Source organism: Chryseobacterium oleae (assembly GCF_900115055.1).
Taxonomy (GTDB): domain Bacteria; phylum Bacteroidota; class Bacteroidia; order Flavobacteriales; family Weeksellaceae; genus Chryseobacterium; species Chryseobacterium oleae.
Genome location: NZ_FOVD01000004.1, coordinates 230,686 through 288,356, shown reverse-complemented (window position 1 = coordinate 288,356; position 57,671 = coordinate 230,686). Strand labels below are relative to the sequence as shown.

The 57,671-nt window shown below is 38.1% G+C and carries 47 protein-coding genes and 1 riboswitch (1 of these 48 running past the window's edge); of the genes, 14 read left to right on the top strand and 33 right to left on the bottom strand.

Annotated elements, in window-relative coordinates; genetic code table 11:
• Positions 1-261 precede the first annotated feature (261 nt).
• The 3 genes from cysS to folE all read right to left on the bottom strand — a co-directional run bounded on the left by cysS (position 262) and on the right by folE (position 3,015).
• A complete protein-coding gene (cysS, locus tag BM143_RS15010; protein WP_034725869.1) occupies positions 262-1,728 on the bottom strand; it encodes a cysteine--tRNA ligase in 1,467 nt (488 codons plus the stop codon).
• Between the two features lie 136 nt (positions 1,729-1,864).
• On the bottom strand, positions 1,865-2,341 hold the full coding sequence (locus tag BM143_RS15005) for a hypothetical protein (RefSeq protein ID WP_090025231.1): 477 nt from the start codon (positions 2,339-2,341) through the stop codon (positions 1,865-1,867).
• 5 nt (positions 2,342-2,346) lie between these two features.
• On the bottom strand, positions 2,347-3,015 hold the full coding sequence (folE, locus tag BM143_RS15000; protein ID WP_034725871.1) for a GTP cyclohydrolase I FolE: 669 nt from the start codon (positions 3,013-3,015) through the stop codon (positions 2,347-2,349).
• Between the two features lie 89 nt (positions 3,016-3,104).
• On the opposite strand from folE, the gene BM143_RS14995 reads away from it, so the two are divergent.
• Positions 3,105-4,259 carry a hypothetical protein gene (locus BM143_RS14995; protein WP_090025230.1) on the top strand — a complete coding sequence of 385 codons (1,155 nt, stop codon included), beginning with the start codon at positions 3,105-3,107 and terminating at the stop codon, positions 4,257-4,259.
• 50 nt (positions 4,260-4,309) lie between these two features.
• Here the strand turns inward: BM143_RS14995 and metF are convergent, their stop codons facing one another.
• The 6 genes from metF to BM143_RS14965 form a co-directional block, all read right to left on the bottom strand.
• On the bottom strand, positions 4,310-5,269 hold the full coding sequence (gene metF / locus BM143_RS14990; protein WP_090025229.1) for a methylenetetrahydrofolate reductase [NAD(P)H]: 960 nt from the start codon (positions 5,267-5,269) through the stop codon (positions 4,310-4,312).
• Positions 5,270-5,336: 67 nt separating this feature from the next.
• On the bottom strand, positions 5,337-7,994 hold the full coding sequence (gene metH / locus BM143_RS14985) for a methionine synthase (protein WP_051891170.1): 2,658 nt from the start codon (positions 7,992-7,994) through the stop codon (positions 5,337-5,339).
• Between the two features lie 140 nt (positions 7,995-8,134).
• Complete coding sequence (locus tag BM143_RS14980) at positions 8,135-9,145, bottom strand: homocysteine S-methyltransferase family protein (protein ID WP_090025227.1); 1,011 nt, start codon at positions 9,143-9,145, stop codon at positions 8,135-8,137.
• A gap of 101 nt (positions 9,146-9,246) precedes the next feature.
• Positions 9,247-10,407 carry an O-succinylhomoserine sulfhydrylase gene (locus tag BM143_RS14975; RefSeq protein ID WP_090025226.1) on the bottom strand — a complete coding sequence of 387 codons (1,161 nt, stop codon included), beginning with the start codon at positions 10,405-10,407 and terminating at the stop codon, positions 9,247-9,249.
• A gap of 218 nt (positions 10,408-10,625) precedes the next feature.
• Positions 10,626-12,164 carry an ACT domain-containing protein gene (locus BM143_RS14970; RefSeq protein ID WP_090025225.1) on the bottom strand — a complete coding sequence of 513 codons (1,539 nt, stop codon included), beginning with the start codon at positions 12,162-12,164 and terminating at the stop codon, positions 10,626-10,628.
• Between the two features lie 5 nt (positions 12,165-12,169).
• Entirely contained in the window at positions 12,170-13,162 is a 993-nt protein-coding gene (locus BM143_RS14965) for an alpha/beta fold hydrolase (protein ID WP_090025223.1), read from the bottom strand.
• Positions 13,163-13,223: 61 nt separating this feature from the next.
• Positions 13,224-13,330, bottom strand: a riboswitch (SAM riboswitch).
• A 187-nt stretch (positions 13,331-13,517) separates the two neighbouring features.
• On the opposite strand from BM143_RS14965, the gene BM143_RS14960 reads away from it, so the two are divergent.
• Positions 13,518-16,133 (top strand): MGH1-like glycoside hydrolase domain-containing protein, encoded by a 2,616-nt coding sequence (locus BM143_RS14960; protein WP_090025222.1) that lies wholly within the window; start codon positions 13,518-13,520, stop codon positions 16,131-16,133.
• 52 nt (positions 16,134-16,185) lie between these two features.
• Here BM143_RS14960 and BM143_RS14955 read toward each other — a convergent pair whose 3' ends face one another.
• From BM143_RS14955 to BM143_RS14920, 8 genes are all read right to left on the bottom strand, one after another.
• On the bottom strand, positions 16,186-16,605 hold the full coding sequence (locus BM143_RS14955; RefSeq protein ID WP_034725882.1) for an OsmC family protein: 420 nt from the start codon (positions 16,603-16,605) through the stop codon (positions 16,186-16,188).
• A 71-nt stretch (positions 16,606-16,676) separates the two neighbouring features.
• Positions 16,677-17,999: a DUF58 domain-containing protein gene (locus BM143_RS14950; RefSeq protein ID WP_090025220.1), complete on the bottom strand. Its 1,323-nt coding sequence runs from the start codon at positions 17,997-17,999 to the stop codon at positions 16,677-16,679.
• 49 nt (positions 18,000-18,048) lie between these two features.
• Positions 18,049-18,399 carry a four helix bundle protein gene (locus tag BM143_RS14945; RefSeq protein WP_090025219.1) on the bottom strand — a complete coding sequence of 117 codons (351 nt, stop codon included), beginning with the start codon at positions 18,397-18,399 and terminating at the stop codon, positions 18,049-18,051.
• Positions 18,400-18,495: 96 nt separating this feature from the next.
• Positions 18,496-19,527, bottom strand: a complete 1,032-nt coding sequence (locus tag BM143_RS14940) for an AAA family ATPase (RefSeq protein ID WP_090025217.1) — start codon at positions 19,525-19,527, stop codon at positions 18,496-18,498.
• Positions 19,528-19,719: 192 nt separating this feature from the next.
• The gene (locus tag BM143_RS14935) at positions 19,720-20,877 is read right to left on the bottom strand and encodes a hypothetical protein (RefSeq protein ID WP_090025216.1); all 1,158 of its coding nucleotides are present in this window, start codon (positions 20,875-20,877) and stop codon (positions 19,720-19,722) included.
• Between the two features lie 14 nt (positions 20,878-20,891).
• On the bottom strand, positions 20,892-21,689 hold the full coding sequence (locus BM143_RS14930) for a DUF4129 domain-containing protein (RefSeq protein ID WP_090025214.1): 798 nt from the start codon (positions 21,687-21,689) through the stop codon (positions 20,892-20,894).
• On the bottom strand, positions 21,682-22,644 hold the full coding sequence (locus BM143_RS14925) for a DUF4013 domain-containing protein (RefSeq protein ID WP_090025212.1): 963 nt from the start codon (positions 22,642-22,644) through the stop codon (positions 21,682-21,684). The genes BM143_RS14930 and BM143_RS14925 overlap by 8 nt, the downstream gene beginning before the upstream one ends.
• Positions 22,628-23,611 carry a stage II sporulation protein M gene (locus tag BM143_RS14920; protein WP_090025211.1) on the bottom strand — a complete coding sequence of 328 codons (984 nt, stop codon included), beginning with the start codon at positions 23,609-23,611 and terminating at the stop codon, positions 22,628-22,630. Before BM143_RS14920 ends, BM143_RS14925 begins: the two co-directional genes overlap by 17 nt.
• Before the next feature lie 27 nt (positions 23,612-23,638).
• Between BM143_RS14920 and BM143_RS14915 the strand changes: the two genes are divergently transcribed.
• Together BM143_RS14915 and BM143_RS14910 are read left to right on the top strand one after the other, a co-directional pair.
• Positions 23,639-24,385, top strand: coding sequence for an RDD family protein (locus tag BM143_RS14915; RefSeq protein WP_090025209.1), 747 nt, complete (start codon positions 23,639-23,641; stop codon positions 24,383-24,385).
• A 211-nt stretch (positions 24,386-24,596) separates the two neighbouring features.
• Positions 24,597-24,887 (top strand): GNAT family N-acetyltransferase, encoded by a 291-nt coding sequence (locus tag BM143_RS14910; RefSeq protein WP_090025208.1) that lies wholly within the window; start codon positions 24,597-24,599, stop codon positions 24,885-24,887.
• Here BM143_RS14910 and BM143_RS14905 read toward each other — a convergent pair.
• The 5 genes from BM143_RS14905 to smpB all read right to left on the bottom strand — a co-directional run bounded on the left by BM143_RS14905 (position 24,876) and on the right by smpB (position 29,598).
• On the bottom strand, positions 24,876-25,847 hold the full coding sequence (locus tag BM143_RS14905; RefSeq protein WP_090025206.1) for a glycosyltransferase family protein: 972 nt from the start codon (positions 25,845-25,847) through the stop codon (positions 24,876-24,878). The genes BM143_RS14910 and BM143_RS14905 overlap by 12 nt on opposite strands.
• Entirely contained in the window at positions 25,848-26,672 is an 825-nt protein-coding gene (locus BM143_RS14900; RefSeq protein WP_090025204.1) for a UDP-2,3-diacylglucosamine diphosphatase, read from the bottom strand.
• Positions 26,673-26,730: 58 nt separating this feature from the next.
• Positions 26,731-27,471: a YebC/PmpR family DNA-binding transcriptional regulator gene (locus BM143_RS14895; RefSeq protein WP_034725909.1), complete on the bottom strand. Its 741-nt coding sequence runs from the start codon at positions 27,469-27,471 to the stop codon at positions 26,731-26,733.
• 94 nt (positions 27,472-27,565) lie between these two features.
• Positions 27,566-29,062: an OmpA family protein gene (locus tag BM143_RS14890; RefSeq protein ID WP_090025202.1), complete on the bottom strand. Its 1,497-nt coding sequence runs from the start codon at positions 29,060-29,062 to the stop codon at positions 27,566-27,568.
• 77 nt (positions 29,063-29,139) lie between these two features.
• On the bottom strand, positions 29,140-29,598 hold the full coding sequence (gene smpB / locus BM143_RS14885) for an SsrA-binding protein SmpB (protein WP_034725913.1): 459 nt from the start codon (positions 29,596-29,598) through the stop codon (positions 29,140-29,142).
• 193 nt (positions 29,599-29,791) lie between these two features.
• Between smpB and BM143_RS14880 the strand changes: the two genes are divergently transcribed.
• Positions 29,792-31,414, top strand: a complete 1,623-nt coding sequence (locus BM143_RS14880) for an ABC-F family ATP-binding cassette domain-containing protein (protein ID WP_034725916.1) — start codon at positions 29,792-29,794, stop codon at positions 31,412-31,414.
• 84 nt (positions 31,415-31,498) lie between these two features.
• Here the strand turns inward: BM143_RS14880 and BM143_RS14875 are convergent, their stop codons facing one another.
• Positions 31,499-32,311 (bottom strand): M48 family metallopeptidase, encoded by an 813-nt coding sequence (locus tag BM143_RS14875; RefSeq protein ID WP_090025410.1) that lies wholly within the window; start codon positions 32,309-32,311, stop codon positions 31,499-31,501.
• Positions 32,312-32,421: 110 nt separating this feature from the next.
• Between BM143_RS14875 and recJ the strand changes: the two genes are divergently transcribed.
• From recJ to BM143_RS14860, 3 genes are all read left to right on the top strand, one after another.
• Positions 32,422-34,134, top strand: a complete 1,713-nt coding sequence (gene recJ / locus BM143_RS14870) for a single-stranded-DNA-specific exonuclease RecJ (protein WP_034725919.1) — start codon at positions 32,422-32,424, stop codon at positions 34,132-34,134.
• 48 nt (positions 34,135-34,182) lie between these two features.
• Positions 34,183-34,767 (top strand): nicotinate (nicotinamide) nucleotide adenylyltransferase, encoded by a 585-nt coding sequence (gene nadD, locus BM143_RS14865; protein ID WP_090025201.1) that lies wholly within the window; start codon positions 34,183-34,185, stop codon positions 34,765-34,767.
• A gap of 83 nt (positions 34,768-34,850) precedes the next feature.
• Positions 34,851-35,189: a DUF3817 domain-containing protein gene (locus BM143_RS14860; protein ID WP_034725924.1), complete on the top strand. Its 339-nt coding sequence runs from the start codon at positions 34,851-34,853 to the stop codon at positions 35,187-35,189.
• Positions 35,190-35,252: 63 nt separating this feature from the next.
• Here BM143_RS14860 and BM143_RS14855 read toward each other — a convergent pair whose 3' ends face one another.
• On the bottom strand, positions 35,253-37,031 hold the full coding sequence (locus tag BM143_RS14855) for a carboxypeptidase-like regulatory domain-containing protein (RefSeq protein WP_139222053.1): 1,779 nt from the start codon (positions 37,029-37,031) through the stop codon (positions 35,253-35,255).
• A gap of 326 nt (positions 37,032-37,357) precedes the next feature.
• Between BM143_RS14855 and BM143_RS14850 the strand changes: the two genes are divergently transcribed.
• On the top strand, positions 37,358-39,589 hold the full coding sequence (locus BM143_RS14850; RefSeq protein ID WP_090025198.1) for an outer membrane beta-barrel family protein: 2,232 nt from the start codon (positions 37,358-37,360) through the stop codon (positions 39,587-39,589).
• Between the two features lie 43 nt (positions 39,590-39,632).
• Positions 39,633-41,888: an outer membrane beta-barrel family protein gene (locus BM143_RS14845; RefSeq protein WP_090025196.1), complete on the top strand. Its 2,256-nt coding sequence runs from the start codon at positions 39,633-39,635 to the stop codon at positions 41,886-41,888.
• Positions 41,889-41,976: 88 nt separating this feature from the next.
• Here BM143_RS14845 and BM143_RS14840 read toward each other — a convergent pair whose 3' ends face one another.
• Positions 41,977-44,310 carry a TonB-dependent receptor gene (locus tag BM143_RS14840; protein ID WP_090025195.1) on the bottom strand — a complete coding sequence of 778 codons (2,334 nt, stop codon included), beginning with the start codon at positions 44,308-44,310 and terminating at the stop codon, positions 41,977-41,979.
• Positions 44,311-44,539: 229 nt separating this feature from the next.
• On the opposite strand from BM143_RS14840, the gene BM143_RS14835 reads away from it, so the two are divergent.
• On the top strand, positions 44,540-45,352 hold the full coding sequence (locus BM143_RS14835) for an alpha/beta hydrolase (protein WP_228430846.1): 813 nt from the start codon (positions 44,540-44,542) through the stop codon (positions 45,350-45,352).
• Positions 45,353-45,433: 81 nt separating this feature from the next.
• Here BM143_RS14835 and BM143_RS14830 read toward each other — a convergent pair whose 3' ends face one another.
• The 3 genes from BM143_RS14830 to BM143_RS14820 form a co-directional block, all read right to left on the bottom strand.
• Positions 45,434-47,188, bottom strand: coding sequence for a discoidin domain-containing protein (locus tag BM143_RS14830; RefSeq protein WP_090025409.1), 1,755 nt, complete (start codon positions 47,186-47,188; stop codon positions 45,434-45,436).
• Between the two features lie 137 nt (positions 47,189-47,325).
• Positions 47,326-48,249, bottom strand: a complete 924-nt coding sequence (gene ctlX, locus BM143_RS14825) for a citrulline utilization hydrolase CtlX (RefSeq protein WP_090025193.1) — start codon at positions 48,247-48,249, stop codon at positions 47,326-47,328.
• Between the two features lie 86 nt (positions 48,250-48,335).
• Entirely contained in the window at positions 48,336-49,250 is a 915-nt protein-coding gene (locus BM143_RS14820; protein WP_034725951.1) for a dimethylarginine dimethylaminohydrolase family protein, read from the bottom strand.
• 288 nt (positions 49,251-49,538) lie between these two features.
• Between BM143_RS14820 and BM143_RS14815 the strand changes: the two genes are divergently transcribed.
• The gene (locus BM143_RS14815; RefSeq protein WP_090025191.1) at positions 49,539-50,036 is read left to right on the top strand and encodes a hypothetical protein; all 498 of its coding nucleotides are present in this window, start codon (positions 49,539-49,541) and stop codon (positions 50,034-50,036) included.
• Between the two features lie 232 nt (positions 50,037-50,268).
• Complete coding sequence (locus BM143_RS24035; protein ID WP_167375296.1) at positions 50,269-50,430, top strand: hypothetical protein; 162 nt, start codon at positions 50,269-50,271, stop codon at positions 50,428-50,430.
• A gap of 42 nt (positions 50,431-50,472) precedes the next feature.
• Here the strand turns inward: BM143_RS24035 and BM143_RS14810 are convergent, their stop codons facing one another.
• On the bottom strand, positions 50,473-52,836 hold the full coding sequence (locus BM143_RS14810) for a TonB-dependent receptor domain-containing protein (RefSeq protein WP_228430844.1): 2,364 nt from the start codon (positions 52,834-52,836) through the stop codon (positions 50,473-50,475).
• An 80-nt stretch (positions 52,837-52,916) separates the two neighbouring features.
• Positions 52,917-53,978 carry a helix-turn-helix domain-containing protein gene (locus tag BM143_RS14805; protein WP_090025189.1) on the bottom strand — a complete coding sequence of 354 codons (1,062 nt, stop codon included), beginning with the start codon at positions 53,976-53,978 and terminating at the stop codon, positions 52,917-52,919.
• A 218-nt stretch (positions 53,979-54,196) separates the two neighbouring features.
• Between BM143_RS14805 and BM143_RS14800 the strand changes: the two genes are divergently transcribed.
• Positions 54,197-54,634, top strand: a complete 438-nt coding sequence (locus BM143_RS14800; protein WP_090025188.1) for a hypothetical protein — start codon at positions 54,197-54,199, stop codon at positions 54,632-54,634.
• 73 nt (positions 54,635-54,707) lie between these two features.
• Here BM143_RS14800 and BM143_RS14795 read toward each other — a convergent pair whose 3' ends face one another.
• The 3 genes from BM143_RS14795 to BM143_RS14785 form a co-directional block, all read right to left on the bottom strand.
• On the bottom strand, positions 54,708-55,994 hold the full coding sequence (locus BM143_RS14795; protein WP_090025186.1) for a citrate synthase: 1,287 nt from the start codon (positions 55,992-55,994) through the stop codon (positions 54,708-54,710).
• 83 nt (positions 55,995-56,077) lie between these two features.
• Positions 56,078-57,370 carry a phosphopyruvate hydratase gene (gene eno, locus BM143_RS14790; RefSeq protein ID WP_034725959.1) on the bottom strand — a complete coding sequence of 431 codons (1,293 nt, stop codon included), beginning with the start codon at positions 57,368-57,370 and terminating at the stop codon, positions 56,078-56,080.
• 192 nt (positions 57,371-57,562) lie between these two features.
• Positions 57,563-57,671 carry the 3' portion of a YEATS-associated helix-containing protein gene (locus BM143_RS14785; RefSeq protein ID WP_139222052.1) on the bottom strand. 929 nt of this gene lie beyond the right edge of the window, so the window shows 109 of its 1,038 coding nt (coding positions 930-1,038); its start codon lies beyond the right edge, outside the window — the gene reads right to left on this strand; it ends in the stop codon at positions 57,563-57,565.

Below are 57,671 nucleotides of genomic sequence, written 5' to 3'. Positions count from 1 at the left end.
TTAGTGGAATTTGTGTTTTTTTTAACGTAAAGGTTTATTATTAAAGTGCATTTATTTAAAGGAGCTAAGATTGCTGCTCCACCGACATGAGTAAGGCTTTCGCATTAAATCTGCTATATCGCTACATCTGCGAGAGATTACAAAATGATAAGAAATGAGCATAAAAAAACTCCCGCAGATCACACAGATTACAACAGATTTTTATGATATGATCTGTAGAATCTACGCGAGCTGCAGGAGCTGTACTATTTATTTTTGCGGTTAATTCAGAACGTAAGTGGTTCCATCTCTCCCATCTTTTAATTCAATACCTTCAGCAAGCAGTTTGTCTCTGATCTGGTCTGAAAGGTCGAAGTTTTTTGATTTTCTTGCCTGATTTCTCAGTTCAATTAAAACCTTTAAGGTCTGATCAAGCTTCTCGTTATTGTTTTCTTCCACATTCTGAAGTCCCAACACATCGAATACCAAAGCATTCAGCGTTGTTTTTAAATCTTCAAGATCTTCAGAAGAAATCGTTTCTTTCTCATCATTTAAAGCGAAAATATATTTTACAGCTTCAAATAAGTGAGCGATCAGAATCGGAGAATTAAAATCATCATTTAAGGCATCATACGCTTTTGCTTTCCACTCTTTAAGATCAAAACCAGACTCTTTTTCATTATTAGGAGTGATCGAGTTTAATACTTTAATGGCTTCCATTAATCTGATAAACCCTTTTTCGCTCGCAATCATCGCATCATTGGAAATATCCAGCACACTTCTGTAGTGCGCCTGCAGGAAGCAGAAACGTACGATGGTAGGATGGAAAGGTTTTTCAAAGAAGTCGTTTTCCCCTGTTACCAACTGCATCGGAAGGATATAATTTCCTGTAGATTTACTCATACGCTGGGAATTCATTGTCAGCATATTGGCATGCATCCAGTAATTCACCGGAGCGGTATCATTGCAGGCTTTCCCCTGTGCGATTTCACATTCGTGGTGTGGGAATTTCAGGTCCATTCCTCCGCCGTGGATGTCAAATTTTTCACCCAGATATTTTGTACTCATGGCAGTACATTCAAGGTGCCACCCTGGGAAACCTTCGCCCCAAGGGGAATTCCATCTCATAATGTGAGCAGGAGATGCTTTTTTCCATAGGGCAAAATCCTGTGGATTTTTCTTTTCACCCTGCCCGTCAAGATCACGGGTATTGGCAAAAAGCTCTTCGATGTTACGTTTTGAAAGCTCGCCATAGTTCAAGCCTCTGTTATTGTATTCCAAAACATCGAAGTAGACAGAACCATTGCTTTCGTAGGCAAAACCTCTTTCGATAAGCTTTTGTGTAAGCTCGATCTGTTCTACGATATGACCTGTTGCGGTAGGTTCGATATTCGGAGGAAGCAGATTGAACATTTCTAAAACTTTATGAAAATCCACCGTATATTTCTGTACGATTTCCATAGGTTCCAGTTTTTCAAGACGGGTCTGTTTCACGAATCTGTCGTTTTCCACATTTCCATCGTCTGTAAGGTGACCTGCATCGGTGATGTTTCTTACATATCTTACTTTATACCCTAAATGGATCAGGGTACGGTAGATAAAATCAAAGGAAAGGAAGGTTCTTACATTCCCTAAATGCACATTGCTGTACACGGTAGGTCCGCAGACATACATTCCTACGTTTCCTTCCAGAATGGGTTTAAATATTTCTTTTTCTGCTGTAAGCGAGTTGTATATTTTTAATTGCATCGTTTAGTTTTTTGATGTAATGATTTACGTTTAGTTTTAAAATTTCAAATTTCATTAAAAGACCAGAATCCTTTAACAACAGCATTTACAGCAGCAACAAATAATTGTTGTTACAAAAATCTTATCCGAAACTTTTTTAAATTTTATCATTACTTATATTTAATACATTAGATTTTGAACTCCCAATGTCATCCCTTAAAATTAAACTATTTTTATAAAATTCTGTCAACACCCGATTTCCTCCCCTATCAGAGTAATCAGTTTTTGTACTGATCAGCGCTCTTAATTCTTCTTTAAATTTATCCAAATTACCAAATTCATCTTCCAGATCATTTAAATCTAATGGATAACCAGGACTCAAATTTACTTTTTCTAAGTTTTGTCTCTGAAAAATTTTAATTAAAATATCATAAATTTCAAAATCTTGGATTTCTATTGTATCAACTCCTTCTTCAAAATTATATTTAACAGAAATATGATCTTTTATCTGAGGGAAAATTTCAATTAGATTCCTTTCATTCTTTATCACAATTACACTTTCATGATACAACAAATGGTGGTCATATCTTTCAGAAAGCAATTTGATATTTTTCTTTATGATCTGATTAATCATTGATCTTAATAATCCAGCTTCGCATGACTTCCCACATAATGCAGGAACTCCTGTCTCGTGATAGGATTGGTTCTGAAAATACCGCTCAATTCTGCCGTGATGGTAGAACTTGCCGTATCTTTTATTCCTCTGCAGTTCACACACAAATGTTTTGCATCAATGATACAGGCTACATCTTTGGTGCCCAAAGCTTCTTTCAAAGCATCTACAATCTGCATCGTAAGTCTTTCCTGAACCTGTGGTCTTTTTGCATAATAATCCACAATCCTGTTGATCTTGGAAAGACCAATCACTTCGCCGTTTGAAATATAGGCTACATGGGCTCTTCCGATGATCGGCAGAAAGTGGTGTTCACAGAAAGAATACACGGTAATATCCTTTTCCACCAGCATCTGGCGGTATTTATATTTATTGGAAAATGTGGAAATTCCCGGTTTGTTTTCGGGAAGAAGACCTCCAAAAATTTCATTCACATACATTTTGGCAACACGCTTCGGAGAATCCTTTAAAGAATCATCCGTCATATCCATCCCCAGTGTTTCCATAATTTCACCGAAAAGTTCGGTAATTTTTTCTATTTTTTCCTGTGGCGATTTATCAAATGCATCTTTCCTAATAGGCGTATGTTCTTTTCCAGTGAAAATATCATCGTCGTTATCGGTAAAATCAACCATTTTTATTTAATTTGCAACAAAAATACGGATAAAATCTGTTCATCGATTTCAATTTGAACGAAAAACATTGTCCATTCTCAACTTAGCCTATGATTATTGTCGAAGAAGTACAGAACGAAAAACAAAAAAAGGACTTTTTAGAATTCCCCGCCCAACTTTACCGGCACGACAAAAACTATATAAGACCCCGAAATCAGGACATCGAAGAGATTTTTGATCCTAAAAAAAACAAATCTTTCCAGGAAGGAGAATGTTCCCGGTTTCTTTTTAAAAACAAAAAGAATGAGACCGTTGGAAAGGTGGCCGTTTTTATCTCCTCAGCTTCCGAACAGCAGCAACCCACAGGAGGAGTCGGTTTTTTCGACTGCATTAATGATCAGAAAACTGCTGATTTCATTTTCGATCACTGCAAAATGTGGCTTCAGGAAAGAGGGATGGAAGCTATGGATGGTCCGATTAATTTTGGAGAAAGGGATAAATTCTGGGGACTTTTAACGGAAGGTTTTGATGAGCCACTCTTCGGAATGAATTATAATTTCCCATACTACAAAGATCTGTTTGAAAACTATGGTTTTAAAATGTATTTCGAGCAGCTCTGTTTTTCAAGGCCCATTTTTGCGGAAGTTTCAAGGATTTTTACACTTATGCACACCAAGCACAGCAGAAATCCCGCCATCTCAGCAAGGCCGATGAAGAAAAATGATCTGCCAAAATTTGCTAAAGATTTTACGGACATTTATAATCAGGCATGGGCCTGTCATGGAGAAGGTAAGCAGCTGGAGGAAGCAAAAGTTCTGAAAATGTTTAACACCATGAAGCCTATCATCAATGAACATATTTCCTGGTTCGTTTACGAAAATGAAAAACCTATTGCGATGTGGATGAACCTTCCGGATGTAAACCAGTGGTTCAAATATCTGAATGGCCGATTCGGGATTGTGGAAAAGCTTAAGTTTTTGTGGATAAAACAATTCACGAAGAATGAAAAGATGGTCGGTCTGGTTTTCGGCGTTATTCCGGAATGGCAGAAGAAAGGAATTGATGGGTATATGATCTGGGAAGGAACGCAGCACCTGAGAAAGCATACGGATTTTAAGACGACGGAACTTCAGTGGATCGGAGATTTTAATCCTAAAATGATAAAAATTGCAGAGAGTCTCGATACGACTGTGACCAGAAAACTCACCACGTACCGGTATTTATTTGACCGCAATAAAGAATTTGAAAGACATCCTATCCTTTAAATAAAAAACCCTGCTATTGAATAGCAGGGCTCCTTTCATTAGATACTCTATTAGAATAGCTCTCCGGCTACTTTTTTAATATTATCACTTTTCCCCATGGAGTAAAAGTGCAGCACAGGAACTCCGAAATCCAAAAGTTCTCTGCATTGGTTAATGGCCCATTCCACACCGATCTGTTTGACAGCCTCGTTGTTTTTGGCCTTTTCCACTTCATTGATCAGCTCTTCAGGAAGATCGATTTTGAATATCTGTGGAAGAATTTTTAAATGCTTTTTGGTTGCAATGGGTTTGATACCCGGAATAATAGGCACTGTAATACCCATTTCTCTGGCCTTTGTCACAAATTCAATAAACCGTTTATTGTCAAAAAACATTTGGGTGACGATATAATCTGCTCCTGCATCTACTTTTTGTTTCAGCCATTTCAGATCATAATTCATGGAAGGTGCTTCCATATGTTTTTCAGGATATCCGGCTACTCCTACACAGAATTTATTGAGTTCATCACAGGCTTCCTCATCGTTATGAAGGTATTTCCCTCTTCCTAAATCATTGATCTGGTGAACGAGATCCATGGCACTGGCATGACCTCCCGGTGTAGGCTCGAAGTATTGATGTCCTTTCATGGCATCACCTCTCAAAGCCATTATATTTTCTATTCCCAGATACATACAGTCTACCAAAAGATATTCTGTTTCTTCTTTGGTAAAACCTCCACAAAGAAGATGGGGAACAGTGTCTACATTATATTTATGCTGGATTGCAGAACAAATCCCTAAGGTTCCGGGACGCATTCTGGTGATACGGCGCTCCATCAACCCGTTTCCTTTATCAAGATAAATATATTCTTCTCTGGAAGTGGTGACATCAATAAAAGGCGGCTTAAACTCCATAAGCGGATCTATATTGGTATACAGATCTTCAATCCCGATTCCCTTCTGGGGCGGAACTACCTCTAAGGAGAATAAGGTCTTCCCATTGGCGTTTTTAATGTGTTCAGTGATCTTCATTTTATAGTTTAGTTATTTTTATCTTTTTTTGATGGCTAGTAGGTTGGGACTCACAATCATTAACTTTTTAAGCTAAATTCGGAGATAACCATCTTCTTGCTTCATCAATGGAGCAGCCTCTCCTTTTTGCATAATCCTTAAGCTGATCTTCGGTAATTTTTCCGAGACCGAAATATTTCGCATGCGGACTTCCGAAATAATATCCGGAAACTGCTGCCGTTGGGAACATCGCCAGACTTTCGGTAAGGAAAACGCCTGTATTTTCTTCTACTTTTAAAAGGTCCCAGATGGTTTTCTTTTCCAAGTGGTCAGGACATGCCGGATAACCCGGTGCAGGACGTACTCCTTTATATTTTTCGGCGATAAGGTCTTCGTTGCTCAGGTTTTCCTGATTGGCATAACCCCAATATTCTGTTCTTACTTTTTTATGTAAAAATTCAGCGTAGGCTTCTGCGAATCTATCGGCAAGGGCTTTTACCATGATGGCATTGTAATCATCATTGGCTTTTTCATATTCATCCGATAGTTCATCGGTTCCGAATCCGGTACAGACACAAAAAGCCCCAACATAATCCGTTTTTCCTGAACTCTGAGGTGCTATAAAATCACTTAACGCTAAATATTCTTTGCCTTTGGATCGTTGTGCCTGTTGCCTTAAGGTCAGGAATCTGGCCTGCTCTTCGTTATTTTCGTCAAAAATAAGGATATCATCCGTTTCATTTGAATTGGCTTTGAAAATTCCGAAGATGGCTTTTGCCTTCAGCAATTTCTCATCAAGAATTCTCTTTAAAATAACCTGAGCATCTTTAAACAGTTCTTTAGCCTGTGCTCCCACGACCTCATCTTCCAGGATATTCGGGTATTTCCCGTGCAGATCCCAGCTTCTGAAAAACGGAGACCAGTCAATAAACGGAAGCAATTCTCTCAAATCCTGATCTTCCAGTACCGTTACGCCTAAATGATTCGGTGTAAAGATCTCTTCGTTTTCCCAATCAATGGTAAAGTGACTTTCCCTTGCTTCTTCAATGGTAACATAGTCTTTGTCCACCTGTCTGTTCAGGAACTTTTCACGGAAATCGGAATATTCGTCTTTCAGCTCTGAAACATATTCTTTATTTCTGTCACCTAACAGCGAACTTACCACATTCACAGCTCTGGATGCATCATTCACGTGAACGACTGCATTTTTATATTTTAAATCAATTTTCACAGCGGTATGTGCTTTTGAAGTCGTTGCACCACCTATTAATAATGGAAAATTGAGATTTTGTCTTTCTAATTCAGAAGCGATGTACACCATTTCGTCTAAACTTGGCGTAATCAATCCGCTCAAACCAATGACATCAACCTTATGTTCTATGGCAGCCTGAATAATCTTTTCAGCTGGAACCATAACTCCAAGATCAACTATTTCATAATTATTACAACCCAAAACAACACTCACAATATTTTTTCCGATATCGTGAACGTCCCCTTTCACTGTCGCCATCAGAATTTTTCCATTAGCTGGTCTCGCACCGTCTTTTTCAGCTTCAATATAAGGTTGCAGATACGCAACAGCTTTTTTCATTACCCTCGCTGATTTTACCACCTGTGGAAGGAACATTTTTCCGCTCCCGAAAAGATCTCCTACCACGCCCATTCCGGTCATCAGGTTAATTTCAATGACGTGAAGCGGTCTTGCTGCCTGTTGTCTGGCTTCCTCAACATCTTCTTCGATAAAACGGTCGATTCCTTTTACCAAAGCATGGGTAATTCTCTCCTGCAAAGGTCTTGTTCGCCATTCTAAATCTTCAACGATTTCTTTCTTGACGGATTTATGCTTTTCGGAATAATCCAACAGTCTTTCTGTAGCGTCTTCTCTCTTATCAAGAATTACATCTTCTACAAGACCTAAAAGTTCTTTATTGATTTCGTCATACACCTCCAGCATGGAAGGATTCACGATCCCGATATTCATCCCGGCCTGAATGGCGTGGTAAAGAAATACCGAGTGCATCGCTTCTCTTACCGTATCATTTCCACGGAAAGAGAAGGAAACATTGCTTACTCCACCACTTACGGATGCATATGGAAGATTTTGTCTTACCCATCTTGTAGCTTCAATAAAATCAATGGCATTTCTTCTGTGCTCATCCATTCCCGTTGCTACAGGGAAAATATTTAAGTCGAAAATAATATCTTCCGCCGGAAAACCAACCTGATTCACCAGAATATCATACGAGCGTTTTGAAATCTCAAGTCTGCGATCATAATTGTCTGCCTGACCTGTTTCGTCAAATGCCATTACGATAACTGCAGCACCATATCTTTTGACTGCTTTGGCCTGTTTGATGAATTCTTCTTCACCACCTTTTAAGCTGATGGAATTCACCACACATTTACCCTGTGCCACCTGAAGTCCGGCTTCCAGGATTTCCCATTTGGACGAGTCTATCATCACCGGAATTCTTGCGATATCCGGTTCGGAGGCTATTAAATTCAGGAACTTGATCATCGATGCTTTTCCATCGATCAGTCCGTCATCGAAGTTGACATCAAGGATCTGTGCACCTCCATCTACCTGATTTCGGGCAATATCAAGTGCTTCAGAGAATTTCTCCTCTTTTATCAGTCTTAAAAACTTTTTTGAACCGGCAACGTTTGTCCTTTCACCAACATTGATGAAATTACTTTCCGGCGTTATGATAAGAGGCTCAAGGCCTGATAATCTTAAATATTTCATTAATTTTTTATTCTGCTAAATTATAATAGGTACTGTCTGTATTTGGTCTCAGCAGATCTATAGCTCTGCTTCAAGTTGTAAACAGCGGAAACTTTTTATAAGCCAGCTTCTATTTCTTGTTTTAATTAAAAACGGCCTGATTATACAAACTCTTTCGTCTTTCTTGGTGGATATTGTGCCACCAGGTCAGAAATTGCTTTGATATGATCCGGCGTTGTACCACAGCATCCTCCGATAATATTGATCAATCCTTTCTCTACATATTCTTTGATCTGTCCCGCCATATCTTCCGGTGTTTCGTCATATTTTCCGAAAGCATTCGGAAGTCCCGCATTCGGGTAAGCAGAAACATAAAATTCTGAGTTATGAGCCAGAGTTTCCAGGTAAGGAGTAAGCTGATCTGCCCCTAAAGCACAGTTAAATCCTACACTCAATAAATTCAGGTGTGAAACGGAGATCAGAAAAGCTTCTGCAGTCTGTCCACTCAATGTTCTTCCTGAAGCATCGGTAATGGTTCCTGAAACCATGATCGGAATCTTTATATTTCTTTCATCCTGAAGTTCATCAATAGCATACAAAGCCGCTTTTGCATTCAGGGTATCGAAAATTGTTTCTACCAGAAGAATGTCTGAACCTCCATCTAGTAAAGCTTCACACTGCTGTTTGTAAGCTACTCTCAATTCTTCAAAAGTGATCGCTCTATATCCCGGATCATTAACATCCGGACTTAAACTTGCCGTTCTGTTGGTAGGTCCGATGGAGCCTGCCACAAATCTTGGTTTATCCGGATTTTGAGCGGTAAATTCATCACATACTTTTCTGGCAATTTTTGCAGACTCATAGTTAAGTTCGTATACCAGTTCTTCCATGTGATAATCTGCCATCGCAATGGTAGTTCCCGAAAATGTATTGGTTTCGAGAATGTCTGCTCCTGCTTCGAGATATTTTCTGTGAACTTCTTCGATCGCCTGAGGCTGTGTCAGGGAAAGAAGGTCATTATTTCCTTTTACCGGATGTTCCCAGTCTTTGAAACGTTCTCCTCGGTAGTCTTCTTCCTCGAATTTGTAGCGCTGAAGCATGGTTCCCATTGCGCCATCGAGAATTAAAATTCTCTCGGATATTGATTTATATAATTGTTCTGAATTTTTCATATGTTTTGTTGATAGTTGATAGGATGTTATCCTATCCTTTGTTAAATCGTCCCGTTGGGACTCTTTGATTTATTTCAAACAAATAATCTGAACCGGCTGAATTAATCTAAAGCCTGTTTCAGATCTGCAATGATGTCATCGATATATTCCAGACCTACGGAACAACGGACAAGCCCTGCTGTAATACCTACTTCATTTCTTTCATCTTCAGTCAGTTTTGAATGGGTTGTAGATGCAGGATGTGTCACGATGGTTCTTGTATCTCCCAAATTGGCAGAAAGGGAACACATTTTTATTTTGTCCAGGAAGTTTCTTCCGCCTTCTATTCCGCCTTTAATTTCAAAGGCTACGATATTTCCACCCAGCTTCATCTGCTTTTTTGCAATTTCATAACTCGGATGGGATTTTAAAAAAGGATACTTTACCAGCTCTACATTCGGGTGGTTTTCTAAAAATTCAGCAACCTTCAAGGCATTCTCACAATGTTTTTCTACACGGATAGACAATGTTTCCAGACTCTTTGATAAAACCCATGCATTGAAAGGTGACATCGCAGGTCCCGTATTTCTGGCAAAAAGATAGATTTCTCTGATTAGATCCTCTTTTCCTACTGCTACACCGCCCAATACTCTACCCTGTCCGTCAATCAGTTTTGTTGCAGAGTGTACAACAACATCTGCACCATATTTTATCGGCTGCTGTAGGTAAGGTGTTGCAAAACAGTTATCTACAATAAAGATAAGGTTATGCTTTTTCGCTATCTTTCCAAAAAACTCAAGATCCAGGATTTCAATAGCCGGATTGGTAGGCGTTTCAAGGTATAGGATTTTGGTATTTGGCTTAATATATTGTTCCACATTCTCCGCATCTTCAGCTTTGAAATAGGTTGTTTCGATATTCCATTTCGGGAAATACTTTGTAAATAAAGTATGGGTAGAACCAAAAACCGACTGGCAGCTTACAATATGATCGCCCGCATCCAGTAAAGTGGCAAACGTAGAATAAATAGCCGCCATTCCTGTTGCAAACGCATATCCTGCTTCTGCGCCTTCCATTTTTACGATCTTATCTGTGAATTCTGTCACATTCGGATTTGAAAAACGGCTGTACAGGTTTTTAGATTTTTCTTCGGCAAAACTCGCTCTCATATCTTCCGCATCCTGAAAAATAAAACTGGATGTAAGATATAATGGCGTAGAATGTTCGTCAAACTGCGTTCTTTCAGTCTGGGTTCTTATTGCGGAGGTTTCAAAATTTTCCATATAGTTTAATTTTAATAATATAACAATGTGTTTTATCTGGTAATCTACCAATGGGGAGTCATTGTTACGTTATATAAAAAAATAATAATTACTTTTTTTTGATGTTTGTTTGATAGTTTGATAGAATTTCATTCTATCCTATGTTAAATCGTCCCGTTGGGACTCTGGCTTAGTTATCAATAACTACATTGTACATTTTACTTTGTACATCGTACTATTTACTTAGTTTCACTTACTCTTAAGATATCACCGAAAACACCTCTTGCTGTTACCTGAGCTCCGGCACCGGCTCCCATGATAACGATCGGGTTTTCACCGTAGCTTTCTGTGTAGATTTCAAAGATTGAATCTGAACCTTTCAACTGACCTAAAGCAGAACTTCCCGGTACAGAAACCAGTTTCACATCAAGCTGACCTTTATCTTTCTGAAGATCTCCATGAAGATCTCCTACATAACGAAGTACGTGGCCCGGCTCCTGCCCTTCTTTGATTTTCTTATATTCTTCATCCAGCTCATCCAGTCTTGAGATAAATTCATTTTTATCTACTGCCAAAAGGTCTTCAGGAATTAAATTCTGAATATTGATATCCTGGAATTCATTGATCAGATCCAATTCTCTGGCAAGGATCAGTAGTTTTCTTGCTACATCGTTTCCGGAAAGGTCTTCACGTGGATCCGGTTCTGTATATCCTTTTTCCATTGCTTCTCCGATGATGGTGGAAAACTTGTCGTCTCTCACAGAAAAATTATTGAAGATATAGCTCAATGAACCGGAGAATACGCCTTTGATTCTGGTAATATTTTCTCCTGAAAGGTGTAATAATTTGATGGTATCAATTAACGGAAGTCCCGCTCCTACATTGGTTTCATACAGATAACGTCTGTTGTTTTTACTCAACGTATATCTTAGTTTACGGTATTCTTCTATTGGAAGTGTGTTGAAAATCTTGTTAGAAGAAACAAGGTCAAAACCGTTTTCAGCTAAAGCGTGATAGTTTTTCACAAAATCCTTGCTCGCCGTGTTGTCTACTACGATAAGGTTTTCCAACTGATTTTCTTTTGAGAAGTTGATCAGCTCTTCAACGTTTGAAGGGTGTTCTGCCGTTAAAACCTCATCATTCCAGTCTGCATTAAAACCTTTTTTATTGAAAGCAATTTTTCTTGAATTGGCTACTGCCACTACTTTCAGGTCTATCTTTTTACGTCTTTTAATTTCTTCTGAAGACTGTAGAACCTGCTCTATTAGAGTTTTCCCTACATTTCCGTGACCGATGATCGCCAGATGAACGGTTTTAGGCTTCTTGAAAATTTCGGATTCGATGACATTCTTTGTCTTCTCATCCTGTGAAGAGGTCACTACAATATTGACTCTGTTTTCTCCTGCAACCTGATTTAATAAAAGCGGGAAAACATTGTTTCTAGCCAGTTCCGTTAAAACTTTATTGAAATCTTCCGCTACAAATCCAAGGACGGAAACATTATTGATGCTATAAATCTGTGATACTTTTCCTGATTTTCTTTCTGCTTCAAATTCATCGATCAGACAGGCCACTGCTTTTTCTGCATCTGCTTCATTGACCAGAATAGAAAGCCCGTTTTCAATGGCCTGCTGGGAGATTACTCCTACACTGATTCTCGCTAAAGTAAGCGCTTTAAAAATTCTTCCGTCGATTCCTATTTCTCCTAAGAAATCTTCTCCTTCAAACTTGATGATCGATCTGTTTTTTAAAAACTTTATTTCGTTCGCATTTTTCATCTGTTCTATACTTTTTGTTTGTTATTATCAGATGGAGTTTCGCTTTCGCTTCCTTTCATTCTGAAAATATTGTTGATGATATTATTTAATTGTTCGTATTCCATTAAGAAGGCATCATGCCCGTGAATTGACTGTATTTCATGATAGAAAACCTCTTTATTTTTCTCTTTCAGCTGTTCAAAGCACATTCGTATTTCTGAAGCGGGGAAAAATAAATCTGTATCTACAGCGATCAGGTGCATTTGTGCGCTGATCTTTTCGAGCTGGTTTTCATAGGTATTGATATTCATGAGGAGATGGTTCATCAGCTTGTAAGACTTTAAACTAAATCTATCGTTTAATGAATTTCCGTGATACACGAGCCAGTCTTCTGACTCTAACCGTTTGTTTTCCTGATGGTATCTATTTTGAAATCTGTCGTTTAGGGACTGTGGAGTTCTATAGCACAACATGGCGTGTATTCTCGCTTTCTGCAGGGGCTCATCGTTTCCGTTTAACAGAAATTTCTGAACCAGACATTGTGCATGAAGCCAGTCGTGGGTTCTGAAGTCGCAGGCAATCGGGATAAAAATCTCGGCAAGCTGTGGCTTTTTGGCTAGCATTTCCCAGGCGATTCCTCCTCCGAGGGAGCCTCCAATAATGGCATATAAATTTTTGATATGTAAAGCTTCAAGGCCTTTCAGGAATATTTCAGCAATATCTGAAGGAGTGAAGTCTTCGTAGTCGTCAATTAAAAAATGATCAAATCCGTTTCCGGGAATATTGAAACAGAGAACTGTGTATTTGTTCGTATCGATCACCTGATTTTCACCAATCAGTTGTTTCCACCATCCTTTTTCTCCTGAAACATTTGAATTTCCGGTTAAGGCATGATTGATCAATATAATGGGTGCTGTAAACAGGTCTTTCCCGAAGATCTGATAAGTCAACGGGATATGGTATTCCTTTTGGGAATAAGTCTGATACGAAAGATTTATATAGTTTAGTTCTGTTTTCAATTCTATTATTATTTTAATACAATTGAAAATGCCACAGGAAATGGCTGAAAAGAACTTCAGTAAGTTATCTGTCCAAAATAAATTGGTAGAACGTAGCACCTTCTCTGCTTGCACAAAGGGTTGCTAAGGTTTCATAGGGTCTAATCCCTCAACCTTTCTTGATAACATTTTCAATATTTGAATGAACGCACTGCAAAGATATGTCTTTTCTTTTAAATTAAAAAAGAAAAAATATTTAATATTTAAAAAGCCTCTAATCATAAGTGTTTCAGGGCTATGTTAAGAATTCTTCAGATGAAAGGAATTGGAATTATTTTTCAAAAAAACTAACTTCGTATTGAAAAAATGATGAAATATGACTGTTGAGAAAGAAAGACTACAAGATACCAAATGGAAAAACTGGGGACCATACGTCAGTAACCGACAGTGGGGAAACGTCCGTGAAGACTACAGCCCAAACGGAAATGCCTGGCACTATGCGAATCACAATAATGCCGAAAGCTACGCCTACCGATGGGGAGAAGAAGGTATCGCAGGGATCTCTGATGTGAAGCAGATCTTCTGTTTTGCTTTTTCATTCTGGAACAAGAAAGATAAAATAGTAAAAGAACGTTTCTTCGGACTGAGCAATCCTCAGGGGAATCACGGGGAAGATATTAAAGAAATCTTTTATTATCTGGATAATACACCTACCCACAGTTATATGAAAATGGTGTATAAATATCCGATCAATACATTTCCATACGATGATCTCGTTGCTGAAAACGGAAGACGAAGCAAAAAGGAACCTGAGTATGAAATTTTTGATACAGGAATTTTTGACAATGATGAATATTTCGATATTTTCATTGAATACTGTAAAGCCGATCACAATGATATCCTGGCCAGAGTAACGGTTCATAACAGAAGCCAGCAGGATGCTCCGATAGTGGTAGCTCCAACGGCCTGGTTCAGAAACAACTGGAAATGGGGCTATAATACATACAAAGCACAGCTAAATGCTTCTTATGACGGATGTATCGATATCAATCATGACAGTATTTCGATCAAAAAGCTTTATTCAAGAAATCTGGCTGCCAAAAGTGCTTTCTGCGAAAATGAAACGAATACACCAAAATTATATGGTTCGTCTTACACGGGGAATACTTATTTTAAGGATGGGATCAATGACCATATTATTTACGGAAGCAATACGGTAAATCCGGAGAAAAGAGGAACTAAGGCTTCTTTTATTATTGATGAAATTATCGGTGCGGGACAGTCAAAGACTTTTGATTTCAGATTGTGTCCGGATGAGGTGGATGAGCCTTTTGAAAAATTTGACGAAATTTTCGCAACAAGAGCCGCTGAAACCAACGAGTTTTACGAAGAAATTCAGAGTGAAACCACGAACGAGGATGAAAGAAATGTACAGCGACAGGCGTTTGCAGGACTTTTATGGAATAAGCAGTTCTATCATTATAACGTCGGAAAATGGCTGAAAGGTGATCCCAATCATCAGGCTCCAAGAAATTTCAATGATTATGTAAGAAACACGGAATGGAATCACCTTCACAATAAGGATATCATCTCCATGCCCGATAAATGGGAATATCCATGGTATGCCACCTGGGATCTGGCATTTCACTGCGTTCCCTTCTCCATCATTGACGGTGAATTTGCCAAGGGACAGCTTTTACTATTAACGAAAGAATGGTATATGCACCCCAACGGTCAGTTACCAGCCTATGAATGGAATTTAAGCGATGTGAATCCACCCGTACATGCATGGTCCTGCTTCAGGGTTTTTAAAATTGATGAAAAGCAGAACGGTAAGCCTGACCTTTTATTTCTCGAGAAAGTTTTCCAGAAACTTCTCCTGAATTTCACATGGTGGGTAAACCGGAAAGATAAAAGCGGCAATAATATTTTTGGCGGCGGTTTCCTTGGACTGGATAATATCGGAGCTTTCGACCGGAATATGGAACTGAAAGACGGACAGCATCTGGAACAGGCAGACGGAACCAGCTGGATGGCCATGTACGCACTAAATATGATGCGGATTGCAATGGAGCTCGCACAGTATTATCAGGTTTATGAGGATATGGCGATCAAATTTTTTGAGCATTATCTGTATATTGCTGAGGCGATGGAGAACCTGGGAGAAGGCAAAGAAGGTTTATGGAATGAGGAAGACGGCTTTTTCTATGATGTACTGCAGCTTGGTAACGGAGAAAGTGTTTCTTTAAAACTAAGAAGCATTGTCGGTCTGATTCCGATGTTTGCCGTTGAAATCGTAGATCATAAATTACTGGATAAAATGCCCAATTTCAAAGCCAGAATGGAATGGGTTCTAAAGAATAAACCTGAGCTCACAAAGCTGGTTTCCCACTGGGATGAGGAAGGACAGGGTAGAAAACACCTGATGAGTATTCTGCGTAAGAACAGACTGACAAAGGTTTTGAGAAGGATGCTTGATGAAAATGAATTTTTGAGTTCTTACGGAATCCGTGCGATGTCAAAAGTCTATGAGGAAAACCCGTTCGTATTTTCAGTTCACGGTACGGAAAATGTGGTTTATTATACTCCTGCCGAGAGTGACAGCCGAATGTTTGGAGGAAACAGTAACTGGCGCGGCCCGATCTGGTTCCCTATCAATTTCCTGATTGTGGAAAGTTTACAGCGTTTCCATTTTTATTATGGCAACAGCTTAAAAGTAGAGTTTCCAACGGGAAGTGGTGAGAAGAAGAACTTGGATGAGGTGGCTCAGAATATCAGCCGCAGACTCTGCTCGTTATTTTTAAAAGATGAAGATGGTCAGAGACCTTTCAACGGAGGAAATCCAAAGTTCAATTATGATGAACATTTCAGGGATTACATCACTTTCTTTGAATATTTCCATGGAGACAACGGCCGCGGCGTAGGGGCTTCCCATCAGACAGGATGGACGGCAACGGTAGCTAAGCTTATGAAACCAAGATTAACAGTATAAAAGCAGCGGCCGGCCCGAATGGGCCGGCCGCTTATAATCAATTAAAAAATAATTAAACTTTTTCTCCGTTCACAAGAACTTCATACCCGATTTCTACATTCGGCTCTAAAGTTTTTGATACGGAACAGTATTTCTCAAAAGATAACTGAGCGGCTTTTGATGCTTTTTTAGGATCTATATTTCCTTCCAGAAGAAATCTCACCTTAATAGATTTAAAAGGTTTTGCATCTTCTACCTGAACTCTTTCGCCTTCTACTTCTGCCTGGAAACCTGTGATTTCCTGACGCTGTTTTTTCAGGATAGAGACTACATCTATTCCGCTGCATCCGGCAACAGCCATCAACACGCTTTCCATTGGAGAAACGCCTTTAGCTCCGGGCTGTGAGGTATTGTCCAAGAGAATTGAATTCCCCTGGGAATTGGTACACTCAAATAAAAAATCGTCGTTAATTCTGTTTAGTGTTATTTTCATTTTTGAATTTTGTTGTAAGATTCTTCGGCTCTCTGAACAGAACCGGAGTGATTAGATTTATGAATGCAAAATTATAAAATTCCCCGCGCTTTTATCTCAAGATATTTATTGATAACGTCGATATTTAAATTTTCAGGCAGGGTATATACCGTGTAAATCCCATACTTCCTGAGCTCCTGAATGATCAGTTTCTTTTCAAACTCAAATTTTTCGGCAACGATTTCATCATAAATCTCCTGCATATTTTCAGGATTCTTCTGAATAAGGGTCTGTAATTCTGAATTTTTAAAGAATATAACCACCAAAAGATGGTTTTTGGCTATTCCTCGGAGGTATTTCAACTGACGGTTTAATCCATCAAGTGTTTCGAAATTGGTAAATAACAAAACAAGACTTCGCTGGTTCAGAGAGTATTTTACATCCTGATAAAGGCGGTTGAAATCACTTTCAAAGAAATCTGTTTTAATATTATACAAAGCTTCCGAGATCTTCCTTAGCTGTCCGGATTTATTTTCTGCTGCGACTTTATTCTCTGTTTTTTTAGAGAAGGTCATCATTCCGGCACGGTCGCCTTTTTTAAGAATAATATGAGACAGAGCCATTGCAGCGTTGATTGAATAATCCAACAGACTTAATCCGTTGAAAGGCATCTTCATGGTCCTGCCTTTATCGATCAGAATAAAAATCCGTTGTGATCTTTCATCCTGAAACTGATTGACCATTAATCGATTGGTCTTAGACGTAGCTTTCCAGTTGATGGTTCTGATATCATCTCCGGGAACATATTCTTTGATCTGCTCAAATTCCATGGTATGTCCCAGTTTTCTAATCTTTTTGATTCCACCGAGCATAAATTCACTCTGCAGTGCCATCAGTTCATATTTTCTAAGGTGTACAAAAGACGGATAGGCAGGCAACATTGCATCTTTCTGGAAATTAAATCTCTTTGAAATAAATCCCAATGGTGAAGAAACATATACATTCAGGTTTCCGAAACTGTACTCTCCTCTCTCCTTCGGCTCCAGGCTATATTGGAAATAGGTATTTCTACCGGGTTCTATACTTTTTTTAATTAAAAAATCTCTTTTTTGAAACTGAAACGGAATCTCATCAATGATTTTTGTACTGATCTTAAAACTGTAATTATTTTTAATGTCAATCTTCACAAAATTTTCATCCCCGTTCGATAATTTTTCCGGAAGTATTCTCTGGGCAAGCACTCCTTTTTTCTGATTAAACAATAAAAGATAGTCTACCATTGCCGCCAGAAAACAAATCAGCAAAACAATGTGAGCCGCCCACATCAGAACCGAAAAGAAAAAAGCAAGGACATACAGTACCCCCACTCCGATGAGCGAAAAGAAAAATCGTGTATTGATGTATAGGTTTTTCATTTTTTAGGTAACAGGTTGCAGATATTAGGCTGCAGGTTCTTGGTGATACTTATTGTAGAGAGTTTATTAAACCGTTCAGCATTTTTGAAATTTCGATAATATGTTCATTCAATTTTTTATAATTTTCTTCATTTAAATAATTAAGATTTTTAGAGATGATTAATTGAGTTTCAACTTCAGCACAACTTCCTCTCGCTATCTTTAAAAATTGTAGATAATCAGGTTTGCTTCTTCTGGAGTTTCCTTCAGCAATATTTGATGGTATAGAAACCGAGGCTCTTCTGATCTGTGAAATAAGGCCATACATTTCATCTTTAGGAAAAGATCCGGTAATCCTGTAAATTTCTGTAACAAAATCAATAGATTTCTGCCAAACCAAAAGTTCCTTAAAATTTGCCATACTATACAAAATTTATTGAAAGCAATCAATACTTCATCACCAGACAGCCATAGTCTGCGACCTGCAACCTATTATCTGCCACCTAATATTTACGATCTACCTAGGAATCTCTATTCCCTCTAAGATCTGACGTATAATTTCATCTGCCGTTAAACCTTCCATTTCGCGTTCAGGAGAAACGATGACTCTGTGTCTTAATACGGCGTAGCTTGCTTCTTTGATGTCTTCGGGGGTTACAAAGTCTCTTCCTCTCATCGCTGCGAAAGCTTTTGAAGCTGTAAGCAATGCCAGAGAAGCTCTTGGAGAAGCTCCCAGATACAGGAACTGGTTTTCTCTTGTATTGACGATGATTTTCGCAATATACTCCATCAAATGAGTCTCTACAATAATCTCTTTTACCAGATTCTGATAGCTTTTTAATTGCTCGGCCGTAATGACACGGTTCACTCCTTCCGTCTTATCTTCTTTTCGGCTTTCGTGTTGGTTTCTGATGATAGCGATCTCCTGTTCCAGATTTGGATATCCTACATTGATTTTAAATAGGAAACGGTCCAACTGTGCTTCAGGAAGTCTGTAAGTTCCTTCATGCTCTATCGGGTTTTGAGTTGCTACAACCAGAAATGGTTCATCCATTATATAACGGATTCCATCCATTGTGATCTGTCTCTCTTCCATGACCTCAAACAGGGCTGCCTGGGTTTTCGCCGGGGATCTGTTGATCTCATCAATTAATATAAAACTGGAAAAGATAGGGCCTTTTTTAAATTCAAATTCGGAGTTTTTTACACTGAAAACTGAAGTTCCCAAAATATCCGAAGGCATAAGGTCCGGTGTAAACTGAATTCTGCTGAAGCCTACATCTATTGTTTTGGCGAGAAGCTTTGCTGTAATCGTCTTTGCAACTCCCGGAACTCCTTCAATCAGGACATGCCCGTTTGATAAAAGTGCCGCGATAAGATGTTCGATCATGCTTTCCTGACCGACAATAACTTTGGCTATTTCAGCTTTGACCTTCTCTAAGCTGGCGCGAAGCTCGATCATATCAATTCTCGACTGAAACTGATCTTCCTGTTTATTTAGATTGATAGAACTTTTATTTTCTACGTTTTGATTTTCAAGGTTGTCCATAATTTTCTATTTGTGGTTTTTAGTCTATGGGTCTAATTTATCCTACTTTATATATCGGACTTCATCCGATCTTTTGTTAAATCGTCCCGTTGGGACTCTTACTTAATTTTATAATGTACCAATGTATCAGTCTAACAGTTTACCAATATACATTGTTACATTGTTACATTGTTACATTGTTACATTAATACCTTATCTCAAAATCTCATCAAGAAGCTTATTCATTCTGGTGAGGTCTTCTTTCATGACGTCGGCATAGGGATCCTGGCCTTTTTTAATCAGGATTATGGCTTCATGGATCATTTCCATTGTTTTACCCGTTTTCAGGTGAAGTTTTTTGGCAAATTCTTCGTCCAGATGTTGGGTATCGATCAGGAAATCCATTCTTACTTTGTTCAGGAAATATTGGCCTTTTTTAGCCATCATATCATGAAAATCTCCTTCCTGAAGATAAAGATTTCCAATACTTTTTACAAAATCTAAGGACGTATTTTTCAACGGCTCTACAACAGGTACTATGCGTTGTTTTCTTTTGGCATTAAAGAAAATAAACAGGACAAGTCCTCCCAAAAGTACCCACCACGCATACTTCAATGCCGGATTGGAAAGCACAAACCTCATAAAGAAGCGTGAAACTTTGGTGTCATTTTCCACAAACCAGATGGTTTCCCTATCCTGAAGATAAGAAAAAATATCCTGTGCATATTTTATACTGCCCGGTTTCAGCAGATAATAATTGGTAAGGAAAAGCGGTTCACTGTGAACATAGATGGTTCCTTTTCCAAAACTGACTTTAATAAAATTAGCCTGATCCGAATTATCTTTTTCTACCGTTTTTCCCAGTACTTCCACTTTAGGTTTGATATACGAAAAGCCTCTCCCTGAAGGAAATTTATCCAGTTTAATAAAATCATTCTGGTATTCTTTATCCGTAAGTTTCAATACATTTTCTTCTGCAAAAGAAATATCTGCGCTATGATAACCAATGGTGTCTGAAATATCTTTTGGAACACGGCTCATCAGAATCATTGCATCTGAACCACCTGATACCTGATCCAGAATTTTTTTCCAGGACTGCTTATCTAATTCCTTTTCAATGACCACGATATTGTGTGCTCCCTTTTTGTTTCTGCTGTAATAGTCGTAAGGTGCCTCTTCTATTTTTCTCAGGTTATTTTTAAAAAGATCTTTGGCTTCATGATTAAAAACAAACAGTCCGAAAGGAGATTTCTCTTCAATATTGAAATTCTTACGCCAGCTTATTCTTTCTTTTTTATTGACTTCAAACAACGCCAGAATAACCATCACAACGATGAATATCACAGCATATATTTTGAAGGTTTTTTTCATGATTAATAGTTTAATTACGGCTTAAATGCCTGATACTGGTTTTTAAATTTGAGATAGCTTTGTTCGTCAATACTGAATTCTCCGTACCAGACATAATCAAAAATATAAGACAGACCCGAAAATTCACTTTTCAGATTGCCGTCTTTCAGTTCTGCAACATAGTCCTTATTGGTCTTTTCCGGGTTCCAGTTGATTTGTTTTTTATCACTCAGCTTTTTAAGGATAAATAGAAACTGGTAACGGACTGCCGAGCGGTAATCTCCTTCTCTTTCAAATTTAGCGATACTTTCCGGAAAATTGATTTCATGGATGTTCTCATGAAGCTCCTCGGCATTGATGTCTATTTTTTTATTTTTCTTTCCGAAGAACAGATTTCCATCTTTCCCAAGAAGAAATTTAATGATAAAATAGAGAAGAAATCCTACCAGAATAATGGCAAATAAGCGGATTAAAATGGTGGTAATTTGTGCAGAATTAGTGAAAACAGTCTCACCAAACATGCTTTGCAAAATCCTGTCAATCTTGCGCATCAGCTTTTGGAAGAAAGACTCTTTCGGTTTCGATACCGAATAATCAAATTCATTTCCTTTATATCTGGACTGAATATTTTCTTTGAACTTTTTCGGGTAGAGCGTATTTTCTGAAACAGGCTTCAGGATAAGTACAGAATCTGCACGGAGCATATTCCTGTAATGTCCCGTTCCTAAAGAATCTACGATATAATCTTCCACCGTTTCGCCTCCATCCTCATCCTGTGCATAAACAGGACAAATGGAGAAAAAGATCAGCAGAAAAAGCAGGAATTTATTCATTAATACCGATGGTTTCTATTTCTTCAAGTTCAATTTTCGTGTGCAGGTCTGTCCTGCTGTCATAATACATCAACCCCGCATTGATATACATCAGATTGGAAAGGATTAATGATGCTAAAATGGAAACTCCATAAAATAAAAAGAGAATAATCCCCATTGCTCCCGTAAAAGGATTTGCTTCAAAATTCCCGTCCGGAGCAGAGGTAAGAATAGATCCGTACATAAATATTATTGGAACAAATGTAAATACGGACGTTATCATGTACATAATGATGAACATGATAATGGAGGCTCCCCAATATTTCCAGTACGGAGATTTTTCATTTCCATTCGGGTAGGAAAACTGGGATCTTATGGAATAACTTAAGCTTTCAAAAAAGCCCCGTTTTGTATTAAAATAATCGTACATCAAAAATGCAGAAACATTGAATGCTGTAGGGTATACAAGCAATATCAGGAAAAAACCGATAACGATCAGCAGCAGCAGATAGGAAAATCCTAAGACAATCATTGTCACCGGAAGTACGATCAACAGCATTCCCAGACACATTTTAAAGATCCGTCCTGCATTGGTTTTGAAATCGCTCAGTATCTCATCTGTTTTTACCTTCTGAGCGCCTTCAGCAATTCTTTTCATATAAAAAACAGGATACAGGTAATTGACAATTCCCAGAAGGACAAAAAGCACGAAAATCAATATTCCCACTATCGTAAGCATTCCCGCGTTATCTGAAAAATATTTTTCAAAATAATAACTTTCACCGTTGAGATTTCCACCAACCAATTGTCCGATGATCTCTCTGAACCCAAAAATCACTACAGCAATTGTCAGGATTAACAGCAGCCCGTTGATCAGAATATAATTTTTAAAATAATTTTTTCCGTATAATTTGAAAAAATTAAAGCTGTCACTGATGAAAGCTCCAAATTCTCTTTTTTTATAAAACTGCATCATTGGTGTTGGTATTAATTCTTTTATAAACCACCGAAGGATAAACGAAATAGTAAAATCCTATAATGGCCAGTGATGTGATGATTAATGCTAAGTTGACAACCAGTGGCATTTTTAAAGCATGTCTTGTGACATATCCTTCAATAATTCCTGCGCAGATCGTAAACGGAATGGTACTCAGGAAAATCTTAAACGAATCCTTAAAACCTGTTTTAAAGGAATTAAATCTTGAAAAAGTTCTCGGAAACAGGATACTTGCTCCTAAAATCAATCCGCACATCGCTTCTACCACCATTGCAAAGATTTCAAAAACACCGTGAAGCCAAATTCCTCTTGCACTGTCTTTCAAAGCTCCGTAATCATAGAAAAAATACTGGAAAGAACCGAGCATAACGCTGTTCGAAAGCAAAGCATACAAAGTTCCAACGCCTCCAGTAACTCCGTAAATGTACAATCTAGCACCCACTCTGATGTTATTGAAAATGATTCCAATGGTACTTCCCCATGTGGAACCGCTCTGGTAAACGCCTACAGCATTTCCTTTTTTAATATTTTCTATGGTTTCGTTGACGTACTCTTCACCAAGTATAATATTTGCAAAATCTTTATCATACGCTCCGGAAAGCACTCCTATGGCTGTAAAAAGAATGAAAAACAGAAAAGCATACAAAAGGTATCTCCTGTACTGGTACACCAACAGGGGAACTTCTGTTTTGAAGAAATACATCAACCTGTTCTCCTCTACTCTTTTGGTTTTATAAATCTTCTGGAACATCTGCGAAGACAAATGGTTCAGATAAACCGTAGTGTTACTTTTAGGATAATAGGACTGTGCAAATGAAAGATCATTGATCAGGTTGATATACAGCGAAGACAGGTCATCAGGATTTTTTTTTACTTTCCCTTGAATAACCTGTTCAATTCCCAACCATTTTTCTTTATTTTGTTTAATGAAATAAACTTCTCTCATAATTGTAAGGCTAAAATAATAAAAATTATGTCTCAAATTGCGATAAATACCTCACAAAATGTAAATATTAACTTTAATATTGCAAGTGTCGGAGAAAGAATGCTTGCCTTCATTATTGATTTCCTGATCAAGGTGGCTTATGTCATTATTGTCCTCTATCTTTTCTTCAACATTTTGGATCTTGGGTATTTATTGGATGGGCTGGATCAGTGGTCCATCATGGCAGTTTATATTGTCCTGACTTTTCCGGTTTACATTTATCCTGTAGTTCTGGAAAGCCTTATGGAAGGACAGACTCCCGGAAAAAAACTCATGAAGATCAGGGTGGTAAAAATTGACGGCTATCAGGCCAGCTTCGGCGACTATCTGATCCGATGGATGTTCCGGTTGATCGATACGACTGCCGCCGGTGTCGTAGGTTTAATCTCAATGATTGCTTCTAAAAACAATCAGCGTCTGGGTGATATTGCTTCCGGTACCGCTGTGATTTCTTTAAAGAACAACATCAATATTTCCCACACTATTCTGGAAAATATCAACGAAGATTATGTTCCATCATTCCCTCAGGTCATCGCGTTAAGTGACAATGATATGAGGATCATTAAAGATAATTACACCAAAGCCCTGAAAGTGGATGACAGACAGATCATCACTAAACTTTCAGATAAGATCAAAAGTATTTTAAAACTGGAAATTGATCCGAAGATGACGGAAAGACAGTTTATTAATGTGGTGATCAAGGATTATAACTATTATACGGGGAAGGAGAATTGATGAGCATATCAATGGTCAATTTCGCTACGCGAGTCAATGGTCAATGGTTAATTAATAATGGTAAAAAAGTTCTCCTGTTTACTCAAGTTAAAAAATTGACTGTGAAGCAGATTCACAATTCACTATTGACATTTCCCTGTTACTCATTGCCTATTACCCATAATCCCTGTCGGTGCAATTTTTGTATCTTTAAATACCAAAGCTTAGCATTATGAAATTTGAGAACAATAAATCAGGAAACGGTGGCGTCCTTACGCTGAACAACGAAACCAAAGAAGTAGGAAGATTGACGTATACTATTTTTCCTGAGGACAGTAAATTTATTATTTCATTCGTATTGGTACATCCGGAATTCGAAGGGCGCGGAATGGGGAAATACCTGGTTGAGGAGGCCATAAAATTTGCAAGAGAAAACAACTGGAAAGTTTACCCGCACTGTTCTTATGCAAGAGCCGTAATGACCAGAATGAGTGATGTGGATGATATTTTTCTAAAGAGCTAAAACATCTTTCACGAGAATCTCCTCGATATCATCCGGATAATCTACTTTTAAGTGATGATCTGAAGCGACCCATTCCATAATTTCCTGAAGTTTTAATACTTTGGAGTTCGGAATGCCCATCAGATCCAGAGCGCAGGCGTTGCATTCCTGCTCGTACTGATTATGAATCGGGATCACAAAGAGTTTTTTATCCAAGAAAAGCGCTTCTGCAGGAGTTTCAAAACCGGCATTGCAAAGGATTCCGTCACAGCTTTCAAAATATTTCAGATACTGCATCTCATCGATTGGGAAAACTTCTACGTTTTTCACTTTCACCTGTACTTTGCTGTGTTTTGAAAACACTTTCCATTGTACAGGAATCTGTTTCAGAACCTTGATGATATTTTCGTCTGCAAAACTCGGAAGATAAACGAGATAATAGCCTTTTTTATCGGGATTAAGGTTTCGGATTTTATGTCTGATCACAGGTTTTTTGATCTGCGGATGGTAATTTTCAAAGTGGAAACCTATTTTTCTCTCGCTCGGAACATAGTATTTCAGGATCAATTCACCCAGAAAATCTTTATGTTTCGGTTTTGGTGTTTCCGCAAAGCTCATGGAAGCCTGATGACTCAATTCGATCATCGGCAGCTTTTTTAATTTCCCTGCCCAACCGGTGAGAGGCTCATAATCATTAATGATCAGATCATACTGTGAAAGCTCCAGTTCCCGGATTGTTTTCGCCGCTTCAAGAAATTTATTTTCGGTAAACGTTTTGCGATAGGATAAACCGCCTGTTTTGTTGTAAAGCAGAGAAATCCCCCGATATTGATAATTAAGGTCAAAATCAGCCTTTAATTGTGACTGATGACCACTGATCAATGTGTCAACTGAAGCATATTTTTTGAGAATAGGAATAATTTCCTGTGCCCGTGCCACATGGCCGTTCCCTGTCCCTTGAAATGCATACAAAACCTTCATTTACGAAAAATTAGTTACTATTTTCAGAAGTTCAGAACTGTCCATGTCCTGGATTTCTTCTACTTCGTCGTCTTTAAGTGAATCTTTGTGGTCGTCATAATAAAAGATTTTCCATTCCTTATCATGGTATTCAAGAGCGGAAAGGTTTTCTATCCAGTCCCCGGAATTCAGATAGGTACATGATCCTTTTTTATTGATGACTTCACGGATCTGAGGCTGATGGATGTGCCCGCAGATCACATAATCGTAGTGATTGTCTATGGCCAGTTCGGAAGCAGTCAGTTCAAAATCCCCGATATACTTCACCGCCTTTTTTACATTGTTTTTGATCTTCTTTGAAAATGAATATTTCTCTCTGCCCATTTTCTCCAGAAACCAATTGACCACATTATTGATGACAATCAGGAGATCATAGCCTTTTCCGCCTAGTTTTGCAATCCATTTAGAATGCTGTACTGATGCATCGAAAACATCGCCATGAAATATCCAGGTCTTTTTTTGATCGATATCAAGACAGATCTTATTGCAGACTTTCAGTTTACCCAGTTCGAAATCCGTAAATTTCCGGAACATCTCATCATGGTTGCCCGTAATGTAGTAGACCTGTGTATTTTTAGTAGCAAATGAAAGAATCTTTTTAATTACTTTCAAATGAGGTTTAGGGAAGTAAGACTTTTTAAACTGCCAGATATCGATAATATCGCCGTTCAAAACTAATGTTTTAGGCTGGATAGAATTGAGATACCGTAACAGCTCTTTAGCCTTACATCCATAAGTTCCCAAATGAACATCCGATATGACAACTAATTCAACGTTTCTTTTCATAGTTTTATACAAAGAAACTAATTGAAAGTTAACTGTATATGAATGCTATATTATTTTTTTACAGCGAGTTCATCAACTCTTCTGTGATTTCCATGTTGTGATACACATTCTGTACATCATCATCGTCTTCGAAACGCTCCAGCATTTTCATATTGGCTTTGAACTGTTCTGCATTCACTTCTTTGATATTGTTTGGAATTCTCTGAAGTTCTGCGCTTTTCGCCTCAATTTTCAATTCATCTAATTTATGAGACAGTGATCCGAAGTCTTCAAAAGCTGTCGTAATCATTACTTCCTCTTCATCTTTTTCCACATCTTCTGCCCCTCCGTCTATCATTTCCATTTCGAAATCATCCCAATCCATTTTGATCTGAGATAAATCAAGAGTAAAAATACCTTTTCTGTCGAAGATAAAAGCAAGCTCTCCATTTTTACCCAGGTTACCATCGAACTTATTGAAGATCGCTCTTACGTTGGCTACGGTTCTTGTAGGGTTATTGGTTGTACATTCTACGAAGAATGCGACTCCACCCTGTCCGTATCCTTCGTACGTAATTTCTTCATAGTTTTCAGCATCAGCACCCCCTGCTTTTTTGATAGCTCTTTCTACATTATCCTTAGGCATGTTTGCACCCTTGGCATTCTGGATACATCTTCTTAAAGCCGGGTTGGCTTCAGGGTCTGTTCCTCCAGCCTTTACAGCCAGTGCAATGTCTTTACCAATCTTAGAGAAAGTTTTGGCCATTTTATCCCATCTGGCCATCTTAGAAGCTTTTCTATATTCAAATGCTCTTCCCATTTTAATTTTTAAATTTTCAACAAAATTAACTAAAAGTCAACAAAAAAAAAATACCCCCAAAAAATTGGAGGTATTTATTATTTAGAAAAATTAATTATTTTTTCTTTTTAGCAGCAGCTTTTTTCTTAGCTGGAGCTTTTTTAGCTTTTTTCACTACAGTTTTCTTCTCTACAACTTCTAGATCAGATTTCTTAAGTGCATCCCAAGCAGCACCGTTGATAGCTTCAACAACTACTTTTCTGTCAACAATTCTATCTGCATCAGAAGCTTTTTCAGAAACAGTAGCGTCTCTTTCACCAACTCCTACAGACTTCAATTGATTTCCGCTAACACCTCTAGCTTCTAGAGCACCAACTACTGACGCAGCTCTTTGTCTAGAAAGTTTCAAGTTGTAAGCATCAGCACCTTTCTTATCTGTGTGACCAGTTACTAAGAATGTACCGTCGTTAGACTGCTTAATGATTGAAGCAGCTTGATCTAATTTACCGCTAGATTCTGGTCTGATAGTCGCTTTGTTGAAATCAAACAAGATATCTTTAAGAGCACCTGTAGCTTCTTTAGCGATAACGTCTTTTGGCTTAGGACATCCGTTGTATTCTGGAAGACCTGGAACTGTAGGACAAGCGTCATCTTTATCTAAGATTCCGTCACCGTCTGTATCTGGCCAAGGACAACCGTTGTTTTCTGCAGGACCTGCAACTGTAGGACAAGCATCATCTTTATCGATAACACCATCACCATCTGTATCTGGCCAAGGACAACCGTTGTTTTCAACTGGACCAGCTACTTCTGGACATTGATCGTCTTTATCTGGAACTCCGTCACCGTCAGTATCAGGACATCCCTGGAATTCTGGAAGACCTGGAGTATCTGGACAAAGATCGTCTTTATCTAGGATACCATCCTTATCTCTATCTCTGTTACCGAATCTGAATAAGATCGATGCAGAAGCTTGCCAGAAGTTAGCAACATTAGATTTATCACCTGGAGTTGACACATAGTCACCTTGTACACCAAGACCGAAGTTCTTAGTTACCCAGAAGTTAACACCAGCACCTGTAGAAACTGTAAAGTGGTTAGCTTTACCGTTTTCGTTACCACCATCTCCGTTAGCAACAGAATTACCTCTGTAATCGTTTCTTGGGAAAGTAAGTGCAGTATAATCATGTCTCAAGTAGTTAGCACCAACTCTTAAATATGGATCGAACCAAGATTCTTCATTCCATAAAAGACCAGCTGCTTTAGCTTGGAAACCAAGACCTGTCATAAGGAAAAATTCTTTCCCCATGTTGAATCTCTTGTTATCTACATTACCTACAGAAGTCTGCCAGTCGATAACTAAACCTTTACCGATGTTTCTAGCAACTGTTAATTTAGATAATGGAGGTGTAATAGAGAAGTTGTTCACATTGAACATCGTCTTCGTTAAATTATTAGCAGAGAACGTATTACTAAAGTTGTTACTCTGTGCCTTGTGATTTTCCGCATGAGCACCAACCCCGATCAACCACGGATTGTTGGTAGTCTGCGCGAAGACAGTAGAGGCAACAGTAAGCGCCAATGCTGAAATTCCTAATTTTAGATTTTTCATAGAATTAAATGATTAAATAATTGATAATGCAAAATAAATATAATTTTTCTTTATAAACAAAGTTTTTTGAATGATTTTTAACTTTTCTTTAATATTCTATCCAGGTTACGTTTATTTTCTCTATCTTTTATCGCTTCCCTTTTATCAAAGAGTTTTTTCCCTCTGGCAAGCGAAATCAAGACTTTAGCTTTCCCCTTGTCTGTGATATATAACTTAAGAGGTATAACGGTGTTCCCTGCATCCTTTAACTTCTTTTCAAGTTTCTGCAATTCTTTTTTGTGCAACAGCAATTTCCGTTCCCTTTTTGTTTTGTGATTGTAAAAAGTTCCCAGTTTATACTCATCAATCATCATATTAATAATGTATAACTCCCCATCAATAAACTGACAGAAGGATTCTGTGATAGACGCCTTGGATGAGCGTAAAGATTTTATTTCCGTACCCGTCAAAACCATCCCGGCTTCATATTCTTCAAGGATTTCATACTCAAAACGGGCTCTTCTGTTTAATATACTGACTGTTTTTTCGATCTTCATTTTAAAAAATTCGTGTAATTATATTGGACTGGACGGCCCAATCCTTCACTAAGGTGTATTACGGGACTCTTTTCTGATTTAATTTCATTAATGAAATATAGAAAAAATACCCCACATTTAAAAACTTGACTATTACATTATTACGAAATACCCAAATTCTTTTCGTAATTTTGCGCCAAATTTACAAAACTATATGTTAACAGTATCTAACTTATCTTTACAATTCGGGAAAAGAGTTCTTTTTGACGAGGTAAATATTATGTTTACCAAAGGAAACTGCTACGGGATTATCGGAGCAAACGGTGCGGGGAAATCTACATTCCTTAAAATATTAACAGGAAAGCAGGATCCAACTACAGGACATGTATCTTTGGAGCCGGGAAAAAGAATGTCAGTTTTGGAGCAGGATCACTTTGCTTACGATCAATTTACTGTTCTTGAGGCTGTTTTAAGAGGTAATAAAAAATTATACGAAATAAAAGAAGAGATGGATTCTTTATATGCTAAAGAAGACTTCTCTGATGAAGACGGGATCAAAGCTGGTGAGCTTGGTGTAATCTATGATGAAATGGGCGGATGGACTGCAGAATCTGATGCACAGACGATGCTTTCAAACGTTGGAATTAAAGATGGCATGCACTGGCAGATGATGAGTGAACTTGAGAATCAGGACAAAGTAAAAGTCCTTTTGGCTCAGGCGCTTTTCGGAAATCCGGATGTACTGATTCTGGATGAACCTACGAATGACCTTGATATTGATACAATAGCCTGGTTAGAAAATTTCCTTGCAGATTACGAAAACACAGTAATTGTGGTTTCTCACGACCGTCACTTCCTGGATACGGTTTGTACGCACATCGGAGATTTAGATTATGCGAAACTTAACCTTTATACAGGTAACTATACTTTCTGGTATCAGGCTTCTCAGCTAGCGACAAGACAAAGAGCTCAGGCTAACAAAAAGGCGGAAGAAAAGAAGAAAGAACTTCAGGACTTCATCGCAAGATTCAGCTCAAACGTTGCAAAAGCTAAGCAAGCTACAGCGAGAAAGAAAATGATCGATAAATTAAACATCGATGATATTAAGCCATCTTCAAGAAGATATCCTGCCATTATTTTCGAAATGGAGAGAGAGGCCGGAGATCAGATTTTAGATGTAAAAGGTCTTGAAAAAACTAAAGACGGAGAATTGTTATTCTCAAACATCGACTTAAACCTTAAAAAAGGAGATAAAGTTGCTGTTCTTTCTAAAAGCTCTTTAGCCATCACAGAATTTTTCGAAATTCTTGCCGGAAATGTTCAGGCAGATCAGGGAACTGTGGCTTGGGGAGTTACGACTAACCAATCTCACATGCCATTGGATAATACAAAATTCTTCCAGGAAGATATCAGCCTGGTAGATTGGTTGAGACAATTCACTAAAAACGACGAAGAGCGTCACGAGGAATTCGTAAGAGGGTTCTTAGGAAGAATGCTTTTCTCTGGTGATGAAGCTCTGAAATCCTGTACAGTACTTTCAGGAGGTGAAAAAATGAGATGTATGTTCAGCAGAATGATGCTTCAGAAAGCAAACATTCTTTTATTAGATGAACCTACCAACCACTTAGACCTTGAAAGTATCACAACGTTGAACAACTCATTGTCTAACTTCAAAGGAAACCTTCTGTTATCATCTCATGACCACGAAATGCTTCAGACGGTCTGTAACAGAATCATCGAATTGACTCCTACAGGAATCATCGACAGAGAAATGACGTACGATGAATACCTTGCTGACAAAAAAGTAAAAGAACTTAGAGAAAAAATGTATTCTTAATTTCTTAAGATCACATTCAACTTTACATAAAAAAATTCCTCAAAGACAACTTTGAGGAATTTTTATTTTATAATGTAAATTCAATTATTTCGTAAGCTTCGTTTTAGGAAGAGCTACCGTTCCCGGGTCTTTCCATAAGCCGTCTTTTTCTGCTCTCTTCTTAATAGCCTGAGCTCTTTTTTCGCTATCAGGGTGAGAGTTGAACATTTTTTGAAAACCGGTCTGAGTACTTCCTTCAGAAAGCAGAGCCAGTTTCTTGAATGCTGAATACGCTCCTACTACATTATAGCTGTTCGCTTTCATGAAGTCATAAGAATACGTATCTGCTTCAGATTCCTGTTTTTTGCTGTGAGAAGCATCCAGAAATTCATTGGCCATTTTTCCTACCTGGCTTTCGCTCAGTGCTGCTACTGTTCCGGAAGCTGATGATGCCGCATCCAATGCCGCTGCCTTTAAATAAGCAGATTTAATCGCATCTTTAGTATCCTGGTTTTTCACGTGTCCGATCTCATGTCCGATTACAGCCAAAAGCTCCTCATCCGTCATGATATCCATTAAAGAAGAAAATACACGTACACTTCCGTCTGCACAGGCAAAAGCGTTGATGTCCTTTACTTTATACACTTTATAGTTCAGGGCAAGTCCGTCCTGAGATTTGTGCTTTCCGAAAAGTTTGTTCAGTCTTACCGTATAAGGATCTTTCGGACCTGCAACCTCGTTGTTTTTGTCCATCCAATCCACAGATTCTTTAGACAGTTTCACGGCGTCTTCATTGGTAAACGTAAGGGCTTTTGCTCCTTTCGAAACAATACCTGCAGCTTTTCCAAGATTGATTTTCTGTGCTGATACAGCATTCATTGCCCCTAAGAATAAAAGGCAGAGAGTCATTTTTTTCATAATCATTTTTAATTTGGACCGCGAAGATAGATAATTTTTTTTAACATTCAGTAAGTCAAGTTCATCCTTAATCATTTCAAAATGCTGTTTTTTTTCCTTATTTTTGTGAAATGAGTCAGAAATGGATTTACAAGCCGGAACCCGATGAGGAAGTTGTGGACAGATTAAGTTCGTCACTTGGTTTTGGTACTTTTGAATCTAAACTCCTCGTTTTAAGGGGAATTGACAATTATCAAAAGGCCAGAGAATTCTTCAAACCCAACCTTACCGATATACACAGTCCGTTCTTAATGGCAGATATGCAAAAAGCTGTAGAGCGCATTGCCACAGCCATTGAAAACGGAGAAAAAATACTTGTTTACGGAGATTACGATGTAGACGGAACGACTGCTGTTGCCGTCATGTATCTTTACCTCAGCAAAATTGTTGAGAAAAAATACTTAGATTATTACATCCCCGACAGAAATTCCGAAGGATACGGAATTTCTACCGAAGGTATTGATTTTGCCAAAGAAAACGGCTTTTCACTGATCATTGCTTTAGACTGCGGTATCAAAGCTATCGACATGATCAATTACGCCAAAGAAAAAGACATTGATTTTATCATCTGCGACCATCACCTTCCGGGTGACGAGATCCCTGATGCTGCGGCTGTTCTGGATCCTAAGAGAAATGACTGCAGATATCCTTTTAAAGAACTTTCAGGATGTGGTGTCGGCTTCAAGCTGTGCCAGGGACTGAATACCATTTATAAAATTCCGGAGGCTGAATTATTTGAGCTTACCGATCTTCTTGCTATTTCCATCGCTGCGGATATTGTTTCGATGACCGGTGAAAACAGGGTACTTGCGAAAATGGGACTTAAAGTTCTGAGAAAAACAAGAAACCTTGGGTTAAGATTATTAATTCCGGAAGACAAACTGTCGCACTTCGAAATTTCAAATATTGTTTTTGAGATTGCTCCGAAGATCAATGCAGCAGGAAGAATTTCCCACGGAAAAGCAGCCGTGGAACTTATGGTTTCCGACAACCTGAAACATGCGAATCAGATTGTGGGCGACATTATGAATCTGAATGACGAGAGACGTGAGCTCGATATGAATTCTACGCTTTCGGCATTGAACCAGATCATTGAATCCCAGCAACAGAGCAAGCATTCCACCATTGTTTACCATCCGGACTGGAACAAAGGCGTAATCGGTATCGTGGCCTCAAGGCTTATCGAAACGTATTATAAACCGACTTTGGTATTCACAGACGGGAACAACGGAGAAATGGTGGCTTCTGCCAGATCTGTTTCTGATTTCGATGTTCATGAAGCGCTTGATATGTGTTCTGAATATTTCCTGAAATTCGGTGGACATCATGCTGCTGCAGGGCTTTCCATGGAAAAGGATAAGTTTGAAGCTTTCAAGATTAAATTTGAACAAATTGTTTCGGAAAAAATCCAGGAACATCAGCAGGAACCTTCCGTTACCATTGATTCTGAAATCAAAGTGGATGAGATCAACCGTGAGTTTATCAATTTCCACAGAAAACTGGCACCTTTCGGACCTCACAATATGAAACCGATCCTTACGCTTACCAACCAGAAGCTTTCCGGCTATGTGAAAACAATGGGAAAAGACAACAATCACCTGAAGTTTTATATCAAGCAGGAATCTACAGGAAGAAATATAGAGTGTGTAGGCTTCAAACTGGGACAGCATGCTGAAGATTTTAAAAACAAAAACTTCGACCTTGCTTTCACGTTAGAAGAAAACCACTGGAAAGGAAATGTAACGCATTATTTGAATATTAAAGATGTTAAATTCAGGGATTAGGAGCTGCTACCTGCAACCTTTTACCTACCATCTGCTACCTGACAACTCATGAAAAAAATCGGCTTATTTTTCGGTTCTTTCAATCCGATCCACATCGGACATTTAATTCTGGCCAATTACATCCTGGAACATACTGACATGGATGAATTATGGTTTGTAGTAAGCCCACAGAACCCTTTTAAAGATAAAAAATCATTACTGAAAGATCATAACCGGCTGGATATGGTACAGCTCGCGGTAAAAAGCTATCCTAAAATGAGAGCTTCCAATGTAGAGTTTTCACTTCCCAAACCGAGTTATACGATTGACACGCTGACTTATCTTCATGAAAAGTATCCTGATCATTCTTTCAGCCTGATCATGGGTGAAGATAATCTGAGCAGCCTTCATAAATGGAAAAATTCTGAACTTCTGATCAAAAATCATCATATCATTGTGTATCCAAGAGTTTTTGAAGGGGAAAAGAAAGATTCGGAGTATTTGCAGCATGAGAACATTTCCATGATCAAAGCACCCGTTATTGAACTTTCTGCTACGGAGATCAGAAATATGATCAAAGAAGGGAAAAATGTGCGTCCTATGCTTCCACCGGAAGTTTTTGAATATTTGGACGGAAGCAGTTTTTATAAGTAATTTTGTTAATTAGAAATTAGAGGTTAGAAATTAGAAGTTAGATTCCGATGCGGCCTGCTATTTTTCAATTTATATATCAAGACATGGAGTTTATCGAAAATTTTTTCTTAAAATATCCTCAGGATAAAGTGATCAGATGGTTTAGACAAATCTGTCTGGCTGAAGCTGTTTCATGGTTTTTCCTGTTCACCGCAATGATCTGGATACGTGTAGATCCGGAAGGTATTTTCCCGATTGTCTATATCAGTACTATTGGCAGCATTCACGGATTATTTTTTACATTGTACCTGATCTTTTTACCTGCGATAAGAAAAACATTTACCTGGGATGATGAAGACAGTGTCTTTGCTTTAATTTCAGCGTTTTTTCCTTTTGCTACGATCTGGATAGACAAAAAATTAGCCCGCTTCGACAGAGAATAACAATACGACATAAAAAAAGGACCGAGATGGTCCTTTTTTATTTAAGTTATGATGTATAAATGATTAGAGATCTCTGAGTACATGTCCGTTGGCTGTGAACGTATGGTTTCCGTTCGTATCTGTATAGGTTCCGTTTACTGTAAAATCAATATACCCTCCTACTGCTCCGAAGCTAGTCACCTGAACCACTACGTTTCCATTAGTAGAGGTGAAATATCCTCCGGAAAACTCAAAAGTATAATCTGTCGTAAAACTTCCCGGAACTCCAAGCATATTATTTTGATTCATAAAGAAAGAATTCCCGGCAGGTGATGTGGAATTAATTCTTAATTGTTTTGCCGGCATATTCGGGCTGGTTGAAGTAAGGCCGGACCATTGTGCGTACATACTTCCCAAAACATATCTCACATTCTGATTGTCAATTTTATAGCTGATAAACTCATTCACTGAATTACAAACCGAAAGATTGGTAAAATTCATCACCGGTAAATTAGCTGTAAAAGGAATTTCTCCTGAAGTCTGCAGGTTGGCATAATCGTAAGCTTCCAAAATAAATTGCGGATTCGCCGTACAAGAATACACATTGAATGAAAAGCTACCTGTATTGCTTACCGGAACTGAGGTGTACTGGAAATAATTGGTACCCACAGCAGGTCTTAACAGCACATAACCATCCGTAACATCAGTATTGGCACAGGTTTTCAGATTCCCCTGTATGGTATACTGATTTCCTGTAGACGTCACTGTAATATCAGGCAGGGTCATGGTAGTTCCCACTGCGACAGGGGCTACATTGGATGTATAAATCACCGTATTACAAACATCATATACTTTAAGAACAAGCGTTTCGTTGGCCGGAATAATTCCTGTAACCATACCCAGATTATCTGTCATGCCATAGGTTTCATAGGCCTGGCTGCTTCTTTTTAAACTCACCTTTGTATTCACCATTGGTAAACCTGCCGGATTTTTTACCGTTACTTTCAGGATGGCCTGCGGAAACTGTGCATCGCAATTCCACCAGGAGAAATGACTTACGTTTCCTACATAGGTATTCCCCACCTTCGTTGCAGAACCTTCTTCATTCCACATTCCTGTATTCTCATCATATGACCATAGCGGAATTGTATTCGGAGAAGTTGAAGTCTGTGATGCATCGATAGGAACCGTCATTTCAGCGGTATGTCCTGTTGCAATCTGTAATTTTTGTCCTGAGCTTCCTGTAAGCTGAACATGTACCATTCCGAAGGTTTCCATGATTCTCGCACCTCCGCCGGAGTTGGTTGCCAGAAGAGAACCGGGCATTAATTCAGTCAGATACTGATTGGACGATGCTAAATTATACAATGCAACATTCACACTTCCGCTGTACGCATTTCCGCTGGCGTCTTTGAAACTTCCGTCGAATTTCACTTTTGTTCCATTGGGTAAAGAAACCGTAGAAGTTGCCCCTGAGTTGATACTTGCAGTGGTAGTTGCAGGGATCATCATAATATTCACACGGTTCATTCCACCTGTTGGAACCATTACTCTTGAACCATCAACAAATCCGGATTTTGTTACTTTCACAAGGGCAAAGTTTTCCTTCACATTGGCATTTTTAAACGTAAAAAAACCTTTAAAATTGGTTTGAACCGTGCTCGATCCGATGGTTACTGTTGCTCCGCTTACGGGATTTCCGCCGGTATCAAGTACTACGCCCTGAAAATTTCTTTGTATTGTGCTTCCAAAATTAAAATTGGATTCAGGGATTGGGCTGCTGTCATCAATGTCTATATATGTTTCATTTTTACATGAAAATATTAACAACAATAACAACAATAGAGGATAAATTTTTATCATATGCTATTAATTTTTAGTTTATACTAAATTAATCATAAAATGAATACATCTATATTTTATTCAATTTTTTCAACGCATTATTTTAAATCTGAATAATTTTCAATGTCCGATGTAACAAATTTTCCTATTGAATTGTCTAATTATGTAGAAAGTCAAAAGAAGTTGAATTTTTAATTTAAAATTTTATAAACTGATAATCAATTAGTTAAATTTAATTTAAAAACATTTTAAGTACTTTGTATTGCATGATACTATTTTTATTATATATCTTTGTAATGTTAAATAATCATCCATACAAGCTATTAAACAACTAAAACAATATAATTATGAAAACTCAGATTCTAATTGCCGCCTTATTTTTCAGCGGACTCGCAGCTGCCCAACAAGCAAAAGACACTCTGAAAGTAAAAAATATTGAAGCAGTCAATATCAAAAAACAGGTTTTCAAAAAACAAAGTGACCGTTTCATATATGATGTAGCTTCTTCCCCGATTGCAAAGGGAACGAATACATTCAACCTTTTGAAGCAAACTCCAATGATTTCCAGCATCGACGGAAAATCTCTGAAGATCATGGGGAAATCTGATGTGGTCATTTACATCAACAACAAAAAATCCAATATGGATGCTGAAGCATTGATCGAAATGCTGAAAGGAACTCCATCTGAAGATATCCAGAAAATTGAAGTAATCACAACGCCGGGAAGCGAATTCCAGGTAGAATCCAATGAAGGGGTCATCAATATTGTGATGAAAAAGAAGAAAAACGACGGCTACAACGGAACTCTGAAAATGAATAACGAGCAGGCTTACTACAACAACCCTTCTGCAGGAGCTTCATTCAATTTCAGAAAAAACAAATGGTCTGTGAATTCAAACTTCAATACGGGAAGCTGGACAGACAGAGAAAGATATACTTTATCTAACGGAGATTCCACTTTCAGAAATGAGTCTTTCGGATTCAATTCTGATCCTAATAAAAACGTGGGTGGAAGTGTGAATATTGATTATGAACTTAATAAAAATCACAGTTTAGGATTTACCTACAACATGCGATATAATAAAAGTTTTAACTCGATTCTTGATATAACAAACTGGGAAAACGGAGCGCTTATCAACAGGACGGTAAACAATGAAAACGCGCAGACAAGAAATCACTCTTTCAATTTAAATTACGAAATAAAAACAGATTCTATCGGAAGCAAACTTACCTCTAACGTTTCTTATTTATGGTTCAACAGGGATAAAATGAGTACCAACGAAAGTTTTCCTCTAAATACTGATCCTGACAATAAATACAGCGCATTGCAACAGTCAGTTCCCCAGATCATTAATAACTATGCCGCGAATATCGACTATCTGAAAAAAACGGCTAAAGGAAGCACATGGTTGATGGGAGTAAGCTACAACCACACGAATACAGATAATGATACGAAACAGGACAAGATCATTAACAATGCGATCATCAATGATGCCAATCAGACCAACCACTTCATTTATAAAGAAAGAATCCTGGGTGCTTACATTACGTATGAAAGAAAACTAAGCGATAAATTTTCAGGGAAAATAGGAAGCCGTTATGAGATCACAAGAAGCAGCGGTGAAATTCTTGGAAAGACAAGTTTTGACAGAAATTACAACAATCTGCTGCCTTATCTTAACTTGAACTACGCTATCAGTTCTGATCATAATCTTACGTACAGTTTCTCCAGCAGAATCAGAAGACCTAGATTTTGGGAACTGAATCCGTCAAGAACTTATTTCACGCCTAATAATTATACACAGAACAATCCGTTCGTACTGGCTTCTAAGTTTTACAACCAGGAAATCAGTTATATGTACAAAAATGCATTTTTCGCCAATGTAAGTTTCAATTATGTAAAAGACGCATCGAACCAAATACCGCTTCAGGGAAGTGTAACAGGACCGGAAAATGATGAAAACGGAAATCCGGTAATGGTTACCAAAAAGTTTCTAAGATATATCCGAACCAACTATGGCGACAACAAACAGTTTGGACTGACCTTAGGGATGAACAAATCATGGTTTAAAGAAATCTGGACAACCAATTATTCTGTGAATTTAGGATACAATATTTATAAAGGGGCAGTAACAGCGGATCCAACCTCAGTGCCTGTTGAAGGCCAGACAGAAGTTGTAGAACCATACGTAATCAATTTCAAAAACTTCAATGTTTCAGGGAATATCAACAACAACATCCGTCTTTCTTCGAATAAAGACTGGTTCCTGGGAGTGAATTACTATTACGGCAGTAAAGTGAAAATTGAAAGTGGAACATTGGGCGTAAGACAGAGCTTTGATGTGAGCTTAAAGAAAATCATGGGCAACTGGACCTTTGTAGCAGAAGTATATGATCTCTTTAATCAAAATTACAATAGCATTCAGGGAGTACAGCCTAACGGAAGTTATAATAACGTTGTCAACTTCGAATATTCAAGACTTCTTAACATCGGAGTGACCTACAATTTCGGAAACCAGAAACTGAAAAAGGCAAGAGAAATAAAATCGGCCAACGACGCTATCAAATCAAGGACTTAATCAGTCGCCTACAAAATAAAAACAACCACAAATTAGAATAATCATGAAAAAGATCATTATACTGGTAGCAGCTATATCAGGAAGCATAGCTTTTGCTCAGGAAAAGAAATCCGATACTGTAAAAGCAAAATCTATAGAAGGAATCACATTGACGAAGCAGGTTTTTAAAAAACAAAGTGACCGTTTTGTGTATGATGTTGCCGCTTCACCGGTGGCTAAAGGAAATACCACTTTCGACTTGTTGAAGCAAACTCCCCTACTTTCTTCAACAGACGATAAAACGCTTAAGATTGCAGGAAAAAACAACGCTCTTATCTATATCAACGGAAGAAAAACCAATATGGATGCAGAATCTCTGGTACAGCTTCTGAAAAGCACACCGGCAGAAAACATTCAGAAAATTGAAGTGATTACCGTTCCGGGCAGTGAGTATCAGGTAGAATCTTCAGATGGGATCATCAATATTGTGATGAAGAAAAAACTGAGCGACGGTCTGAACGGAAACATGAGAATGAGTAATATGCAGAATAAATTCAATGGTTCCAGCGCTTCACTTTCTCTGAATTACAGAAAGGATAAACTGGGAATCAGCGGAAACATTTTTACAGGAGAAAATATTCAGGCTCAATCGTATGTTTTAAAAAACGGAACTAAATTAATCTCCAATGAATCCGTTGGTGATATCAATGATCCGAATAAAAATCTTGGAGGATATTTGAACTTCGATTACCAGCTAACGGATAACAGTAATTTAGCGCTTACGTGGAATTCATGGTATAATAAAAGTAATGATTCAACGGTAGATCTACTGAATACATTAAGGAATTACAACACTGACGGAACTTTTAAATCAAGTGAACAAAATAAGTCTCAAAATAGAGAAGATGCCCATTATTACAACAATTCCCTGAATTTAAACTATGAATTAAAAACAGACTCTCTGGGCAGTAAATTGAATGTGAATGCAGCTTACCTGAACTACAGAAGATTTCAGTTTTCTGATAACAGGACTTTAGCTCCGGGAACTTTAAATGACTTTTCATTATTACGTCAAAAAATTACACAGGACATTCCTCAGGTCATCAATAACTTTTCAGGGACAGTAGATTATATTCAGAAGTTTAAAAATGATTTTACCGTTTCTCTGGGCGGAAACTTTAATAAAACGAAAACAGATAATGACACCAAAAATTATAGCTATTTCTACAATGGAAAGGGAGATCTTATCGATACCAAACCCGATTTCAATCACTTTATCTATGATGAAAGTATTTATGGGGTGTATTTAACCCTTGAAAAGAAATTTTCCGATAAGCTTTCAGGAAAAGTAGGTGCAAGATATGAAATCACGAAGAGTTTAGGAACTTCTGACAATCCACAGAATACGGAAGCTCCTTACCAGGAAATAGAAAGAAATTACAATAATCTTCTTCCTTATTTGAGTTTCAATTATACCATTAACGATAAGAATAATATTTCATATGCCTTTTCAAGCAGAATGCGCAGACCGAGCTTCTGGGAATTAAATCCGGTAAAAAATATCCTAACCCAGGATAATTATACTCAGAACAACCCATTTGTAAAATCCTCTTCTACGTATAATCAGGAGTTAACATATATGTTTAAAAGTTCATACTTTTTAATCTTAAACCACTCGTATTTCAAGGATATTATCACTCAGGTACCTTTGCAGAGAGAGATCGTAAGAGATGGTGTCAAATACAGACAATTGGCTTATATCAGAACCAACTTCGGTGACAAGCAGGAAATGTCTGCCATGATCGGAATGCAGAAAACGTTTTTCAAGCAGTATCTGACAACGAACTTTAATATCGGTGTTCAGCATAATATCAATAACGGAACATTGAATACGGATCCAACGACAGGACAGGTTTTTGACACCTACATCAATAAAACCAAATCTACGAGTATGGTGATTCAATCGAACAACACCATCCGTCTGGATAAAAAGAAAACCTGGTTTCTGGGAGTCAACTACTTCTACGTAGACAAACAACAGATCGAACTGGGAATGTTGAAAAACCTGATGAGCTTAGATTTAAGCATCAAGAAAAACTGGAACGACTGGACGTTTTCACTTAACGTAACAGACGTTTTGAGAACCAATGTTGTGGAAATTGAAGATTATCAGTCATCAGGCAACTACAATTATGTGAAAAATGATCAGTTCAGACGTGGAATGACATTCAGTATTGTGTACAACTTCGGAAATCAGAAAGTGAAAAAAGTAAGAGACATCGAAGGGGCATCAGATGCCATTAAAAGCAGAACAAGATAAGAGACTATCTTTCTTCATATTAACTATTTTTGTGGTAACCCGCCGGTATTTCCGGCGGGTTTTTATTGATGATTCATCAAATATATTGTTAAAATTTATAAGCAATGCTTCCCAGAACCTGTGTTGGATTTTGTGGGGTTAATCTTACGGACCAGGTCTTTTCATGCGTTAAATTATTCACTTTAATGCCTGCTCTGAAGTTTTTGTGATCATAAAATAAAGTAGCATCCAAAGTGGTGTATGCAGGAATAATCACTTTTGCAGTCGTTGTATTGGTCTGGAAAGAATGATTTCCTTTATTTCCTCCGAAACCGATTCCCAAACCTTTCAGTTGTCCGCTCGTCATCTGATAGCTCATCCAAAGATTATATAAATTGGAAGGCCCTGAAAGTGCAGGACGCAGCCCGTCTATCTTTGCATCAGCTTTCGTCATTTTGCTGTCATTGTAAGCATATCCTGCAATGATATTAAACCCTTTTACAGGATTGGCCGTGAATTCCACTTCGAAACCCTTGCTTCTCTGACCTCCGTCCTGAACAGAAAACAAAGGATTCACAGGATCCTGACGCACCATATTTTTAACATCAATATCATAATAACTGATCGTTCCGACAAGTCTGTGCCCGAACAAATCTCCTTTCACTCCAAATTCTTTCTGATTAGCCTGTTCAGGTTTAAACGTATTTCCGGAGATATCAGATCCGCCCTTGTTCGTAAATCCATTCATATAATTTCCGAAAACCGACACTTTATCCTTCACCACTTCATACACCAATCCGAATTTGGGAGAAAAGTTCGTCTGCCAATAATCTCCGGTCGTGATATTCTGAGCAATATTGGTGACGCCCATATTCTGATAACGGTCTGCTCTTAAACTTACCATCGCCAGAAAACGGTCTGTAATATTGAAAACATCAGATACATAAACGGCATAGCTGTTATCTCCGTTCTTTTCAATTCTCGGGGTTCCTGATGCAGCAAGGTTATTGATGGCATCCTGATTGACAGCATAAGGCGCAGTTCCTGTAAAATCGAAAGGAGCCCCGTTCACCGTTACTCTGTCAAAACTGTTGGCATTGTTATAATAATCCAAACCAACGATCATTCTGTTTCGGTGCCCTAAAATCTGGAAATCTCCGATAAAGTTCTGCTGGATATTGGTGGCGATGAAATTGGTATTTCCTTTCATCACCTGTAATCTTGCCATCGTATCTGAAGTTCCATTAATAGCGGTGATATAGCCGTCGATGGTAGATTTCGCACGGGATACAAGTGTCTGTGAAGTCCAGCTGTCAGAGATTTTATAATTCATCTGAGCAAAAATATTCATCATTTCTGTTTCATACGGAATGCCATTGCTTCCGAAGAGTCTGTTGTACGGGAATCCCATATCTTCGATGGACTGCACTTTATTACTTCCAAGGAAAGGATTGAATCTTACCACAGAAGTCGCTTTTTCATGACCGTATTCAATATCGAATAAAAGAGAAAGTCTGTCATTGATCTGATACGAAATAGAGGGAGCAATAGAAATCGCGTTGCTGAAACCCAGATCCTGGAAACTCTTTTGAAAAGTAGCCGCTCCGTTTAATCTGAAAAGAACTGTTTTATCCTTATTCACAGCTGTGTTTACGTCCGCTGTAAACCGGTTATAATTCCAGCTTCCGGCTGTGAAAGATACTTCCCCTCCAAAACCGTTGAATGGTTTCTTTGTCACCCTGTTAAATAACCCTCCGTATGTAGAAAGATTAGAACCGAATAATGTGGCAGAAGGCCCTTTGATAGCCTCAATTTTTTCAAGATTGGCCGGATCGATGGTTGTATACGCAAAACCTGAAATTCCGTTTCTCACCATAGGCTCTGTAGTAAATCCGCGGGAAAGAAACGTCACACGTCCCTGATTGGCCAGCATTGGAATACCTGCCCCGGGAATGTTTTTGGAAATACTTCCCAGATTCACGGCAATCTGCTCCTGGATGAGTTCTTTAGGAACACTGATGTAAACCTGTGGGGTCTCCATATTTTTTAATGGAAGCTTCGATACATACGGGCTTTCCTTTTTAGAAAACTTATTGGTAACGGTAGACAATGTAATTTCCTGTATGGCGGAGATATTTTCTTTTTCAAGCTGATAATTGACCACAGCAGGCTCATTTTGTACCACCTTCACTTCAATGGTTTTTTCCGCTGAACCAATCACCTGGATTTTAATGTGATAATCACCGTCGGTAAGATGTTCAAAGCTGAATTTCCCGTCCTGGTCGGTAAGCGTGTGCTTGTTGATTTCCACCAGTTCCACGGTTGCTTCACGGAGCACTTCTCCGTTGTGCTGTTTCAGAACCCCGGATATATTCCCTGAGTTCTGGGCAAGGGCCCATCCTAAACCTCCGAAAAGGAAGACTGCAGTAGCTATACATTTCATTCAGTAAATTTTTTCAGATGCAAATCTATAGTTTTATTTATACTAAGTAAAAATAATAATTCCCTTTATTGATTAAAATCATATGAAACAGAAATTAAGATAACTCTAAAATTTTAATTTTTATTACTGAAATACTATTCAAATATAACTCACACACTGTATGAAAATTATCGTTTATATTTCTTATCTTAAATTTAGAAAAGTCTAATCTTTAACCTTTATTCCGTAGATGAAAAATTATATGATCAATATGGTGAAATGTCTGGCCGTTGTAGTCCTTATTTCCAGCTGTAAAGAAAAGACCGTGAAGCTGGGAAAAGACATCAGTTTCCAGAAAGAAGAAAACGTTCATTATGGAAACGATTCCGAACAGATTTTGGACTTTTATCTACCTCATCAGGAATCTTCAAAAAAGAAAGATGTTTTTATGATCATTCATGGCGGAAGCTGGCGTGGTGGTGATAAATCCCAACTGACTTTCTTTACGCTGTCGATGATGAAAAAATTTCCGGATTATATTTTCGTGAATCTCAATTACAGACTGGCCACCGCGACAAGTTCCGGGATTCCCAACCAAACGGATGATATTGAAAATGCAATCCAATATGTTGAGAAAAAACTGAAGTATCATCCTAAGTTCATTCTATTGGGCAACAGTGCCGGTGCTCATTTATCAATGCTCTATGCTTATCATTTTGATGCTAAAAAAAGAGTAAAAGCTGTGGTGAATATTGTGGGACCTTCCGATCTGTCAGATCCCGGATTTGAAAAATATACAGATTATTCATTCGTTAAAAATTATCTGGTGAATCCTAAAGCGTTTCCGGAATGTCTTCAACCTCTTTTGCAAGCCCCATCAGCTGGGTGGATTCTGCTTCCGCTCCTACACTCTCCTATTATGGAAACACGGATCAGATTATTCCTCTATCTCAAAAAAGAAGACTGGATTCTGTTTTCACCCAAAATAAAGTACAGCATGAAAGCTATGAATTTAACGGCGGGCATCTGGATTGGGATAAAGCACCTTATGATCAGTTTTTAATTGATAAAATTGCGGTTTTTGTGAATGAACATGGAAAAAAATAAAACGCTTTGAAATTCTCAAAGCGTTTTTATCTATATCTTATTCAGACTTTGCAACGTCCGTTCTCTCCGAAACTCCATTGGCATTGAAAGCTTCGATCTGGAAATAGTAAGAGTCAGCTCTGTCGGCTCCGGTGAAGAAATATTCGTTCTTTCCATATACCATGATGCTTCCGTATAATTTATCCGGAGATTTACCCCAATAGATCACATATCCGTCTGCATCCTGGTTCTGCTGCCACTTCATCCAGATGCTTCTTCTTTCACCGAATTTTTTAGGTTCTGATCTCAGAGGAACAAATCCTTCCACCTTCTTTGGCTTTTCTCCTGCACCTTTTCCAAATACCCTGAATCCGCTTAATGCAAATTTTCCGGTAGGCATTTTCAGGTTTTCCATTTTCAGGAATCTGGCCTGTGCCGGTTTTTCCAGTTCTACATAATCGTGGGGAACATCTTTGGTATTTTTGCTTTTATCAACAATCACATTCCATTTTTTACCATCATTCGATCCGTAGATTTTGTACTGATGCATTTTGCCCAGTGTTTTCCCCATAAATTCAGCATCCTGGTCGGCATAATTGATTTGAATGGCATTGATGGTGGAAACCTCACCAAGATCGGTCTGAAACCATTCTCCAGAATTTCCTGTTTTCGCACTCCAATAGGTTTTAATATCTTCATCTACCGCTAAGTTCGGCTGATATCCGCCTAACGTAGAGGAAACCTGAACGGGTTTATTGTAATTTAAGAGCATCCATCCTGCAAAAAGCCCTTTTGAGAAATCTTTTCCCTGAGCAAATTGAGGAAGAAAGGTTGGATAATCTCCGTATGCCGTATTGGTGTACATCACATCATCCTTATCAAATCCGGCAGGCCAGATCCCCAGTCTTCTTTCAAAATTATTTTTAGTAGAAATAAAAATAGTTGAGATGTGCCACCAGTTTTTGTAGTTATCCTCAAAAGTAGCTCCATGTCCCGCTCCTCTCGCAAAACCACCGGGTTTGTAGGAAAAAGGATTGTGCTGCTGGTACTCGAAACCTTCCAGTGGATTTTTGCTGACATACACTCCATCGGAATATCCACTGAATTCAGTAGCGGGGGCACCGTACTGCATATAATATTTCCCATTATGTTTCGTCATCCAGGCTCCTTCCACAAAGGGCTGAAGGAAAACATTATCATTATATTCCCCGAACCTTTCCCAACCGTGATCTTCCGGTTTCAGCCTGATAATGGGTTTTGTAAAACCTTCGGACTGCAGGGTTTTCACCTTCACTTCAGTTCCCAGTAATGGCCATTCGTTGCTGGATCCCCAATACAGGTATAATTTATTTTTATCTTCATCATAATGGAAAGCCGGGTCCCAGGCTCCAACTTTTAAAGTATCAACAGCAATTTTCCAGTCGTCTTTGGTAGGATTGGTACTTTTCCAGATCGGAAAGTCCTGCTCCCAGGTAGATCCGTATACATAGAGCGTATCTTTCATCGCCCAGACTGCCGGAGCATTCAGATCATGGGTGTATTTATTATCTCTCAGAAATTTTCTTTTGACAAATTTCCAGTCCAGCATATCATCGCTGTACCAGTATCCTTCCTGATTGGTGGAGAACAGGAATAATTTATTTTTAAAATTAACGATCACAGGATCGGCTGTTGCGCGGTGTTTCCCCTGTTTTGAAAAAACTTCGAAAGGCGTATAGCCATAATCGATGTTAATCGGGTTACAGAACGTTTTCTGCTGGGCGCCCACAAACATCCCGAACAGAACAGCGAATGCTAAAAAATACTGCTGCATCTTCATAATTTTTGCTTAATGAACAAATTTAGGTAACTTTTTTGTCTTTTGTCTCAATTTGAATAAATGAAACCGGTCAAAAAAAATTCCGGCCCTGGGACAGGGCCGGAAATCTATTTTAATAGAGTCTTGTTCAATTATTTTTTCGGAAGGAAAACCTCAGCAAGCATACATCTTGCGCTTCCTCCTCCATTCACTTCGATGGTATTCAAGTCTGAGTAAATGATCTCACAGTATTTTTCAATAGCGGCTACCTGCTCAGAAGTTAGAGACTGATAAGCAGTCTGACTCATCACCAGAAACTTCTGTCCGTCTTTATTCTGAACCTGAAGCATATTTCCCGCAAATTGCTGCATTTGCTCTTCTGAAATTTCAATGATTTCTTTTCCAGAGTTTTTGATGGTTTCAATCACTTTCTCTCTTTCCAGTTCATCATCAATACAGTCTAAACAGATCACAACAAACCTGTCTGCCACACACATCATAACATTGGTGTGATAAATAGGTAGCCTTTCCGTTCCTACGGTCTGATAAGAATGAAAAACAATCGGTGTAAAGCCGTATTTCTCACAGAATTCTCTGAATAATTTTTCATCAAGTCTTAAGGAAACCGAACCGTAAGCGATTTTTTTGTCATGGTCGAAAATCATACTTCCTGTTCCTTCAAGGAAATGTCCCTGAGTTTCCGGGAAAGACCAGTCATCAATTTCTGTCAGTTCAAATCCCTGATCTTTTATCGTTTCAAGAATATCTTCTCTTCTTTCCACTCTTCTGTTGGATGCGAACATCGGGTATAGAACGACTTTTCCGTCTTTATGGAAACTTACCCAGTTGTTCGGAAAAATAGAATCCGGTGTGTGAGGATCTAATGTATCTTTTATAGTGATCACATTCACTCCTTTGCTTCTCAGCTTTCCAACAAAGCTGTTGAATTCCTCTAAAGCCTTAGATTGAATATCAGAACCTTTCTGTTCTACCTGAAAATAATTATTTTCCGCTGTTTCAGCGTTGTAGCCGAATGCAATCGGCTCTATCATTAATACTGTATCTGTTGTTTGCATTATTTTAGATTTAAAAATTAAAAGATTGAAAGATTAAAAGATTTGGCAATTAACGAATCAGCAAATCATCTAATTTTCACATCAATCTACTCTCTCACCAATGGCATTGTAGAACATCTCAACAATCCTCCCATTTTAGAGATTTCTCTGTAAGGAATTTCTTCTACGGTCATTCCCCACTCGTTTCTCAGGTGGTTGTTCATTCTGGTGAATGTTTTGTCAGATACCACAACATCAGGAGAAATGGAGAAAATATTCGGGAACATTTCAAACATTTCCTCGTCATTGAGATGGAAACAGTTTTCTTCCCCGAAAATATCGATGATCAGGCGGTAATCACTTTCATCTACAAATCCGTTTTTATAAATAAGACATTTATCTTTTCCCACCGGATTGAAAGTACAGTCCAGGTGCAGAATTCCTTCGAACGGAATTTTATCATTTTTCTTTAATTCAAGATCGATGATTCTTTTCTTTGGAAAATATTCTTTTAAAATTTCAATAGCGTATTCGTTGGTTCTCGCTGTTTTATAGTTTCTGTAATCTTCACTGAAACATGTTCCTATAAAAAGGAAATCGTCCCATACAATAACGTCTCCACCTTCGATGTGTGCTGTTTCCGGAAGATTGATGATCTTTCTCCAGGCCACTTTTTCAAACACTTTTTTGTAGGCTTCCTGCTCGTCAGCTCTGTCTGCTATCACGTTTGAGATGATCATTTTATCATCAATCACGAAAGCTACGTCTCTTGAAAAAACCTGGTTGTAATCTTTGATAATGCTCGGGCGAAGTACCTCTACATCATATTTTTTTAGTACTGCTTCGAAAGCATTCATTTCATTGATGATATCCTCTTCTTTCGGATACATATTGTGTTCGATAGAGTAATATGACTTCGCGTCATAGCTCTCTTCTAATGTGGGAACACCTCCCATTGAATTAGGCTGACCTAGAACAACTGATTTCAGCCTGCCCGTTTCGTTTTTAATGTTTAGTCTCATAAAGATTTATGCAATACTACAAATATAGGTAAAGGTCTGTATCTGGAAAACTTTTGAATTGCTTTATCCTTATAATTTTATCCAATATTCCGGTTACTCTAAGGAAGGTTTTATTTACAGTTATTTTATCCGCATAATACAAGAAATACAGAAAATACCACCATGTAATACTCACTTATAATTTGGCTGCGCGCGCTTATCGCTAAAGTGTACGCGCTTACTTAATATAACTGGTTTTACTTTTGGGTGACCACTACATTAGCAGTATTAATTTTAAATCTTATTATTATGAAGAAAAATCTTACCTTTTTATTAGCTGTTTTATTAACAGTGGTATCCGTAACCAGTTTATTTGCACAGAATTCTTTTAGCGTTAAATACGTTGCACAGGCAGGCTTTACCACTCCTCCGCCTGAAGTAATAAAAGTAGAAGCGGACTATGATCGTCATAAACACATTATTTCTCCTCCCAACAGTTCTACGCAGACAACCCCTGTTCTTGAGAGCAAATATGTTGTTAATGGAACAACTGTCACTTATCTTACCGCCCCAACTCCCAGTCCGAATACAGCTCAGACCTTTGAACTGTTTCATTTAAAGGTGATATGGACTGCCTATCAGGATGGATATCCTATTTCAAGAGTGTATACTTTCAATGATGCACAGATAATAGGTGCCAATAGTGGAAATGAAATAAATGTACCAATACCACAAGCCAGGATACGTCTAAAAGCCATTCATTCAGGTACGCATGTTCTTTATCAAATCACTCTCCAAAACCTTTAAGCGAGTCGCTCAGTATAACAAAATAATAAACTCTGTTTTTGCAAGCAGGGTTTATTTTTTATGATTCCCAATAAGAAATCATACAGCCAATTCATCTACAACCGACTATTTTTCATCTACATAAGAAACAAAAAAGTATAAATTCTATAAAATAAATTCCTATATTAGTGATATAATTTCAATGGAATTATCATTTTAAAACTTTAATTATTAACACCAAAAAATCAAAATCATGAACAAAAAAAATCCAGTGCTGAAAAACGCACAAAAATTAGGAAGAGAGCAACAAAAATCAATCGTAGGAGGCGGAATCAACAGACCGAAATACTGCTGCGAATGGAATGACGACGGAAGCTGCAGAATCTGGACTTGTGGAAACTGCGTTTGTCCTTAATCAAAAAAATAAACCTGCTTATCACAAGCAGGTTTTCTTTTTCTATCTGGCCCTGTTTTCTTCTTCTGTTTTCTGGATTTCTTTAGTCTGGTATTTTGAGCTTCCAAAACTGTAGCCCACAGACAGAATCAAACGGCTGCTGTCCCACCAATGCGTAAGACGGTTGTCCATGATCTGTTTGTGCCTGAACTCCAGACTCTGGTCGTACGAATCAAAAATATTGTTGTAGCTGATCTTTGTATTCAGGGTATTGTTAAACCATGATTTCTGCAAAGACAGATCCACCGTATATCTTGGCTTTATGATGTAGAGGCTGTTTCCGGTTTTGGATTCATAATTCGCAAAAAGATTAACGGTATATCCTTTCGGCAAAGAAAAAACCTGGTTAACGCGAAGTTCATAATTATAGACTTTTAAGGCAAAAACCTCATCGAGATACGGCCTGAATTCATCATTATAATATCCGGCGATCTGGGTGGTGATGTTCCACCATTTCGTCAGTTTTACAGGAAAACTGGTTTCTATGGATGCAAATTTCCGGTATGGAAGATTCGTACCCAGATATTCCAGAACATTGGTTTTCGGATTGTAAAGTGGATAACGGGTCATCACATCTTTTTCTTTTCCTGCTGTGAAACTGGTCACCCAATTCTTATAACGGTACGTAAGTTTAATCTGGCTGGTGAAAGAAGGCTGCAGATAAGGATTCCCGATCCAATAATTGAGCGGGCTGAAGTAAACCCGGAACGGATTGAGCTGTGAAAACACAGGCCTTGTCATTTTCCTGCTATACGATAAAGACAATTCATTAGATTTATTAAATGCATAAGACGTACTGAAAGAAGGCAGCCATTCAAGATAATTTCTTGACACGATGGAATCTCTGGTAACAGCATCTGAAATACTTTGTGTATTCTCAAACCGCAGCCCTACATTCACCTGAAGTTTTCCGAATTTCTGTCTGTAAGATACATAACCGGCCCAAATTTTCTCTTTATATGAAAACATATTGCTACGTTCCGGATCAAAGACAAAACGGTTGTTGACAGACAGTGTATCGTATCGGATATTATTATCTGTATCTGAGCGGCTGTATTTCATTCCCGCTTCAAGATCTGCATTACCAATCTTTTGAGAAGCATCAATCTGCACGGTCTGAATGTCAATCTTATTCAATAGATCAGATTTCCAGTAGGATAAAAGTTGAGCAGTCGGCTGATCTCTATTTATAAAATCATCATTTTGTTTATTTGTAACGGAAAGATAATTTCCTAAAAAGCTCAGCTTAAAGCCTTTGTTATGAAATGTATAATCAGCGGTGATCCCGTAATTTTCCTGGGAATACTCTGTCGGGTTTTCGCTTTGGGTATTAAAGATCAGCTGTGATTCATCTCTGTTGGTTGTATAAAGTGATCCTAAACGGAACCGATCACTTTTTCTGAAATTTCCTCTTAAGTTGATACCCAGCCTGTTTTTATCATTCATCCTGAAATCTGCTCCGGTCTGAATACCGTACACCGTTCCTTCATCTTCCTGATACGTATTGGTTCGCATGACATTGGTATTGGCAAGTTTCTGCAATGCGTTATAACGATAAGTGGAAATCCCGTTATTATAATTGGCCTGTAGACTGTACGCTGTTTTCTCTGTATTATAAGAGAGATTTAAAGCGTTTTCTCTGTAGCTGAACTTATTTGCATAGGTATTTCCATTGTAATTTCCTTTCCAGCCGAGATTTCCGTTTCTTTTCAGTCTGATATCGATAATGCCTTTAAATTCCGCGTCATATTTTGAAGAGGGATTGGCGTTCACTTCAAGAGATTCTACCATTTCCGGTGGTAACGAACGAAGATAGGACTGTAATTCCTGACTGCTCATCGTTACGGGTTTCCCATCAATAAATATCGCAGGCGTAATTCTTCCTCCAATAAAAACGCCCCCTTCCTGGTCTATGGAAACACCGGGGGTTCTTCTTAAAACCTCAAGAAGATTGGCGGATGTTTTAAAGTCTCTATTTCCGGAAACACTCATGACGATATTTCCATCACTGAGCTTGATATTTCTGGCTGCTGAACGGATCACCACTTCAGAAATATTTCCGACTGTCGGTTTCAATTCAATCAAAGAAAAATCTCCCGCCTTATCCAATTCTTTCATTTCGTAGCCATCTTTTTGAATGACAATATAAGAGTTATCAGCTCTGTTGTTCAACTGAAAAACGCCTAAGGAATCTGTGAGAACTTTTTGAATAATTCGTAGGTCTGATGTATTGAGCAAAGAAATTTCAGCTTTAAAAACCGGAGCCTTTGTCTCTGAATCCAAAACTTTTCCTTTGATTATTTCCTGACCATTTCCAAAACAGAAAATAAATAAGAGCGGCAGGAAAAGCCATAATCTGATTTTCATAAATTTTAAATTTTATGAAACCAAAAGTAGCGGGATGAAGGAAAAATAAGGTTTTGAAGTTTAAATTCCGCAGTACGAAATTATAATTCTGAACTCTGTAACCTAGCCTCAGAAGGGATTTGAGACTGTTTGTACAGAAGAGGTGTTGTATTTTTTATTTTTTTAAAGGTAGAAAAGAAGGTAGACTTGGAATTAAACCCAACCTCATAACCGATCTCTTCAATTTTCAGGAAAGAACCGTTTTCTATTTTTTCACAGGCCTCGCTGATCCTGTATTCATTGATGTAGGTTGAAAAGCTTTTACCGAGATTATCATTCAGCAATTGGGAAAGCTGATGGGCAGACATACTCATTTTAGCAGCCAGGTCACTTAATTTCAGATTTGGGTTTTTGTACAATTCTTCAGAATTCATCAGTCGTTCAAGTTTTGAAACAAAGCTGTCTGCCAGTTCTTCTGAAATTTTTTTATTGGTATATTTCGGAGCTTCCTTTACAGACTCCTGATCATTCTTTTTACTGAATATAATTAAAAAATTAGCATACAGCACAAATGAGAAAACAAGACTCCCCCCTGCACAGTAAATCTGAACCCATCCCGTAGAAATTAATTGATAAGCCAGGAAAATAATCACATTGCTGATCATCACGGGAAGGAGAAACTTATTGGAATTTTGAATCGTCCGTTTTGAAAAAATATAATACTGGTACACCGATAATAGTACAAATACCGACCAAGCGGTATAAATAAAGGTTCCGAAATATCTGTCCCAGGTCACCGGAAAGAATAAATATACTAATCCAACGGCTCCAAGGATCAACGTCAGAATACCGAAAGAAGTTCTGCACTGTTTTAAATCAAATTCTTCCCGTAAAAATGATGATCTGACATAATAATATAAAGCCGGGCCAGTAAAAAACAATGCCGCCATTCCAAAATGTGGAATAATTCTCGGCAAATCCGGATAAAAGTACATCCCAACTGAAATACCTACTCTGCTACTTAAAGTCAGTAGAATTAAGCCTAAGAAGAAATCCGGAAGATATTTAAACTTTTTGACGAACAGAAGATAGATCCCGAGCAGCAACCCATTAAAGGCTCCTACCGCACTAAAGAAAAATAACATCTGCTGTCCGAAAGTCATTGTATTTGTTTTTTATTTGGGTGTAAAGATGGTCATTTCAATAGGAACGGACTTTAGTCCGTTTAATTATTAAATATCATTCAAACGGCTTTAGCCAAAACCTATTGACAGTTATCAACTTATGGAAGTAAATTTAATAAAATTATTGTGTCCGAATTCATTTAATCTTATAAAAGATTCACCTTTAAATTTTTGTAATTTAGACTATTCTTAAATCAATGAAAAAATCTGATCAATCTCTTTACAATATCTGCATAGCTTCAATAAAACGTAAAACAATGAAACCTTATGATTTCAGGTGGACACAGTTTTATGATTCAGATTCCAGTCCTAAATTATTATTTCAAAACTTCCCAATTGATTTTGCAGAAGAAGAGCTGATTATTTGCTCTGTTATCATTGATTCCGACAATTACAGTATTTTAACAACAAGAAAACTAATCACAAACAATAAGGGGAATATAGAATCCGGAAGTTTGATCAATGCTAAAAACAAATGGTATGGAGAGTTTAATAGCAAAACGGACCTGCATACATTAGGGGAAGTTGAGTTATCTACAGGTAAAAGGTTATTCTATTTTGTAGAAACTGGCAAAGCTTCAATGATTATGATTTATGGGGTAAGAACTTTAGTATTTATCAATCAGGAAATTTAATTTCAAAACAACAATGTAAAATAAAAAAATCCCAAAGCAAGCTTTGGGATTTTTATTATGATAAAAACAGTGATTATCTGTTTGTAATATCGATGTAATCTCTTTTTTGAGCACCTTGGTAAACCTGTCTTGGTCTTCCGATAGGATCTCCTTTGATTCTCATTTCTTTCCACTGAGAAATCCATCCCGGAAGTCTTCCCAATGCAAACATTACGGTGAACATTTCTGTAGGGATTCCTAATGCTCTGTAGATGATACCTGAATAGAAATCTACGTTTGGATAAAGTTTTCTTTCTACGAAGTACTCGTCTTCAAGAGCTACTCTTTCCAACTGCATAGCAATATCAAGAGCTTTATCCTGGATTCCTAATGCGTTAAGGATATCGTCAGCTGCTTTCTTAATGATTTTCGCTCTTGGGTCAAAGTTTTTGTATACTCTGTGTCCGAAGCCCATTAGACGGAAGCTGTCATTTTTATCTTTAGCTTTTGCTACCCACTTGTTAACGTCTCCACCATCTTTTTCGATCAATTCAAGCATTTCAATTACAGCCTGGTTTGCCCCTCCGTGAAGAGGACCCCAAAGTGCAGAAACACCCGCAGAAATAGAAGCGAAAAGACCTGTGTGAGCAGAACCTACCATTCTTACTGTAGAAGTAGAACAGTTTTGCTCGTGGTCAGCGTGAAGGATTAATAATTTATCAAGAGCATCAACAATTACCGGGTTTACTTCGAATTCTTCGTTTGGTAATCTGAAAGCCATTTTGTAGAAGTTTTCTACGTAGTTCAGGCTGTTATCTCCGTGGTTAAGAGAAAGTCCCTGAGTTTTTCTGTACGTCCATGCGCAAAGGTGAGAGAACTTAGCAATCATCAATTCTGCAGCGTGATCCATTTCTTCTTTAGAGTTTACGTTAACGGCTTTAGGATTGAAAGCTGTCAAAGCGGAAGTTAAAGAAGATAAAACTCCCATTGGGTGAGCAGAACGAGGGAAAGCATCGATGATTTTTTTCATCTCCTCTGCTATAAAGTTATATTTTTTAATGTTGTTGTTGAAAGTCCCGAACTGGTCCTGAGTAGGTAATTCACCATGTAATAAAAGATACATTACTTCTGTGAAGTTAGATTTCTCAGCAATCTGCTCGATTGGATAACCTCTGTAGAATAATTCTCCTTTATCTCCGTCTAAGTAAGTGATGTCGCTAAGAGTAGCTCCAGTGTTCTTGTACCCTAAATCCAGAGTGATTAAACCTGTCTGGTCTCTTAATTTTGAAATATCAATTCCTCTGTCTCCGATAGTACTATCCACGATTGGATATTCATATGAATTACCGTCGTAATTCAATATTACTTTGTTGTCTGACATTTATTTATTTTTTTTCTAAATATACTACTTATTACAAAATACGGCAAACAAAAATTATCGCTTGCCGTTATTTATAAATTCAATTATCTTTTAATTTTGAATGCATCTAAGCCTGGGAAATAAGCTGTATCGCCCAATGCTTCTTCAATTCTCAACAGCTGGTTGTACTTCGCCATTCTGTCTGATCTTGAAGCAGATCCTGTTTTGATCTGTCCGCAGTTCATAGCTACTGCAAGGTCAGCAATTGTAGCGTCTTCAGTTTCTCCTGATCTGTGAGACATTACTGAAGTGAACTTGTTGTTCTGAGCCATTTGTACAGCATCCATTGTTTCAGTAAGAGAACCGATCTGGTTTACTTTGACAAGGATAGAATTCGCGATACCTTCTTTCACTCCTCTTGACAGTCTTTCAACGTTGGTTACGAATAAATCGTCACCTACAAGCTGTACTCTGTCACCAATTTTATCGGTAAGCATTTTCCAACCTTCCCAGTCGTTTTCCTGCATTCCGTCTTCGATAGAGATAATCGGGTATTTAGCGGCTAATTCAGCAAGGTAAGAAACCTGCTCGCTGCTAGAGAACTGAGCTGCATCCGGAGTCTGGAATTTTCTGTAATCGTAGATTCCGTCTTTGTAGAATTCTGAAGCTGCACAGTCCAGTGCCAGCATGATATCGTCACCAGGCTTGTAACCTGCTTTTTCAATCGCCTGAAGCAATGTATCCAAAGCATCTTCAGTTCCTTTGAATGTAGGTGCAAAACCACCTTCGTCCCCTACTGCTGTAGAAAGACCTCTTGAATGAAGAATAGATTTCAGGTTGTGGAAGATTTCAGTTCCTTTTCTCAATGAATCAGAGAAAGATTCTGCTTTTACGGGCATGATCATGAATTCCTGGAATGCGATAGGCGCATCAGAGTGAGATCCACCGTTAATCACATTCATCATAGGAACAGGAAGTGTGTTGGCATTAACACCTCCTACATATTTGTATAAAGGAATTCTCAATTCAGCAGCAGCAGCTTTTGCTACAGCCAGAGACACTCCTAAAATGGCATTAGCACCCAGGTTTCCTTTGTTGGCAGTTCCGTCAAGATCAATCATGATCTGATCGATAAAGTTCTGCTCAAAAACCGGTTGTCCAATTAAGTTTTCTGCAATGATTTCTTTTACATTTTCAACAGCTTTCAGGACGCCTTTACCCATATAATCTGAACCGCCGTCACGTAATTCCACTGCTTCATGTTCACCTGTAGATGCTCCTGAAGGTACTGCAGCGCGTCCCATGGCTCCGCTTTCCGTAAACACATCTACTTCAATGGTAGGATTACCTCTGGAATCCAAAATTTGTCTCGCTTCTATGAAAGAAATTGCACTCATATTGTTTAGTTTTAAACCATCGGCACATGCTTCAGGCTGTTTTATTAATAATTATACTTGATCACAAATTTAATGAAAAAACTAACCTGATGAAAAAAACAGGGCTTTAATATTTGGTAATCATTCAAAAATTCTCCAACCTTATTGATTGGAGAATGGGTATTAAAAATTTGGCATTAATTTCTTTTAATCTTATCTGTTTCTAAAATCTTTCGGGAAATTCTCTAATCTTTCAAGATCAAGCTCTAAATGGGTATTTCCATTATCAGTAATTGCGCCTATAGTAAATGCTCCATAGGCA

Coding starts and splice junctions, on each gene's coding strand:
- metF (WP_090025229.1), bottom strand. CDS start 5,269: ATGAAGATCACTGAACACATTAAAAACGCCAATGGGAAGACCTTATTC.
- BM143_RS14980 (WP_090025227.1), bottom strand. CDS start 9,145: ATGAAAAATTCAGAACAATTATATAAATCAATATCCGAGAGAATTTTA.
- ctlX (WP_090025193.1), bottom strand. CDS start 48,249: ATGCAAACAACAGATACAGTATTAATGATAGAGCCGATTGCATTCGGC.
- eno (WP_034725959.1), bottom strand. CDS start 57,370: ATGAGTGCAATTTCTTTCATAGAAGCGAGACAAATTTTGGATTCCAGA.
- BM143_RS14820 (WP_034725951.1), bottom strand. CDS start 49,250: ATGAGACTAAACATTAAAAACGAAACGGGCAGGCTGAAATCAGTTGTT.
- BM143_RS14845 (WP_090025196.1), top strand. CDS start 39,633: ATGAAAAAGATCATTATACTGGTAGCAGCTATATCAGGAAGCATAGCT.
- folE (WP_034725871.1), bottom strand. CDS start 3,015: ATGGTTGATTTTACCGATAACGACGATGATATTTTCACTGGAAAAGAA.
- BM143_RS14840 (WP_090025195.1), bottom strand. CDS start 44,310: ATGAAATGTATAGCTACTGCAGTCTTCCTTTTCGGAGGTTTAGGATGG.
- BM143_RS14955 (WP_034725882.1), bottom strand. CDS start 16,605: ATGAAAATAACACTAAACAGAATTAACGACGATTTTTTATTTGAGTGT.
- BM143_RS14890 (WP_090025202.1), bottom strand. CDS start 29,062: ATGAAAAATCTAAAATTAGGAATTTCAGCATTGGCGCTTACTGTTGCC.
- BM143_RS24035 (WP_167375296.1), top strand. CDS start 50,269: ATGAACAAAAAAAATCCAGTGCTGAAAAACGCACAAAAATTAGGAAGA.
- BM143_RS14935 (WP_090025216.1), bottom strand. CDS start 20,877: ATGAAAAAAACCTTCAAAATATATGCTGTGATATTCATCGTTGTGATG.
- recJ (WP_034725919.1), top strand. CDS start 32,422: ATGAGTCAGAAATGGATTTACAAGCCGGAACCCGATGAGGAAGTTGTG.
- BM143_RS14910 (WP_090025208.1), top strand. CDS start 24,597: ATGAAATTTGAGAACAATAAATCAGGAAACGGTGGCGTCCTTACGCTG.
- BM143_RS14950 (WP_090025220.1), bottom strand. CDS start 17,999: ATGAAAAACCTATACATCAATACACGATTTTTCTTTTCGCTCATCGGA.
- BM143_RS14895 (WP_034725909.1), bottom strand. CDS start 27,471: ATGGGAAGAGCATTTGAATATAGAAAAGCTTCTAAGATGGCCAGATGG.
- BM143_RS14850 (WP_090025198.1), top strand. CDS start 37,358: ATGAAAACTCAGATTCTAATTGCCGCCTTATTTTTCAGCGGACTCGCA.
- BM143_RS14830 (WP_090025409.1), bottom strand. CDS start 47,188: ATGCAGCAGTATTTTTTAGCATTCGCTGTTCTGTTCGGGATGTTTGTG.
- BM143_RS14795 (WP_090025186.1), bottom strand. CDS start 55,994: ATGTCAGACAACAAAGTAATATTGAATTACGACGGTAATTCATATGAA.
- metH (WP_051891170.1), bottom strand. CDS start 7,994: ATGAAATATTTAAGATTATCAGGCCTTGAGCCTCTTATCATAACGCCG.
- BM143_RS14925 (WP_090025212.1), bottom strand. CDS start 22,644: ATGATGCAGTTTTATAAAAAAAGAGAATTTGGAGCTTTCATCAGTGAC.
- BM143_RS14880 (WP_034725916.1), top strand. CDS start 29,792: ATGTTAACAGTATCTAACTTATCTTTACAATTCGGGAAAAGAGTTCTT.
- BM143_RS14930 (WP_090025214.1), bottom strand. CDS start 21,689: ATGAATAAATTCCTGCTTTTTCTGCTGATCTTTTTCTCCATTTGTCCT.
- BM143_RS14970 (WP_090025225.1), bottom strand. CDS start 12,164: ATGAAAAATGCGAACGAAATAAAGTTTTTAAAAAACAGATCGATCATC.
- nadD (WP_090025201.1), top strand. CDS start 34,183: ATGAAAAAAATCGGCTTATTTTTCGGTTCTTTCAATCCGATCCACATC.
- BM143_RS14810 (WP_228430844.1), bottom strand. CDS start 52,836: ATGAAAATCAGATTATGGCTTTTCCTGCCGCTCTTATTTATTTTCTGT.
- smpB (WP_034725913.1), bottom strand. CDS start 29,598: ATGAAGATCGAAAAAACAGTCAGTATATTAAACAGAAGAGCCCGTTTT.
- BM143_RS14905 (WP_090025206.1), bottom strand. CDS start 25,847: ATGAAGGTTTTGTATGCATTTCAAGGGACAGGGAACGGCCATGTGGCA.
- BM143_RS14860 (WP_034725924.1), top strand. CDS start 34,851: ATGGAGTTTATCGAAAATTTTTTCTTAAAATATCCTCAGGATAAAGTG.
- BM143_RS14945 (WP_090025219.1), bottom strand. CDS start 18,399: ATGGCAAATTTTAAGGAACTTTTGGTTTGGCAGAAATCTATTGATTTT.
- BM143_RS14940 (WP_090025217.1), bottom strand. CDS start 19,527: ATGGACAACCTTGAAAATCAAAACGTAGAAAATAAAAGTTCTATCAAT.
- BM143_RS15005 (WP_090025231.1), bottom strand. CDS start 2,341: ATGATTAATCAGATCATAAAGAAAAATATCAAATTGCTTTCTGAAAGA.
- BM143_RS14995 (WP_090025230.1), top strand. CDS start 3,105: ATGATTATTGTCGAAGAAGTACAGAACGAAAAACAAAAAAAGGACTTT.
- cysS (WP_034725869.1), bottom strand. CDS start 1,728: ATGCAATTAAAAATATACAACTCGCTTACAGCAGAAAAAGAAATATTT.
- BM143_RS14855 (WP_139222053.1), bottom strand. CDS start 37,031: ATGATAAAAATTTATCCTCTATTGTTGTTATTGTTGTTAATATTTTCA.
- BM143_RS14960 (WP_090025222.1), top strand. CDS start 13,518: ATGACTGTTGAGAAAGAAAGACTACAAGATACCAAATGGAAAAACTGG.
- BM143_RS14975 (WP_090025226.1), bottom strand. CDS start 10,407: ATGGAAAATTTTGAAACCTCCGCAATAAGAACCCAGACTGAAAGAACG.
- BM143_RS14800 (WP_090025188.1), top strand. CDS start 54,197: ATGAAAAAATCTGATCAATCTCTTTACAATATCTGCATAGCTTCAATA.
- BM143_RS14900 (WP_090025204.1), bottom strand. CDS start 26,672: ATGAAAAGAAACGTTGAATTAGTTGTCATATCGGATGTTCATTTGGGA.
- BM143_RS14805 (WP_090025189.1), bottom strand. CDS start 53,978: ATGACTTTCGGACAGCAGATGTTATTTTTCTTTAGTGCGGTAGGAGCC.
- BM143_RS14875 (WP_090025410.1), bottom strand. CDS start 32,311: ATGAAAAAAATGACTCTCTGCCTTTTATTCTTAGGGGCAATGAATGCT.
- BM143_RS14815 (WP_090025191.1), top strand. CDS start 49,539: ATGAAGAAAAATCTTACCTTTTTATTAGCTGTTTTATTAACAGTGGTA.
- BM143_RS14915 (WP_090025209.1), top strand. CDS start 23,639: ATGTCTCAAATTGCGATAAATACCTCACAAAATGTAAATATTAACTTT.
- BM143_RS14835 (WP_228430846.1), top strand. CDS start 44,540: ATGAAAAATTATATGATCAATATGGTGAAATGTCTGGCCGTTGTAGTC.
- BM143_RS14920 (WP_090025211.1), bottom strand. CDS start 23,611: ATGAGAGAAGTTTATTTCATTAAACAAAATAAAGAAAAATGGTTGGGA.